Here is a 56,409-nt window from a genome sequence, read left to right on the forward strand (position 1 = left end):
CGCCGCCCCCGCGTCACGGCCGAGTCGCCGGAGCGCGAGCGCGCGGAGCCGCTGGGCCTCGGCGATCGGCCCGGCGGCGTCCGCCAAACGAAGGGCATCGCCCGGTCGGCCGTCCGCCAGCGCGAGTCGGGCACGGGCGAGGGATGCCGGTGCTGCCCACACCGCGTTCCACGCCGCGCGCGCGAAGCGGCGATCGGCGTCGGCGCGCTCGCCGAGGCGCTCGAGCGCGAGCCCGAGCAAGTAGTGCGCCTCGCCGTCGCGGGGGTTGAGGTTGCGGCGGGTCTCGCGGGCGACGGCGGCCTCAAGGTGTTCGCGCGCCGCGGCGTACTCGGCCCCCGCAAGGTGCCACGAACCGAGCATCGTGCGGGCGCGGGAGTCGTCCGGATCACGCCTGAGCGCTTCGTCGAGGTAGGGGAGTGGTGAACGGGTGGGATGCCGGTATTGCATCAGGTGCGTCGCCGCGAGGATGAGCTCGTCGGTGCCGGCGATGCGCTCGGCCGGCTCGGGCGCCGTCGCGACCCAGGGCTCGACCGCCTCCGCGTCGCGCTGCTCCCATCGGACGAGCGTCGCGTCGTCAGTGACTAGCGCAACCGCGACCGCTGTCCCGGCGACCTCGACGATCGCGGGGGAGCCAGGACCGACGGCGACAGCGAACATCTCCCGTCCGCCGCCGTCGACCTCGACCTCGAGGTGCGCCGCGTCGTGCGCGCGCGTCGTGATCACGCCGACCCGCGACCGGCCGCCCCCGGTCGTGACCGAGACCGCGGCATCCGTCGTCGCCTGTCGCACCGGACCGATCGCGTGGATCGGGAACCAGTGCTGCGAGAACGTCTTCGTCTCGCCGGGGACGAGCCAGGCGAAGTCGGGCTGGTTGTCGGTGTAGACGCCGGCCATGAGCTCGACATATGGGCCGTCAGTGTCGGTGAGCTGGTCGTCCCACGCGCGGCCGATGGGCCCGTCGCCCCACGTCCACTGCTTCTTGCCGGGCGAGATCGCCGGGTCTGCCCAATGCACGAACCCGGCGTCGGCGGCGTGGTCGTAGCCGCCGAAGAACCCGTCCTCGGTGTCGGTGATCATGTACGAGGTCGGCACCGGGATGTTGCTGTAGACGTCGACGCGGTCGGCGTCGGGGCGTTCGGCGGTGAGGGCGGGATAGTCGACGCCATAGTACGGCCGGTCGGCGCGCGGGAACGCGGTGATCGCGCGGCGGGCATGATCGGCGACGTAGCTCACGTCGTCGGGGAAGAACGACTGGTACTGCTCGTGCGACCGGGCGGCGACGTTCGCCCACCACAGGAAGGTCTGCGGCACGTCGGTGCGGTTGTGGAGGCGCACGTCGAGCTCGATGAGCGAGGATCCCGGGCGCAGTCGCACGCCGTGGACGCCCCGCATCCGCTGCAGCGGGTCGAGGTCGCTGTGCCAGACGACCGCCGCGCCGTCGTCCTCTCGCTCGATGCGGCTGTCGACGGGCAGGAACGTCGCCGGCCGGTGGTGCTGCGGCCAGTTGAACTCGACGCCGCCCGAGATCCACGGCCCGGCGAGGCCGACGAGTGCCGGTTTGATGACGTTGTTCCGGTAGAAGAAGTCATAGCCGGCGACCTTGTCGTAGCCGATGTGGATCCGCCCGCCGAGCTCAGGCAGCAGCATCAGCCGGACGTAGGCGTTCTCGAGGTGGATCGCACGCCACGTGCGCGGCCGCTTCTCGTGCGAAATCGACTCGATCATCGGCAGCGGATAGACCCGCCCACTCGAGCCCTGGTAGACCCGCCGGTCGAGGAACGCCGGGTAGGGGTCGGGGTCGCCGGGCTCGTACGTGTCGATGACGACGTCCTCGGACCAGCACGCGACCCCGCCGTCGTCGAGCAACGCCTGCTGGTCGGCGGGTGCGTCGGGGAGGTGGATGCGGCTGGGCTCGGCGTCGGGCATGGGGCGAATCTATGCGTGCGTGCGTGCGCGGGCCATGGGTTCGGGCGCGGTGCGCCTGGACGATCCGACGATGCGGTGCGGCAGGATGAAGGGATGCAGCGGGCGGACGGGTTCGAGCGGCAGCGGCTGAGCGTCGTGCCGCGCCCCGTCGTCGACGCGGCGCTCGCCAAGCCGGTCACCCGGCGGATGATGGTGACGGATGCCGGCTACTTCCCGCGCGCGGCGGATCACGGCCGGCACCGTCCCGCGGGTGCGCCCGAGACGATCGTCATCATCTGCGTGTCAGGGGCTGGGTGGGTCGAGGCGGGTGGCCAACGGACGCGCGTGGGGTCGGCGACGGCGATCATCATCCCCGGCGGGATGCCGCACGCGTACGGTGCCGACGGCGAGGATCCCTGGACGATCTGGTGGTGCCACGTGCGCGGTTCGGACGTGCCGGAGCTGGTCGAGGCCGCGGGTGTGTCCGCGGACCGCGTGGTGCTGCCGCTGCGCGCCGTCGATCGGGCGACCGCGCTGCTCGACGAGATCTCGACCGCCCTGGCGCGCGACACCACACCCGCCCGGATGGTGGTGACGGCGGGCATCGCGTGGCGCCTGTTCACCCAGCTCGCCGTCGACCGGCTGCTGCCCGAGCACGGCACTCCCGTCGAGCGCGCGCTGCGCTACCTCGAGGAGCGCATCGACGGCACCGTCCATGTGGGAGAGCTCGCCGCGATGGTCGGGGTGTCGCCCTCGCACCTCGCCGCCCTGTTCCGCGATGCGACCGGCGGCGGGGTCATCGCGCACCACCTCGCACTGAAGATGGCGCACGCCCGGCACCTGCTCGATACGACCGACCTGCCTGTCGCGGAGGTCGCGCGCCGCGTCGGCATGGACGATGCGTTCTACTTCTCGCGGAGGTTCCGCGTCGCCCACGGGGTGTCGCCGACGGCGTACCGGGGGCAGCGGAAGGGGTGAGGGTGGCTGCGGCCGGTGCCGCGGCATCCACCCACCGTTCGAGATTGCAATGGATGCCGCGCGACACCCGGCGTCGCGGCGCCCGTGCCCGGCGTGTCGCACCCGATCCATTGCGATCCGCAACGCGTCTGACGCCCTGGCGCGGCGAGCATCGACATCGCCGACGGCATACCTGGACGATCCGATGGGCTCCCGTCCCGCCCGACGAAGGCTCCCTAGGCTCGAGGCATCCCCACCCCCGTTGGAGTCCCGATGACGCGCGTCCACGCTCTGTCCGTCCCCACGCCCGCAGCAGCCGAGGGCACCGGCATCCGGCCCTCTGCAGGTGACGACTCCGGCGTGGACGTCACGGCGCAGTCGGTCCGGCGGGCCGGCCGGCCGATCTTCCCGATCTCGGGCGAGATCCACTACTCCCGCATCCCTCGCGAGAGATGGATGCCGGTGCTCACCGCCGCCCGCGCCGGCGGCCTCACCCACGTGTCGACCTACGTCCTCTGGAACCACCACGAGCCCGACCGCGGTCGCGCGGACTTCAGCGGCGGACTCGACGTGCGCGCCTTCCTCGAGACGGCGCGCGACGCCGGTCTCGGGCTCATCCTGCGCATCGGACCCTACGCCCATGCCGAGGCGCGACACGGCGGCCTGCCCGACTGGCTCGTGGACTCCGGCCTGCCGCTGCGCACCAACGACCCCGCCTACCTCGCCGAGGTCGAGCGGTGGTACGCCCTGCTCGCGGAGCAGGTGCGCGGTATCCCCTTCTTCTCGATCCAGGTCGACAACGAGCTGTACGACGGCGCCGACCATCTCACGACCCTGCGCGAGATGGCGGAGGGGTTCGGCATGCGGTCGCCGATCTGGACCGCGACGGGCTGGGGCGGCGCCCAGCTGCCCGAGGGATGCCTGCCGGTCTACGGCGGGTACCCCGAGTCGTTCTGGGTCGACGCCGACGTCGAGCCCGACCTCCGCAGTCACGCGAACTTCTACCCGTCGCCCCGTCGCGACGACGACTCGATCGGCGCCGACCACCGTGACGGCGCCGCCGTCGCCGAGGCGGTGCGGCCGCCGCATCCGTTCACGACCTGCGAGCTCGGGTCGGGCATGACCTCCGCCTACCATCGGCGTCTCGACGTCCCCGCGGCGGACGTCGCCGCGATCGCGATGGCCAAGCTCGCCTCGGGCAGCGTCTGGCAGGGCTACTACATGTACGCCGACGGCCGGAACCCGCGCCGAGGCCTGCAGGAGTCCCACGCGGCGGACGGTCCGAACGACTTCCCCGAGATCGCCTACGACTTCGGCGCTCCGGTGCAGACCGACGGCGCCCCGCGGGCGAGCTGGGCGGCGCTGCGTCGGCAGCATCTGCTGCTCGAGCGATGGGGATCGGCGCTCGCAGCGATGCCCGCGACGTTCCCGGACGACGCCGTCGACGCCCCCGACGTGACGGGGCTGCGATGGGCGGTCCGTTCCGACGGGGCGAGCGGGTTCGTGTTCGTCGTCAATCGGCATCCCGGGATCGACCTACCCGCCCACGACGGCGTGCGGTTCGAGATCGGCGAGACGGTCTTCCCCGGGGTCGACATCCCGTCCGGCGCGGTGTTCGCATGGCCCTTCGGGATGCCGCTCGGCGGCGTGAACCTGCACTGGCTCACCGCGCAGCCGGTGACCGAGGTGACGTGGCGCGATGCGCCGCTGCTGGTGGCGGCGGCGACCGCCGGCATCCCGCCGCAGCTCTCGGCCGACGCGGACGTCGTCGAGGTCGGGAGCTCCCGCGGACGGATGTGGGAGCTGGCGCGCGACGCCCGTGTCGTCGCACGGGTGCTCGCGCTCGATGAGGCGGACGCCGACGCCGTCGCGCTCGCCGGCGGGCGGCTGGTCTGGGCGCCGGGCGCTGTCGTGACGGACGATGGGGCGGTGACCTTCGCGGGGGATGCCGCGGCGGCACCCCGCGTGGAGGTGCTGCACGACGACGGATGGTCGGCGGTCGACGTCGCACTCGGACACGCGGCGGATGTCGCGGTGACGCTCGAACGCTCCGCCGGAGCGCCGCCGACCGGTGCTGAGCACGGTGGACGCGCGTCGATCCCGCGGGCGTGGGATGCCGCCGCGGTCGTGACGCTCGCAATCGAACCCGGTGACGACCGCACCCTGCGCCTGGAGTGGACCGGCGATGTCGCGCGCGCCTGGGCGGGCGACCGTCTCGCCGCCGACGCGCTGTGGACCGGGCGACCCTGGCGGATCCCCGCCGAGGCCCGGGGTGACGCCGCCGAGCTGCGCATCGAGATCCTGCCGGGTCCGCCGCACGGGGCCGTGCGGTTCCCGGCGCAGGAGCCGGTCGGCGCAGCCGTCACGCGCGCGGAGCTCGAGCCGAGCGCCAAGGCGACGATCCCGCGGCGCTGACACGCCCGCCCAGCCCCGGCATCCCGCCCCTCTGCATCCACATCATGTGCTCCGGACGAGATCACACGTCCCAGACGGTCGGCGACGTGTGTACTGGTTGCGAGCACACGATGTGGACGGGGGATGCCGCAACCTGCCGCCGCGTCCTGCCCCCGCGCTGACGCGCCCGCGCCTGAGCGACGCGCGCCAGCGCGCCGGTTCGGGCCCGCCCGCCAGCGAGCCGCGCACGCCCTGCACTCAGCGCGCGGAGACCACGGCGTTGTCGAGCGCGTCGAGGTCGACGCCGTCGCGCGGGGCGCGGGCGGTGAGGAGCACCCAGGCGATGCCCGCGGTCGGGTGCACCCAGAACTCGGTGCCGGCCCATCCGCCGTGCCCGTAGACGTCGCGGTCGATGAGGCCGGGTGCGCGCGACCGCAGGTTCCAGGCGAAGCCCCAGTCCTGGCCGCGCTCGGCCGGGTACGGCTCGAGGCGGGGGATGTCGCCCGTGAGCGGGCGCCGCATCATCGCGAGTGTCGCCGGACGCAGGATGCCGTCCGTGCCGCCGCGCTCGATGCGCAGGAGTTCGGTGCCGAGCCGCAGCAGGTCCTCCGCCCGTCCCGCCAGGCCCGCGCCGGGATGCCGCAGCGCGACGAAGCGCTCCATGTCGAGGCCGGCCTCGGCGGCGCCCTCGACCTCCACCGTGCCCTCGTGATCGAGGCTGAGGCCGTCGGCCCCGATCTCGTTCGCCCACTCGGCGACCGCGTCGTCCCACCCGCGCCCCGTCGCGTGCTCGAGCAGTGCCGCGATGCCCTCGAACGCGATCGACGAATAGCGCGACACGGTGCCGGCGGTGAAGTCGCGGCCGGCGGTGATCAGTTCGGTCCGCAGCGGACGCGGGGTGTCGAGCGCCGGCTCCGAGATCCCCGACGTGTGCGACACGAGGTGGCGCAGCCGGACGGTGTCGTCGCGGTCGCGCCCGAACTCGGGCAGCGCATCGCGCAGCGGCGTCTCGGGCGTCAGCAGCCCCCGCTCGACCGCGCGGGCCGCGGCGAGGCCGACGAGCGGCTTGGTGATCGAGAAGAGGGGGAAGCGAGCCGCGGCATCCGTCCCGACGGCGTCGAGCGCCACGGTCCCGTCCGCCGTCGCGATGCCGAGGACGCCGGAGGGCAGGCGCCCTTCGGCGACGTGCCCGCGCACGAGGTCGAACGCGGCGGTGAAGGAGGCGGTCATCAGTGTCCTTCCGAGTCGGTGAAGCGCAGGCCGAGCCCTTCGTGGGGGACCTCGACCAGTCTCCCCTCCGCGATCGCGACGGGGGAGGCGTCGTGCAGCGCGCCGAGCGCGCCGAACCCGGCATCCTCGACGTCTTCGACCATCGTCTCCTGCGGCAGGGTCAGGGCCAGCTGCCCCGACAGCTCCGGGAGGAGATGGGGATGCATCGCGACGCCGGCCGCGTGTGCGTCGGCGGCGATGGCGAGGAACGGGGTGATCCCGCCGACCCGGATGACGTTCGGCTGCACGACCTGCGCCGCCCCGCCCCGGATGACGTCGTCGAAGCGATAGCGCGTGTGCAGGTTCTCGCCGACGGCGATCGGCACCGCCGACGATCCGCGCAGGCGTCGCGCGAGCTCGATGTGCCCCGCCAGGTCGTCGGCGCGCAGCGGCTCCTCGATCCAGGCGATGTCGAAGGCTGCGAGCGCGTCGATCGCATCGGCCGCGCGGTCGAGCGTCCAGCGCTGGTTCGCGTCGACCATGAGGGCGCGGTCCGGCCCGATGACCTCGCGCACCGCGGCGACGCGCACCAGGTCGCGCGAGAGGTCGGGGCTGCCGACCTTCATCTTGATCGCGTCCATCCCCGCGGCCACCCACCGATGCGCCTGCTCGACCAGCTCGTCGAGGCCGTAGTGGAGGTTCACCCCGCTGCCGTACACGCGCACTTGCTCGCGTCGTCTGCCCAGAAGGGTGGAAACGGATGCCGCGTCCGCCCGCGCCGCCGCATCCCACAGCGCCAGGTCGACCCCCGCCATGGCGATCGTCGTCAGGCCACCGCCGCCCGCCTCGTGCAGATGCCGCCACAGGTCCGGCCAGAGTTCGGCGGCGTCGGCGGGGCGGCCGACCGCGAAGTCCGCGATGTCGTGCTGCAGGAGCGCCAGCACAGCGTCCGCGCCGATCTGCGGCGTCCACGAGAACCCCCAACCGCGCACGCCGTCGGATCGCGTCACCTCGGTCGCGATGACGCCGACGGAGGTGACATCGGCGCCCCACGGCCGCGTCAGCGGCACGCGCAGGAGTCGTGCCTCGAGGCGGGCGATCACGATCATGGCAGCTGCCTCGCACCGGTCGGGGCCGCGGCGAGCTCGGTGCGCCAGCGCCGGCTCGGCCGCCATCCGAGGACGCGCGCCGCCTTCGCGCTCGAGAAGGCCGGTGCGGTGCCGGTGAGGCCCGACGCCAGGTCGTCCGCGCCCGGGACGAATCGCGGCAGCAGGTCGGCGAGCGGGGCCTCGGCCAGCGCGTCGTCGGCTCCGACGAAGAACACCTCGGCGTTGGGGATCTCGGGCAGGGCCTCGAGCAGGCGATCGGCGAACGATGCGACGTCTCGCGCATCGACGTAGTTGAACAGCGACGGCGCCGCGAGCGCCGGATCCGCGAGCCGTTCGGCGACGGTGTGGCCCTGCTGGGTGGGTGCCCCGCCCCACTCCTCGGGCGCGATGACGAAGCAGGGGCGGAAGCTCGCGTACCGCACGTCGTCGCCGGTGCGGCGGTGCAGCATCGCGACGGTCTGCTCGATCAGCAGCTTCGAGAGCGCATACGCGTTCCACGGCCTCGTCGGCGAATCTTCGTCGAGGGGCAGCGCGTCCGGCAGCCAGCCGGACGGATTGCCGTAGCCGAGGACGGTCGGGCTGGATGCCGCGACGATCCGCGTCATGCCGGCGTCGACCGCTCCGCCCAGCACCGAGACGGCCAGCGCCGCGTTCGTGCGCATGATGACGTCCTCGGGCGCGCTGAAGGGGACGGCGATGGCGGCGAGGTGGATGAGCGCATCGGCCCGCGCGGACGCGAGCGCGGCGGCCGTGGCATCCGCGTCGGTCAGATCGATCGCCACCTGCTCGACCCCGTCGACGTCGAGGGCTGCGGTGCGCACGCGATCGAGTGAGACGACCTCGTGGCCCGCTGCGGCGAGACCCGCGACGAGGTTGCGACCCAGCCGGCCGGAGCCGCCGGTGACGACGACGCGGCTCACCCGTGGTCCGCCAGCAGCTGCACCCCGAGGTCGGCGACGCGGATCGGCGTCCCGGTCTCGAGCGAGCGGTTGCCCGCGATGCCGACGGCGATCGAGCGCACGCCGTCGGTCCAGTCCGCGGGACGGCCGAGCGGATCGTCGACGGGGCCGGCGAAGACGTCTTCGAGCAGCAGCACGTCGCCGCCGCCGTGCGCCTCGCCGCCGCCTTCGATCGGCACCTCGACCGCTTCGGACCAGTGGCGCTGCAGGATGAGCCGCTCTCCGACGGGGCGGAGCGACGACGCGTCGCCGGCGTCGGTCGCGCTCGGGTCGACGACGGGGTGGAGGCCGTCGCCGACGAGGACAGCGCCACGCTCGATGACCTCGAGCTCGGCGCGACCCTCGGTCCCGTTGACGGCGACGCGGTAGCCCTCCCAGGGAGCGTGCGCATTGAGCGAGTACGAGAGGGTGGCGCCGCCGTCGTAGTCGACGACGAGCGCGAGGTTGTCCTCGATCGAGATGCCGGCACCGAATACATCCCGGTCGCGCAGGTAGCCGTCGTGCGACTCGGCCTGCAGGTACAGCGCCTCGAGGCGCGCGTCGCCGCGCAGGTCGAGCTCGAAGGGATCGCGCTCGCCGTCGTGCGTCCCGCGGGCGGGGCGCTCGCCGAGGCTCCGCGCGGCGGCGTTCTCGGCTCCATAGAAACGCAGGCCGCCGGAGGCGAAGACGCGGCGCGGTCGCTGCCCGATCCACCAGTTGACGAGGTCGAAGTGGTGGCTGGACTTGTGGACGAGCAGACCGCCGGAGTGCTCCTTCTCGCGGTGCCAGCGACGGAAGTAGTCCGCGCCGTGCTGCGTGTCGAGCATCCAGGAGAAGTCGATCGAAGTGACCTGACCGATGCGTCCGTCGCGGATGACCTGGCGGAGGGTGCTGTTGCGCGGTGCGTAGCGGTAGTTGAACGTAAGGACGACCCGGCGCCCCGTCTCGGCGACGGCCTGCTCGATCGCGGCCGCGCGCTCCGCGTCGATGGTCAGGGGCTTCTCGACGACGACGTCGGCGCCGGCGCGGAGCGCGCGCACGATCATCTCGGCGTGGGTGTCGTCGCGCGAGCAGATGATGACGCGGTCGACGTCGTGGTCGCCGATCAGTCGCTCGAGGTCGTCAGGTCCGCCGACAGCGGGGCGATCGGCGCCTCGCGAGACGGCGAGATCGACGTAGACGGCTGCCCGCACGGGGTTCGGCTCGCAGACCGCGACCAGCTCGGCGCGGCCGGCGTAGGTCGTCGTGATGGCGTCGACGTACATCTGGGCACGATGTCCGGCGCCCACGAGGGCGTAGCGGGTGCGCGACATAGAGCTCCTTCAGGAAACGTTTTCTCGGTGCGGGCAGAGTATCACGGGGCGTCGTCGCGCCGGGGTCAGGCGGGAGCCGTCCCGGTGCTGCTGCGCACGACGACCGCCGGCTCGCGCACCACCGAGGCCGGGGCATCCGATCCGTCCAGCAGTGCCGTCATCGCCCCCCAGGCATCGCCGCCGAGCTCGAGGGCGGGCACGGCGACCGTCGTCAGCGAGGGTGTCGCGAAGCGCGCGTAGGGGATGTCGTCGAAGCCGGCGATCGAGAGGTCGCGGGGGATCGAAAGGCCCCGCTCGAGCGCCGCCGACAGCAGGCCGAGCGCGACGAGGTCGTTGAAGCCGAGTGCCGCGGTCACGGATGCCGCGAGCACGGCATCGAGCGCAGCCGCGCCGCTGTCGACGTCGACGCCGGCGGTGATCTCGACGACCTCGACATCGGGACGCCCGTCGAGCACGCGGTCGATCGCGCGGCGGCGGGCCGCGCCGGAGGCGCTCGCGACGGTCCCCGACAGGTAGGCGATCCGGCGGTGGCCGAGCTCGAGCAGATGGGAGAGCAGCTGGTGCATCCCGACCTCGTAGTCCGCGGCCACCGTGGGAGCCGCGACCTGGGCCGGCCGGTTCACGACGACGACCGGAGCGAGTGCGGGGAGCAGGCCGTCGAGCTCGGCCTGCGGCATCCGCGGCGCGCACAGGATGACCCCGTCCGTGCGCCGACGTGTCGCGCTGGCGATCGCGGCCTCGTCGGCGACGTGTTCTGCGGAATCGGCGACGAGGACGTGGAAGCCGTCGGCGGCGGCCGCCGCCGAGATGCCGCGGAGCACGGTCTGGAAGGTGGGGTTGCCGAGATCGGGGACCACGACGGCCACCGTCTGGGTGCGGCCGAGCACGAGCGAGCGAGCGACGGGATTCGCGGTGTACCCGAGCTCCGCGGCGATGATGCGCACGCGCTCCGCCAGCGCGGGATCCACCGTCGGGTTGCCGTTCATGACGCGCGAGACTGTCGACAGCGACACCTCTGCGCGGCGCGCGACCTCGGTGATCGTCGTGCGGGTGGACTTCGCCATGGCGTCTCCTTCCGAGGCATCCGACATACTACGAGAAAACGTTTCGCCGGCAGCTTCGCGGGTGGATGCCCACGACCGAGGAGGATCATGCGACCGTCCCCCGCCGACCGCGCAGAGAAGCAACGGCGGCTGCAGCGCCTCCGCGACGAGGCGGGTGGTGCGGCGCTGCTGCTCGATTCGCACGAGGCGCTGGCGTGGTACCTCGACGGGGCCCGGACGCACGTGTCGCTGGCCGGACCGCCGGTACTCGCCGTCCGCGTCGACGACGACGGCGACACCCTCTTCGTCGCGGCGAACGAGGTCGACCGGCTGGTCGCTGAGGAGCTGCTCGAGTCGGATGCCGCGCGCCTGGTCGCGGTTCCGTGGCGGACGCCCCCGGCGGTCGCCGCCGCCGCGGCGGGGCCCGTCGGGCGGGAGGGCGAGGTGGCGCCCCTGCTGCGAGCGGCGCGTGCGGCGCTGCTGCCGGCGGAGACGGACCGCTATCGGGCCCTCGGACGCGAAACTGCGGAGGTGCTGACGGCCGTCGCGCGGGAGCTGGGTGCGTCGTCGACCGAACGTTCGGCCGCGGCCGGGCTCGCGTCGGGTCTCGTGGCGCGCGGGATCGACCCGCTCGTGATCCTGGTCGCGGGGGAGGAGCGGCTGCCCCACCGGCATCCCCTCCCCGCCGACGGCGTGCTCGGGCGTCGGGCGATGCTCGTCGTGTGCGGGCGGCGGCACGGCCTCATCGCCAACGCGACCCGGTGGGTCGGCGACGCGGGCGACGGTGATGAGCGGATCCTCGAGGTGGAGGCGGCGTTCTTCGCCGCGACCCGCCCGGGCGCGCGGCTCGACGAGGTGTTCGCCGCGGGGACCGCGGGGTACGCGGCGGCGGGCTTCGACGCGGACGAGTGGACGAAGCATCACCAGGGCGGGCCGACCGGGTACGCCGGTCGCGACCCCCGCGCGACGCCGCTGACGACGGATGCCGTGGCGTCGGCCCACGCGTTCGCGTGGAACCCCAGCGCGCCCGGCGCCAAGGTCGAGGACACCGTCCTGGTCACCGAGGCGGGCATCGAGGTGCTGACGGTGGATCCGCAGTGGCCGACCGCGGAGTTCGCCGGGCTGCACCGGCCGGCGGCGCGCGCGTTCGGCTGAGAGGCGGGTGGGGGCCTGCCGGGGCGTCGGATTCGGAGATGTGCGTCGGATTCGGACCAGGGACGCGGGTGTGTTCCGAATCCGGCGACATGCTCCGAATCTGATGCGCAGGAGTGGATGCCGAGGTGGGCGATGCGCCTCGAATTCTCTGCCACACTCGCCAAGGTCGCCCGTTCGGCTCGTGAGCCGGTTCGGGCTGGTCGTCACCCGCCTCGGCAGAATACGATGGAGTCATGGGTAGGAAAACGCTTTCCCGCGTGAGCGGGATGATCGACGGTGCTCACCCCGCGCGGTCGATCCTCCGCCTCCTCGCGCGTCGTCCCGGCCGCATCTCGGTGGCCGTGCTCGCCTTCGCGCTCAAAGAGGTGCCGCTCTGGTTCCTGCCCGTCGTGACGGCCGCGATCATCGACATCGTCGCGGACGACGGCGAGGTCTCGCAGGTCGCGTGGTGGTTCGCGGTCGCCGCCGTCCTGCTGCTGCAGAACTACCCGAACCACATCGTCTACACGCGCAACTTCATGACGGTCGTCCGCGACACCGGCGCCGATCTGCGCAACGCCCTCGCCGCGCACCTGCAGAGCCTGTCGATCGGCTACCACTCGCGCACGAGCTCGTCCCTGGTGCAGACCAAGGTCGTCCGCGACGTCGAGAACGTCGAACTGATGCTGCAGCAGGTGACGCATCCGCTCCTGTCGGCGATCATGGTCATGGCCGGCGCGCTGTCGATGACCGCGGTGGCCGTGCCGCAGTTCCTCCCGGTCTACGCGCTCGCCGTCCCGATCGCGATCGGCATCCGCTACGGCATGCGCAACCGCTCACGCGCGCGCAACGAGACGTTCCGGCGCGAGGTCGAGGTGCTGTCCTCGCGCGTCGGCGAGATGGCATCCCTCATCCCCGTCACCCGGGCGCACGGCCTCGAGGAGACCGCGGTCACGCGCGTCGCGCACGGCGCCGACGGCGTGCGCCGGGCAGGGCTCCATCTCGACATGCTCAACGGCCACGTCGCCTCCATCTCGTGGGTCGCGATGCAGCTGCTGGGGGTGGGATGCCTCGTCCTCGCCGCCCTGTTCTCCCTCACCGGGGTCCTGCCCATCACCCCCGGCGAGGTCGTGCTGCTGTCGACCTACTTCACCCTGCTGACGCAGGGGCTCACCCAGCTGCTCATGCTCATCCCGGTCGGCGCGCGTGGTCTCGAGTCGGTGCGGTCGATCGCCGAGGTGCTGCAGGAGCCCGACCTCGAGCTGAACGAGGGCCGGGATGCCGTCGCCGACGTCTCGGGCGAGATCGACCTGCACGCGGCGTCGCACCGGTACGCCGGGGCGGGCGACGACGCGCTGCACCGGATCGACCTGCGCATCCCCGCCGGCGCCACGGTCGCCTTCGTCGGCTCGTCGGGGTCGGGCAAGTCGACGATGCTGAATCTCGTCCTCGGGTTCCTCCGACCGACCTCGGGGCGGATCCTCCTCGACGGTCGCGACATGCAGGAGCTCGACCTCCGGACCGTACGGCGATTCGTCTCGGTCGTGCCGCAGGAGTCGGTGCTGTTCGAAGGCACGATCCGCGAGAACGTCGCGTACGGCCTGCGCGACGTCGACGACGCCCGTATCGAGCGGGCCCTGCGCGATGCCAACGCGTGGCAGTTCGTCCAGGATCAGCCCCACGGGTGGGACACCGTCGTGGGCGAGCGCGGCGCGCGGCTCTCGGGCGGGCAGCGTCAGCGCCTGGCCATCGCCCGGGCCCTCGTGCGGGACCCCCGCATCCTGCTGCTCGACGAGGCGACCAGCGCGCTCGACCCCGAGTCGGAGGAGCTCGTGAAAGACGCGCTCGGGCGTCTCATGCAGGGTCGCACCACCCTCGTCGTCGCCCACCGCCTCTCGACGGTGCGGCAGGCCGACACGATCGTCGTCCTCGAGGGCGGCCGCATCGTCGAGCAGGGCTCGCACGCCGAGCTGCTCGAGCGCGGCGGCCGCTACGCGCACCTGCACCTCACCCAAGCCGGCCTGGCATGACCCACACCCGGGAGGCATCCGCATGACCACCACCCTCCGCTGCGCCCTCATCGGCACGGGCAGCGTCGCGCACCTGCACGCGCGGGCCGTCGCCGCACACCCCCGTGCCGAGCTCGTGGCCGTCACCGACCACCGGCGCGAGGCCGCCGACGCGTTCGCCCGGGAGTGGGGAGAAGCGGCGGTCTACGACGACCTCGACGCGCTGCTCGCCGCCGAGCGGCCCGACGTCGTCCTCATCTGCACGCCGCCGGCCGTGCACGCCGAGCAGGCGGTCGCGAGCCTCGAAGCCGGTGCGCACGTCGTCGTGGAGAAGCCGCCGGCACCCTCGCTCGAAGAGCTCGACCGGATGCGGGGTGCCGCCGAACGCACCGGCCGTCGTCTCGCGGTCGTCTTCCAGCAGCGCACCGGCACCGCCGCCGCCCACGTGCGCGGGCTCCTGCGCTCCGGCGCGCTCGGCAGGCCGCTGCTCGCCGCCTGCCACACGCTCTGGTTCCGGGGCGAGGACTACTTCGCCGTCGATTGGCGGGGCACGTGGAGGACCGAGGGCGGCGGGACCACCCTGGGCCACGGCATCCACCAGCTCGACCTGCTCGCCTACCTCCTCGGCGACTGGGCCACGGTGCAGGGCCGGCTGTGGCGTCTCGATCGCGAGACCGAGACCGAGGATGCCTCGACCGCCACCGTGACCTTCGCGAGCGGTGTCGTGGCGCAGGTGCTCACGAGCGCCGTGTCGCCGCGGCAGACGAGCTCGATCCGCATCGACACCCAGAAGGCGACCGTCACGGTCGACCACCTCTACGGTCACGGGCACGAGAACTGGGCGATCACCCCCGCCCCGGGCTTCGAGGGCGAGGCGGAGGCCTGGCGGTTGCCGGACGTCGAAGAGCGCAGCGACCACGCCCCGCTTCTGCGCGACGTGTTCGACGCGCTGCTGTCGGGTGATCCGCTGCCGCCGACCGCCGACGAGCCGGCGCGCTCGTTCGAGCTGGTGACGGCGATCTACGCCTCGGCGGCCGCCGACGGGGCCGTCGTCACGCCCGCGGCGCTGGCCGCGCACCCGACGCATCGCGCGGGCCTTGAGAGCCCCGTCACGGACATGCGGCCGGGACTCCAGGGAGAGCGGACGTGACCATCGCGGAGCTGTACCGCGACCCCGTCTACGACGGCGCCACCGATCCCGTCGTGGTCATCGAGGGCGGCACCTGGTGGATGTTCTACACGCAGCGCCGAGCGACGCATCCCGACCCCGGACCGGGCGTCGCGTGGGTCCACGGCAGCCGCATCGGGGTGGCGCAGTCCGGTGACGGCCTGCGCTGGGAGTACGCGGGAACGCTCGAGCCGGTGCGCGGCGGCCTCGACCTCGATCGGAGCGGACCTCCGCCGGCGACCGATCGCACCCACTGGGCGCCCGAGGTCGTCCACGACGGGCAGCGCTGGCGCATGTACCTGACGGAGATCGACGGCGTGCCCGACCGGTGGCCGGGGCACGCGAGGACGATCGTCGAATACCGTTCCGACGACCTGCGGTCGTGGCGCCGCGAGGGCCCGATCGACCTCGGCAGCGACCGGGTGATCGACGCCGCCGTGGCCCGGGTGCCCGGTGGGTCGTGGCGCCTCTGGTGGAAGGACGAGGCAGCCGACTCGGTGACGAAGGTCGCCGTCTCGGACGACCTCGACACCTGGCGTCAGGGCGGCATCGCCATCGGGGGCACGGCGCACGAGGGCCCGTCGGTGTTCGAGCTGGCGGGTCGCTGGTGGATGATCGTCGACGAATGGCGCGGCATGGCCGTGCACGTCTCGGATGACGCGGTGCACTGGCGCCGACAGGGCGGACCCGACGACGTCATCCTCGGAGCGGGCGAGGTGCCCGGTCCCGGGTTCGGCCACCACGGCGCCCCGGTCCGCGTGGGGGATGACGTGTGGTTCTACTTCTTCGGGCACCCGACGCGCGCCTACGTCCCCGACGAGGACGCGGACGACATCGACGACCGTCGCTGCGCGATCTACCGTGTGCGCCTCGAGGTGGGCGATCACGGTCTGGTGACGACCGCGGGCTGACCGCGCGCCGATCGGTAGCATTCGTGTTACCGGTCCCAATCGGCGGTGGAAGGTTGGAAATCGCTTTCCCGATTCTCTTGCAAAACGTTTCAGTGAGCGGTACCGTGGGCGGCAAGCGCTTTCCCGACACAGCCAGCTGCACCGAGAGCGCGACCGCCAACACGGACCACGACGTCCGCGGACACTCGTAACGCGGACGTTCGAGAGAGGACAAGGATGTTCATCAGCAAGCGGGCACTCGCAGCCGTCGCACTCGCGACCGGCTCGGCCATCGCCCTCGCCGGCTGCGCCGGATCGCCGGAGCCCGCGGGCACGTACAACCCGGAAGAAGAGGTCACCCTCGATCTCGCGTTCTGGGGCAACGACGTGCGCGCGGACCTGTACAACCAGGCCATCGAGGCGTTCAACGAGGAATACCCGAACATCACGGTCAACCCGACCTTCCTCGCCTTCCCCGAGTTCTGGGAGAAGCGTCAGACCGAGGCCGCGGGCAAGAACCTGCCCGACGTGATGCAGTTCGACTACTCCTACCTCCGTCAGTACTCCGAGAACGGTCTGCTCCTCGACCTCGACCCCTTCCTGGGCGGAATCATCCAGACCGACCCCCTGCCGCAGAACATCCTCGACGTCGGCAAGGTGGGCGACACCACCTACGGCATCGCGACGTCCACCAACGCCTGGGGCCTGTTCACCAACCCGGTCCTGCTGGAGGAGGCGGGCGTCGAGGACTTCGCTGGCGGCTCCTGGGCCGACTACACCGCCTGGATGGCGGAGGTCACCGAGGCCGCCGGCGGCGACGTCTGGGGCGGCAGCGACTACACCGGCCGCATCCAGAACTTCGAGCTGCAGCTGCGCGCCGAGGGCGGCAACCTCTTCAACGAGGAGGGCGAGCCCCAGTTCGACGAGGCGCGTCTGAAGGCGTTCTGGGAAGAGGGCCAGGAGATCCGCGACGGCATCGGCGTGCCGCAGCAGACGGTGGAGGAGGCCCTGCCCCTCGGCCCCTTCGACACCGCCACCACCGCCAGTGAGCTGACGTGGGACAACTTCGGTGCCGGCTACCTCGGCAACCTGGGTGAAGGCTTCACCGAGCTGAACCTGCTCGCCCCGCCCGTCACCGAGGAAGGCGCGAAGGACCTCTACCTGAAGCCGTCGATGCTGCACACCATCGCCGCCAACACCGACGCTCCCGAGGCGGCTGCGACCCTCGTCGACTTCCTCGTGAACTCGCCCGAGGCGGGTGCGATCTTCGGCACGAACCGTGGCCTCCCCGCATCCGAGACCGCACTCGAAGCCGCTGACCTCGACCCGCTGAGCCAGCAGGTCCAGGCGCACGAAGAGGCCATCGCGGACCGCCTCGGCGACGCTCCGCCGGTGCCGATCGTCGGCTACGGCACGCTGGAGGAGAAGTTCCGTCAGCTGGGTGTGGAGCTGAACTTCGGCACCATCACCGTCGACGAGGCCGTCTCGCAGTTCTTCACCGAGATGGACGTCGTCCTCAACCAGTGATGACCCGTGGGGCCCGGGTGCAGTGCGCCCGGGCCCCACGCCCATCCTCCGCCCCCCGAATCCAGGAGCCCGACGTGAGCACCACAGCCACGAGAGTGATCGTCACCGGCGACAAGCGCCGCCGCGACCTCGTCCGGAAGCGACGCCCCGAGAGCCTCAGCCGTCCCGGCCAGCGGTCCCGTTCCCGCAAGGAGACCCTCGCCGGCTACGGGTTCCTCGTTCCGTGGCTCATCGGCTTCTTCGGGCTGACCATCATCCCGATGGTCTACTCCCTGTACCTGTCGTTCACGCGGTACAACATCTTCCAGCCGCCGTCGTGGGTCGGTCTCGACAACTACATCCGGCTGTTCACGAACGACCCGCAGTTCATCCAGTCCGCGCAGATCACCCTGATCTACGTGCTGGTGGGAACGCCCATCACCCTCGCCGCGGCCCTGCTCGTGGCCATGCTGCTGAACTTCCGCGACAAGGGCTCGGGCTTCTTCCGGTCGGCGTTCTACGCGCCGTCGCTCATCGGCGGCTCGGTGTCGGTCGCCATCGTCTGGCGCGCCATGTTCGCCGGCGACGGCCCGGTCGACTCGTCGCTGTCGTTCTTCGGACTCGACCTCGGCGGATGGATCGGCAACCCCGACCTCGTCCTGCCCGCGATGATCGTCCTGTCGATCTGGCAGTTCGGCGCGACGATGGTCATCTTCCTCGCCGGACTCAAGCAGATCCCGAAGGAGCTGTACGAGGCGGCCGAGATGGACGGCGCCGGATCGTGGCACCGCTTCCGCGCCGTGACCCTGCCGATGCTGTCGCCGGTCATCTTCTTCAACCTGCTGCTGGGCCTCATCGGCGCGTTCCAGGTGTTCGCCTCGGCCTACATCATCTCGAACGGCTCCGGCGGGCCCGCGGGGATGACCAACTTCATCACCCTCTACCTCTACAAGCGCGGCTTCGCCGACGGGCAGATGGGCTACGCGGCCGCGATCGCGTGGGTGCTGCTGGTCGTCGTCGCCGTCATCGCCTTCATCCTCTTCCGCACCCAGCGCTCCTGGGTGCACTACGCAGGAGACAACCGATGAGCACCTCCAACGTCGCCACGACCTCGGGCGCGGCATCCACCCCCGTCTTCGCCGCCCAGCAGACCATCCCGGCCCCGCCCCGCAAGAAGGTCAATCGCAAGACCTGGCAGACCGTGGTCTGGCTGATCGGGCTGATCGCCCTCACGGCGCTCGTGCTCTACCCGCTCGTGTGGCTCGCGTTCTCGACCTTCAAGCCCAACGGTGAGTTCGGGCAGAACTCCGGGCTGCTGCCGAACTCACCCACGTTCGACAACTACACCAAAGTGCTCGAGGGCATCGCGGGCGTGCCGCTCTGGAAGTTCTTCTGGAACTCCCTCATCCTCGCCGTGGCGGCGGTGGTGGGCACCGTGCTCTCGAGCGCGCTCGCGGCCTACGCCTTCGCGCGCATCCAGTTCAAGGGGCTCGGCATCCTGTTCGCCGCGATGATCGGCACGCTGCTGCTGCCGTTCCACGTCGTGATCATCCCGCAGTACATCCTCTTCAACAACTTCGGTCTGGTCGACACGTTCTGGCCGCTGATCCTGCCGAAGTTCCTCGCGACCGAGGCGTTCTTCGTCTTCCTGCTGGTGCAGTTCATGCGCCAGATGCCGCGCGACATGGACGAGGCTGCGCGCATCGACGGCGCGGGGCACGTGCGCATCTTCTGGGCGATCATCCTTCCGCTCGTGAAGCCCGCGCTCATCACCTGCGCCATCTTCGCCTTCATCTGGTCGTGGAACGACTTCCTCGGGCCGCTGCTGTACCTGACGAGCCCCGAGAACTACCCGCTGCCGATCGCGCTGCGCCTCTACAACGACCAGTCGTCGACGAGCGACTACGGCGCCACCGTGACGGCCTCGTTCCTGGCGCTCCTCCCGGTGCTCATCTTCTTCCTCGTCTTCCAGCGCTTCCTCGTCGACGGCGTCGCCACGCAGGGACTCAAGGGCTGAGCATGAGCCTCACCCGCGGATCCGAACGGCGTGCCGTGCGCGCGGCCGTCCGCGCCGACCGCACCGGCAGCGGGCCGACGCTCGAGGAGCGCGCGCCCGCCCGGTTCCCCGGTGCGGCAGCACGCTTCGCCCTGCTGGGCGAGGTGCTGCTGACGGGTCTGCTGATCACACTGGTCGGGATGCCGCTGGTGACCCTGCCGATCGCGGTGGCCGCCGGCATCCGCCACCTCCGCCGCTTCATCGCGGCCGAGGACTCGCGGGTGTCGCTGTTCTGGGCCGACGTCCGTGCCGGGATCGGCTCGGGACTCGTCGTCGGCGTCGTCGTGGTCGTCGGCGTCGTCGCGCTCCTGATCGACATCGACGTCGCCCGCTCCGGGTTCCTGCCCGGCGGCGCGGTCATCGAGGTGGTCGGCTGGGCGGGGCTCGCCGCGCTCGCCGTCGCCCTGCTCGCCGCCGCGTCCGCGTGGACCCCCGAGCTCGGCTGGCGCGGCGCCGTCCGACGGGTGCCCGCAGCGGTCGCGGCCGACCCCGCGGGCGCGCTCTATCTCTTGGCCGCGGCGGGGTTCGTCGTCGTGCTCACCTGGGTGCTCGTCCCCCTCTTGCCCGCCGCCCTCGGGTGCGCGGCGCTCGCCGCGGTCGCGGTGCCCGAGCGCCCGCGTCGCGCCGCCCGGCGCTGACGGCTCCGCCCGCGACCTCCTCCGGAAGGACCTCGTGACCATTCACGGCCACCTCGACCCGCGCACCGCGCACACGGACATCGATCGCCGGATCTTCGGCGGCTTCGTCGAGCACCTCGGGCGTCACATCTACGACGGCATCCACGAGCCGAGTCACCCGAGTGCGGACGCCGACGGCTTCCGTCAGGACGTCGTGCAGCTCGTCCGCGAGCTGGGCGTGTCGACCATCCGCTACCCGGGCGGCAACTTCGTCTCGGGGTACCGCTGGGAGGACGGTGTCGGTCCGCGCGAGCAGCGGCCCCGCCGGCTCGACCTGGCCTGGCACTCGACCGAGACGAACGAGGTCGGTCTGCACGAGTTCGCGCAGTGGCTCGACCTCGTGGGCAGCGACCTCATGCTGGCGGTGAACCTCGGCACCCGGGGCACCCTCGAGGCGCTGGACCTGCTCGAGTACGCCAACGCGGACGCCGACACCGCCTGGACCCGGCAGCGCGCCGCGAACGGCGCCGCATCGCCGTTCGGCGTCCGGATGTGGTGTCTCGGCAATGAGATGGACGGGCCGTGGCAGCTCGGTCACCGGAACGCCGACGACTACGGCAAGCTCGCCGCGCAGACGGCGAAGGCGATGCGCCAGCTCGACCCGAGCATCGAGCTCGTGGTGTGCGGTTCGTCCGGCAGCGGGATGCCGACCTTCGGCTCGTGGGAGCGCACGGTGCTCGAGCACACGTTCGACGACGTCGACTTCATCTCGTGCCACTCCTATTACCAGGAGCGCGGCGGGGACGCACAGGAGTTCCTCGCCTCGGGCATCGACATGTCGCGATTCATCGAATCCGTCGTCGCCGTGGCGGATGCCGTCGCCGCGACGAAGAAGAGCGACAAGCGCATCATGATCTCGTTCGACGAGTGGAACGTCTGGTACCTGTTCGACGAGAACGGCGACCAGGACGACAAGCCCGCCGAGTCGGGATGGCCGGTCGCACCGCGTCTGCTCGAGGATCGCTACCACGCCCTCGACGCGGTCGTCTTCGGCGATCTGCTGATCACACTGCTGCAGCATGCGGACCGGGTGCGTTCGGCATCCCTCGCGCAGCTCGTCAACGTCATCGCCCCGATCATGACCGAGCCGGGTGGTCCGGCGTGGCGGCAGACGACGTTCTTCCCGTTCTCGATCACGTCGCGTCTCGCCGGCGACCGCGTCGTCCGGCTGCCCCTCGTGACGTCGACGTTCACGAGCGCGCGATTCGGCGAGGTGCCCACGGTCAACGCGGTCGCCACGCTCGACGACGACGGCGCGAGCGTCTTCGTCGTGAACCGGTCGGTGTCGGACGCCTCGACCGTCCGCATCGACGTATCGGGCCTGGTCCGCGACCTCGGGCGGGCGCCCGCGCTCGTCGAGACGCACCTGCTGCACGAGGACGACATGTACGCCGCGAACACGCTCGCCGACCCCGAGCGGGTGGGCACCCGCCCGCTGGAGGGTGCCGTGCTCGATGACGGCGTCCTCCAGATCCCGTTGCCGCCGGTGAGTTGGGCGGCCGTGCGGCTGGCGTGAAGGACCGGCGGGAACGCTTGCGGTAAGCGCATTCCCATGCCACACTGAATCAACCGGAAAGCGCTTACCCGCCTCACTGCGGGTCGGCGTCCCAGACCACGAAGGACTCCACCGTGTCAGAGACGACCATCACCGCCCCCGCGCCCGCCGCGCCCGTCGCCGGCCCTCAGGTCCGCGAGATCGGCATCATCATGAACGGCGTCTCGGGCCGCATGGGGTACCGCCAGCACCTGGTGCGCTCGATCCTCGCGATCCGCGAGCAGGGCGGTATCGAGCTTCCCGACGGCTCGAAGGTCACCGTCAAGCCGCTGCTCGTCGGCCGCAGCGAGGCGAAGCTCGCCGAGCTCGCCGCGAAGCACGGCATCGAGGACTACACGACCGACCTGGATGCCGCGCTCGCCGACCCCCGCTGGGAGATCTACGCCGACTTCCTCGTGACGAAGGCCCGCGCGACGGCGCTCCGCAAGGCGATCGCCGCCGGCAAGACCATCTACACCGAGAAGCCGACCGCCGAGTCGGTCGAGGAGGCGCTCGAGCTCGCGAAGCTCGCCGCCGAGGCCGGCGTCAAGACCGGCGTCGTGCACGACAAGCTGTACCTGCCCGGCCTGCAGAAGCTGAAGCGCCTCATCGACTCGGGCTTCTTCGGCCGCATCCTCTCCGTCCGCGGCGAGTTCGGCTACTGGGTCTTCGAAGGCGACTGGCAGCCCGCGCAGCGTCCGTCGTGGAACTACCGCGCCGAGGACGGCGGCGGCATCATCGTCGACATGTTCCCGCACTGGAACTACGTGCTCGAGAACCTCTTCGGCGAGGTCAAGTCCGTCTACGCCCAGGCAGCCGTCCACATCGCGGACCGCTGGGACGAGAAGGGCGAGCACTACACCGCCACCGCCGAGGACGCCGCCTACGGCGTGTTCGAGCTCGAGGGTGACATCGTCGCGCAGATCAACTCCTCGTGGACCGTCCGCGTCAACCGCGACGAGCTCGTCGAGTTCCACGTCGACGGCACCCACGGCTCCGCCGTCGTGGGCCTGTTCGGCGCGAAGATCCAGCCCCGCAACGCGACCCCGAAGCCGGTGTGGAACCCCGACCTCGAGGACACGCACGACTACGACGCCGACTGGCAGCAGATCCCGACGAACGACGTCTTCCTCAACGGCTTCCGTCAGCAGTGGGAGGAGTTCCTCGTCTCGTACGCCCTGGGCACCGACTACGAGTTCGACCTCCTCGCGGGTGCGCGCGGCGTGCAGCTCGCCGAGGCGGGTCTGCAGTCGAGCCGCGAGGGCCGCAAGGTCGAACTGCCCGCCCTCTCGCTGGACTGAGCGCCATGACCGACCTCACCCTGCTCGCCGGCGACGGGGCGCTCCGACGCGTCCCGCTCGTCGACACCTCCGGCTTCACGCGTCCCGAGGGGGCCCTTCGCAGCCGCGTCGCCTATGCGGCCGCGCACGTCGTGCCGCACACGCACGCGGACAACACGCCGGGACAGCCTGCCGACATCGACTGGGACGCCACGCTCGCCTTCCGGCGCAACGTCTACTCCTGGGGCCTGGGCGTCGCGGATGCGATGGACACGGCGCAGCGCAACATGGGGTTGGATGCCGCGGCCACCCGCGAGCTCATCTCGCGTTCCGCGGAGGTCGCCCGTGAGGAGGGCGGGTCGGTCGTGGTCGGCGTCAACACCGACCACGTCGAGGACGAGCGCATCACCCTCGACCAGGTGCGGGACGCCTACCTCTCGCAGCTCCACTTCACCGAGGAGCAGGGTGCGGGTCCGGTGCTGATGGCCTCCCGCCACCTGGCGCGCGTCGCCACCGGCGCGGAGGACTACCGACGGGTCTACGACGCGGTCCTGTCGCGTGCGAGCGCCCCGGTCGTGCTCCACTGGCTCGGCACGGCGTTCGACCCGCAGCTCGCGGGCTACTTCGGCGCGACCGACTGGCAGACCGCATCCGCCGTCCTGCTCGAGATCATCGAGGCGAACGTCGACAAGGTCGCCGGTGTCAAGATGAGCCTGCTCGACGCGGACTCCGAGGTCGCGGTGCGCGAGCGGCTGCCCGAATCGGTCCGGATGTTCACGGGCGACGACTTCAACTACGTCGGGCTCATCGGCGGCGCAGACGTGCCGGACGCCCCGCAGCCCCGGCGCGACCCGGCATCCGCCCGTCAGCACTCGGACGCCCTGCTCGGCGCGTTCGCGGCGCTCACACCGGTGGCCTCCGCAGCCATCCAGGCGCTCGACGCGAATGATCCCGCCCGCTACCTCGAGGTGCTCGCGCCGACCGAGGCGCTGTCCCGACAAGTCTTCGCGGCGCCGACCTTCTACTACAAGACAGGCGTCGCCTTCCTCGCCTGGCTCAATGGGCACCAGCCCGCCTTCCAGATGGTCGGCGGTCTGCACTCGGCGCGGAGTCTTCCGCACCTGTCACGGATCGTCGAGCTGGCGAACGAGGCGAAGGCGTTCGAACGACCCGAGCTGGCGGCTGAACGCTGGAACGGGATGCTGCGACTGAACGGAATCGACGCATGACCACGCTCGCCGGCCCCCTCGCCGATTCCGACTCGACCGCGGTCCACCCGCGCCTGTCGATCAACCAGGGCACGATCAAGCACGCCGACCTCGCGACCGCGCTGCGGGTGACCGCGGCTGCCGGCGTCCGCTCGATCGGCCTGTGGCGCGAGCCGGTGCAGGAGGTCGGCCTCGCCACCGCCGCATCCATGCTCACCGACTCGGGGCTGCGCTTCTCGACCCACTGCCGCTCCGGGTTCTTCACGATGCCCGAGGGCGCTGCGCGCCGCGCCTCGATCGACGACAACCTCGTCGCGATCGACGAGGCGGCGGTCCTCGCGGCGGCGGGCGCTCCCGGCTCGGAGGCCGTCCTCGTCCTCGTGGCCGGTGGTCTGCCCGAGGGCTCCCGCGACCTGCGCGGCGCGCGTGAGCGGGTCCGCGACGCGATCGGCGAGCTCGCCCCGCACGCCGCGGCGGCCGGGGTCACCCTCGCGATCGAGCCGCTGCACCCGATGTACGCGACCGATCGCTGCGTGGTCTCGACGCTCGGCCAGGCACTCGACATTGCGGCGGACTTCGATCCGTCGGTCGTCGGTGTCACCGTCGACACGTTCCACGTCTTCTGGGACCCGGACGTGTACGACGCCATCGAGCGTGCCGGCCGAGAGGGTCGTATCGCGACGTATCAGGTCTGCGACTGGAAGACGCCGCTGCCCGCCGACGTCCTGCTCGGGCGCCACTACCCGGGCGACGGCGTCATCGATCTGGCCGCCCTCACGCGGGCCGTGACGGACACCGGATACACCGGCGACGTCGAGGTCGAGATCTTCAACGCGGACGTCTGGGCGACCGACCCGCTCGAGGCGGTACAGCGCACGGCGGCGGGCTTCGCGGCATCCGTCTCGCCGCACCTCGGTCGCTGACGCGAGCACCCTAGACTTCGCTTCATGACCGACCGCACCCTGCGCCGACCGGCCACGCTGAGTGCCGTCACCCTCGACGACGTCGCCCGTGAGGCGGGCGTCTCGCTCGCGACCGCGTCCCGCGCGCTGAACGGATCGACGCGCAAGGTCGCCGACTCGTATCGCGAGCGGGTCGAGGCTGCCGCCGCGCGGCTCGGTTACACCGCCAACCTCTCCGCGCAGGCGACCGCCCGGGGCACATCGGCGATCATCGCGCTGCTCGTCGCCGACATCGCCGACCCGTACTTCGGCCTCATCGCGTCGGGCGTGGCCCGCGGCGCCGACGAGGCGGGTCTCGTCGTGACCGTCGCGATCACCGAGCGCGACCCCGCGCGAGAGGTCCGCCTCGTGCGCGCCCTCCGCGGACAGCGACCGCGCGGGCTCATCCTCGCCGCGTCGCGCAGCTCGGCGCAGCCCGACCCCGAACTCGCCCGCGAGCTCGGGCTCCTCGCCGGCATGGGCGGGCAGGTCGTCGCCCTCGGTCCCGGCGTCGACGACGTCCGGTCGCTCATCCTCGACAACCGCGCCGGCGCGGACGCGCTCGGTCGCGCGCTCGTCGAGCGCGGCTACCGCGACGCCGTCATCCTCGCCGCCGCCGAGGGCACCGCCACCAGCGACGAGCGTCTGGCCGGCTTCACGGCGGGGTTCACCGCCGCCGGCGGGTCCGAGCCGCGCGTCTACCGCGAGGGCTTCACCCGCGAATCCGGACAGGCGGCGATGACCCGAGCGCTCGCCGACGGCGTGGCATCCGGCACCGTCGTCTTCGGCATCAGCGACGTCGTCGCGATCGGCGCCCTGACCGCCCTCCGCGAGGCCGGACGCACCCCCGGCACCGACATCGCTCTGGCCGGCTTCGACGACATCCCCACGGGCCGCGACGTCACGCCCGACCTCACCACCGTCCGCGTGCCGCTCGAGGACGTCGGCTATCACGCCTTCCGCGCCGCGACCGACGCGGACTGGCAGCCGCACCCCGACGACCTGCGACTCGAGGTGCTGCTGCGCGCGAGCACGCCGCCGCGCGCATGACGGTCGTCGTCGCGCTCGACAGCTTCAAGGGCTCCCTGCCCGCTGCCGCAGCGGCGGACGCCGTCGCTGCAGGATGGCTCGACGTCGATGCGTCGGCCGAGATCGTGCTGCGTCCGATGGCCGACGGCGGGGAGGGGACGCTCGACGCCTTCGCCGCGGCGGTGCCCGGCGCCGAGCGGCGCCCCGTCCGCGTGCGCGGCCCTCGCGGGACTGCGGTGGATGCCGCGTGGCTGCATCTGCCCGACGGGACCGGCGTCGTCGAGCTGGCGTCCACGAGCGGCATCGAGCTGCTGGGCGAGGATCGGCTGCCGTGGGACGCTGACACCACCGGCTTCGGCGAGGCCATCGTCGCCGCCCTCGACGCGGGGGTCCGACGCCTCGTGGTGGGTATCGGGTCATCCGCGTCCACGGACGGCGGGAGTGGGATGCTGCGCGCCCTGGGGGCCCGCATGGTCGACGCGGACGGGCGGGACGTCCCGCGCGGGGCGCGCGGCCTCGCCGCCGTCTCGGCCATCGACCTCACGCGCCTGCGCCCCCTGCCGCCGGACGGCGTGACGGTGCTCAGCGACGTCACCAACCCGCTGACCGGCCCGTCCGGCGCCGCCGCCGTCTTCGGGCCGCAGAAGGGCCTCACCGGTGACGACGTCGACCTCGTCGACGGGGTGCTCGAGCGGTACGCCGCCTGCATCGCCGCCCACCGGGCGTCGGCGGATCCGCTGCTCCCCGGCGCAGGCGCGGCCGGGGGCACCGGCTTCGCCCTGGCGGCGTGGGGCGCCTCGCTCGTGCCCGGGGCGCCCGAGGTCGCCGAACTCATCGGCCTGCGCGCAGCGGTGCGCGGGGCATCCCTCGTCATCACGGGGGAGGGATCGTTCGACGGGCAGTCCGAGGCAGGCAAGGTCCCGGCGTTCGTGCGCGCCCTTGCGGACGGTTCGGGCGTGCCGACGGCGCTCGTGGCGGGACGGATCGGAGCGGACGCCGACACGTCCGGCTTCGCGCGTGCGCTGTCGCTCACCGAACTCGCCGGCGGCGCGTCGGCCTCGATGGCGGACCCGGTCCGATGGCTGCGCGCCGCCGCGGCGATCCTCGCCGATTCCTGAGCGCGGCGCCTCGCGCTCACAGCCAGCGTTCAGCCGGCCCATAGCATCCGGCGCACGGGCACACAAGGCCTGCGTGATCGTGTTGTGTCTTCCCTACAGTCGGCGACGACGACCGGCCTGCAATCCGATCCCGGCGTCGCACCGAAACATCTGCAGCACCACTCGTCTGCAGGCCCGCGGCATCCGTCGCACCAACGGAGGGACAATCCCATGACCAAGTCACCCAACCGCCTCGTCGCCGTCATCTTCGGCGCGGTCTACATCCTCGTCGGCCTGCTCGGGTTCACCGTCACCTCGGGCGTCGACTTCCTCGCCAACGAAGGTGGCCTGCTGCTCGGCATCTTCATGGTCAACCCGCTGCACAACATCGCGCACCTCCTGATCGGTGCCGCGCTGCTCATCGGCGGCCTGTCGAACGTCCGCGCCGCGAAGGGCGTGAACATCGTCGTGGGTGCCGCCTACCTGCTGCTCGGCATCGTCGGCTTCTTCATCGAAGGCAGCGCCGCGAACATCCTGGCGCTGAACGCCGCCGACCACTTCCTGCACCTCGCCAGCGCGCTCGTGCTGCTCGGTGTCGGCCTCGCCGCCGACAAGAACGTCCCGGCTCGCGCCGCCGTCTGATGTCGCCGTCCGCACTGGTCCGCTCCTGGCCGACGCTCGCCGCATGGGGCGCCGGACTCCTGCAGCTCGGACTCGGCGCGGGCGCCGTCACCAAGGGCGCTGACGTCGCGGCTCGCGGCGTCGGCGTCCTCCTGGTCACCGTGGGGGCCGCGGCACTCGTCTGGGGCGCCGTGGCCCTCGCCAAGGGCCGCCTCGTCGCCCCGCGCGGGGCCATGATCATCGGGCTGGCCGGTATCGCCGCGACCACGACCGTGCTCCTGGTGAATCCCGTGCAGATGAGCGCCTACCCGGTCGCGGTCGCGCTCGCGCTGTCGTTGGTCGTCGGTGTGACCGCGGCCGTCACGGCGCGACGGGCCGCACGCCCCGAGCCGTCGGCCGTCCGGACCGCCGCCCGCACGAGTGTCTGGGGCCTCGTCCTCGGCGCGTTCCTGCTCTCGGGCATCGTGACGCCCGCGCTGGCCGCGACCCCCGTCGGGAGCGACGCCCCCGGCGCGAATGTCAACGAGGTCTTCATGCCCGGCCACGGCGGGCACTGAGCCCTTCGCAACGAGAACGGCCCCGGCATCCTCATCGGATGCCGGGGCCGTCGTCGGTTCCGGTTACAGCCCCTGTGCGAGGCGGTAGTACGCCTGGTTCCAGCGGAGCTCCTTCTGGAACCCGCGCGCCGTCGTGTCCTCGTCGATGACGAGCAGCTCGGTGCCGGCGATGTCGGCGAAGTCGCGGAACACCTCGATGCCCACGGCCGTCGTCATGACGGTGTGGTGCGCGGCGCCCGCGGCGAGCCAGCAGGCGGCCGAGGTCGCGAAGTCGGGCGAGGGCTTCCAGACGGCGCGGCCGACGGGGAGCTTGGGCAGGTCGGGCGCATCGACGTTCTCGACGACGTTCGCGACGAGGCGGAACCGGTCGCGCATGTCGCTCATCGCGACGACGAGGGCGGGGCCGGCATCCGCCGTGAACACCAGGCGCACGGGGTCGGCTTTGCCGCCGATGCCCAGCTCGTGCACCTCGAGGCGCGGCTTCGAGGTCGTGAGCGTCGGCGAGACCTCGAGCATGTGCGCCCCCAGGATCCGCTCGGCACCGGGCACGAGGTCGTAGGTGTAGTCCTCCATGAGGCTCGCGCCGCCGGGCAGACCCGAGCCCATGACGTTCGCGACACGCACGAGGATGGCGGTCTTCCAGTCGCCTTCGGCGCCGAAGCCGTAGCCCTCGGCCATGAGGCGCTGCACGGCGAGGCCGGGCAGCTGCGTCAGCGCGCCGAGGTCTTCGAACGACGTCGTGAACGCACCGAAGCCGCCGGCCTCAAGGAACGAGCGCAGCCCGATCTCGATCGCGGCGCCGTCGCGTAGCGACTGGTGCCGCTCGGCGCCGGGGAGCAGCTCGTCGGCCACGTCGTACGAGGCGACGTACTCCTCGACGAGCGCGTCGATCTGCGCATCGGATGCCTGGGCCACGGCATCCGCCAGTTCGTTCACGCCCCACGTGTTGACCTGCACGCCGAACTGCAGCTCGGCCTCGGTCTTGTCGCCCTCGGTGACGGCGACGTAGCGCATGTTGTCGCCGAAGCGGGCGAGCTTGAGCGTCTTCACGGCCTGCCAGCCGGCGGCGGCGCGCTCCCAATCCTCGATCTGCTGCACGACGACGGGGTTCGAGACGTGACCGACGACGGTCTTGCGGGGGACCCCGAGCCGCGTCTGGATGTACCCGAACTCGCGGTCGCCGTGGGCGGCCTGGTTGAGGTTCATGAAGTCGAAGTCGATGTCGTTCCACGGCAGCTCGACGTTCGCCTGCGTGTGCAGGTGCAGGAGCGGCTTGCGGAGCGCGTCGAGGCCCGAGATCCACATCTTCGCGGGGCTGAACGTGTGCATCCACGCGATGACGCCGATGACCGAGTCGTCGGCGTTCGCGTCGAGGGCGAGGCGGCGGATCGAGTCCGAGTCCTTCAGGACGGGCTTCCACTCGACCTTCACGGGCAGGCCCGCGAGGCCCTCGGCGACGGCCTGCGATTGCTCGGCGACCTGCCGCAGCGTCTCCTCGCCGTAGAGGTTCTGGCTGCCGGTGACGAACCAGACGGTGTACTGCTCGAGGCTGGTGGAGAGGGTCATGCTGTTCCTTCGTTCTTCGATGAGCGGATGCCGCCGAGCGGCAGTGCGGTGACGGCGGCCGCCTCGACGGCCAGGCCGTCGCGGTAGCGCGCGAGGTAATCGGCGAACCCGGCGACGTCGGCCGGCTCGGGGGTGGCGGTGTCGGAGGCCGACCCCGCGAAGACGCGATCGGTGAGCCACGCGGCGAGGTCCGGGGACGCGTCCGGTCGCTCGGGCGCCGATCCGGCGGCATCCTGGGTCCCCCGAGTGCGCGCGACCGCGTACGCGGCGAGCACGGCCATGCCCCACGCGCCGCCCTCGGCGGCGGTGTCGCCCACCGTGACGGGCACGTCGAGAGCCCCGGCGAGGAAGCGCTGCGCCACCCCGGCGGTGCGGAAGACCCCGCCGTGCGCGAACATCGCGTCGAGCTCGACACCCTCCTCGGCGAGCGTCTGCATGCCGATCGCGAGCGTCGCGAACACGCCGTAGACCTGCGCGCGCATGAGGTTCGCGAGCGAGAAGTCCGCGTCGGGCGTGCGGACGAGCAGGGGGCGCCCCTCGGCGAGGCCGGCGATCGGCTCGCCCGACAGGTGGTTGTAGGCGAGGAGACCACCGGCATCCGACCCGCCCTCGAGCGCTTCGCGCAGGAGCGTCTCGTAGACGGCATCGGACGAGAGCGACTGACCGGATGCCGCGGCGAACCGCGCGAACAGCGCCGCCCACGCGGCGAGCTCGCTCGCGCCGTTGTTGCAGTGCACCATCGCGACGGGGTCGCCGGCGGGCGTCGTCACGAGGTCGATCTCGGTGTGGACCCGCTCGAGCGGGCGCTCGAGGACGACCATCGCGAAGATGCTCGTGCCCGCGCTGACGTTGCCGGTGCGCGGCGAGACCGCGTTCGTGGCGACCATGCCGGTGCCGGCGTCGCCCTCGGCGGGAGCGGCGACCGCGCCGGGACGGAGGATGCCGGTCGGGTCGAGCAGGGCGGCGCCTGCCGCGGTGAGCGCCCCGGCATCCGCTCCCGCGGGGAGCACCTCGGGCAGCAGGTCCGTGAGGCTGCGACCGGCGAGGAAGTCCGCCGCGTGCGCGTCGTAGGCGGCGATGCGGTCGCGGTCGTAGCCGCCGTCCGGGCCGATCGGGAACATTCCCGACGCGTCGCCGACGCCCAGGGCGAAGCGGCCCGTGAGCTTCTCGTGCACCCACCCGGCGAGGGTGGTGATCTTCGCGAGGGAGGCGAGATGCGCCTCGTCGTCGAGGACGGCCTGGTGCAGGTGCGCGATCGACCATCGGAGCGGGATGTTCACGCCCAGCAGGTCGGTCAGCTCCGCGGCTGCCGCACCGGTCGAGGTGTTGCGCCAGGTTCGGAACGGGACGAGCAGTGTCCCGTCGGCGTCGAAGGCGAGGTAGCCGTGCATCATCGCGGAGACGCCGATGCCGGCGAGGTCGGTCAGCTCGGCGCCCTGGCGGCGGACGTCGGCGACGAGGTCGGCGTAGGCGGCCTGCAGACCTGACCAGATGGCGTCCTCGGCGTAGGTCCAGACTCCGCCCTCGAGCGCGTTCTCCCACTCGTGGCTGCCGACGGCGAGCACGACCGTGGGGTCGGATGCGTCGACGAGGCACGCCTTGATCCGGGTCGAGCCGAGCTCGATGCCCAGCACGGCCCGGCCGGCGGCGATGGCGCTCATCGGCGGGCGTCCGTGCTCTGGCCGTACACGTTCTGGTAGCGGTTGTAGAGGGCGTCGATCTTGTCCTGCGGGATGGGGATCAGCTCGCCGCCCTGCCGGGCGAAGTGGACGGTGCGGGCGGCGTCCTCGCACATGACGGCGGCTTTGACGGCATCCTTCGCGCTGACGCCGATCGTGAACGGCCCGTGGTTCTGCATCAGGACGGCGCGGGAGCGGTGACCGCTCAGGGTCTCGACGATGCCGCGGCCGATCGAGTCGTCGCCGATGATCGCGAACGGTCCGACCGGGATCGGGCCGCCGAACTCGTCGGCCATGCCCGTGATGACGCACGGGATCTCCTCGCCGCGCGCGGCCCAGGCCACGGCGTAGGGGGAGTGCGTGTGCACGACGCCGCCGACCTCGGGCATGTTCCGGTAGACGTAGGCGTGCGCGGCGGTGTCGCTCGAGGGCGAGCGCTCGCTCCCGGCGCTGCCGGGGACGACGGTGCCGTCGAGGTCGCACAGGATCATGTTCTCGGGCGCGAGGTCGTCGTACGAGACGCCGGACGGCTTGATGACGAACAGGTCCGCGCCCGGGACGCGACCCGAGACGTTGCCCCCGGTCCAGATGACGAGGCCGTAGCGGACGAGTTCGGCGTGCAGGGCGGCCACGTCCGCGCGGACGGCGGCGATCGCCTCATCGAGATCGGTCATAGGCGAGATGTTATCGGTAACATCTCCGTTTCGCCAGGCCGGGCCTCTCCGCCGTCGACCGTTCTCCGGATGGATCGCCCGGTCGGCACGTCTCGGCCCCCGGTGCGCCGGTCGTTCCGGAGTTCGGGCCGCGGTCCGACGGCAGCCGCCCTGCGCGACGACCGCGCTCAGCCGCGCGGCGCCGCCGTCGACGCGCGCGCGATCAGCACCGGCTCCGCCACCGCCCCGGCGGCAGGCAGCCCCAGCGCCTCGGCGACCACGCGCCGCGCCTCGCCGGCAGTGTCGACGCGGACCGTCGTGAGCGCGGGCGTGTAGAAGGCGGCATCCGCGTTGTCGTCGAACCCCGTCACCGAGACGTCCTCCGGCACGCGGATCCCCTCGGCGGCGAGTCCAGCGATGAGCCCGAGCGCCATCTGATCGTTCGCCGCCGCGACCGCCGTCGGCCCTGACGCGCCGCGCACCGCGACAGCGACCTCGCGCGCGACCGCGGCGCCCGTGGCGGCGCTCCAGTCCCCGCGCCAGGTCGCCGCGGGCCGGATGCCGGCGGTCGCCAGCGCCCCGTCGGCGCCCTCGTCGCGGGTCGTCGCTTCGAGCCAGTCCGCGGGTCCCGACAGCAGCGCGATGCGGCGGTGCCCGAGCCCCACGAGGTGGTCGATCGCGAGCGCGGCGCCGAGCCGCTGGCGCTCGGCGCCCTCACCGGTGTGCAGGGCGGCGAGCGGCGTGTCGCCGGCGACCTGTCGCAGGGCGGGCAGCGTGGCGGTGTGGGCGGCGACGACGATCAGCGCGTCGACCCCCTGCGACAGCAGTCGCTGGGCGGCATCAGTGACGGATGCCGGGTCCGCGGCATCCGCATACGCCGTCGCCAACCAGCGGTCCGCCTCGCGCGCCGCGGCGTCGAGGGCGGCGATGCCGGCACCCGGACCCCACAGGGTGGCGTCGGAGGCGACCACGCCGACGGTGCGGGTGGTCGCGGTGCCGAGCGCGCGCGCGGCGTTGTTGACGCGGTAGCCGAGCTCGGCCATGGCGGCCTCGACGCGGGCGCGCGTCTCGGGGCGCAGGTTCGGGCTGTCGTTGATGACGCGCGAGACGGTCTGCGTCGACACCCCGGCGCGCGCGGCGACGTCGCGCACGCTCGCGCGCATCGTTCCGCCCCGGGCCATGGCGCTCACTGTAGCGGCCCCTTGCACGAGTGCCGTCCCGCTGTCGAGCGGCGGCGCCCGGCGTCCCGCCGCGGTTACCGTGGAACCTCCACGCGGACGGAGGAGGGACCGGATGCGGCTGCTGCAGCGCCTCGCGCTCGGGCGCCTCTACGCGCGCCTGCCCGAATGGGTGCGCCTGCTCGTCGCTGCGGGCGCCGTCGTCCTCGGCGTCGTGATCGTGATCCGTCCGACGACGGCGCTCGGTGTGCTGGCGTGGCTGATCGGCGGCGGCATGGTGCTCACGGGTGTCATCGAGCTGACCGGTCGCGACGGCGAGGGGCCGCGCCCGCGGTGGCGCACGCTCACCGGTGCGGCGTGGGTGCTCGGCGGGCTCGTCGTCCTGCTGACGCCCGGCCTGACCGTCCGCGTCATGGCGACCCTGGTCGGCGTGCTCCTGCTCGCGGCGGGCGTCGCCGGGGTGTTCGCCGTGTTCGCGAAGGGACGGACGCTGGACGCGCGCATCGCGGATGCCGCCTTCGCCGTCTCCGGCGTGATCTTCGGTGTGCTGGCGCTGTTCTGGCCCGACATCACGCTGCTCGTCGTCGCCGTCGTGTTCGGGGCGCGGCTCATCATGAGCGGCGTCGTCGATCTGTGGACCCGGCTTCGCCGCCGCAGGGACACCGCGGCCGAGCAGCGTCACGAGGCCCGTCCGCGCCGGCGGTGGGGCCGCACGGTGATCGCCCTCGCATCCGTCGCGCTCGCCGTGACCACGGCCGTCGTCACGACGCCGCTGCGCGAAGGATCGACCGTCGTCGACGAGTTCTACGCAGCCCCGCGCGACATGCCGGGCGAGCCGGGGCGGCTCGTGCGGGCGGAGCCGTTCACCTCCGGCATCCCGAACACGGCACAGGCCTGGCGGATCCTCTACACGACCACCGGCGTCAGCGGCGAGGTGCGCGTCGCGAGCGGCGTCGTCGTCGTCCCCCGCGAGGGCGACGGCCGGTGGCCCGTCATCGACTGGAACCACGGCACGACGGGGTTCTCGGAGCACTGCGCACCCTCCCTGCAGCCGAGAGGGCTGTGGTCGGGTGCGCTCTACGTCCTGCCCGCGATCATCCGCGAGGGGTGGGCCGTCGTCGCGACCGACTACATCGGCCTCGGCACGGAGGGGCCGCATCCGTACCTCGTCGGGCCGCCGAGCGCGACCGCGTCGCTGGACGCGGTTCGCGCAGCACGTGAGCTGCAGGAGGCCGACCTCGGGTCCCGCGCCGTGATCTGGGGCCATTCGCAGGGCGGCGGCGCAGCGCTCTGGGCGGGTGCGATGGCCCGGGAGTACGCGCCCGAGGTCTTCGTGCAGGGCGTCGCCGCCCTCGCGCCGGCGAGCGACCCGCCGGCGCTCGTCCAGAACATCTCCTCGGTCACCGGCGGCAGCATCTTCGCCTCGTACGCCTTCGCCGCCTTCTCCGACATCTACGACGACGTCGAGTACGCCGACTACGTCAGGCCCGGTGCCGACACGGTGCTGCGGCAGATGTCCGAGCGGTGCCTCTCCGATCCCGCGATCGTGGTGTCGGTGGCCGCGGCGATCGGGATGAGCGGCGACCCGCGCCTGTTCTCGACGCCACCGGCATCCGGACCCCTCGGCGTGCACCTGCGCGACAACGTCGCACCGCTCCGGCAGACCGCACCGCTGCTCATCGGCCACGGCGGGGCGGACAGCGTCATCTCGGTCGGCACGCAGTCCGACTTCGTCGAGCGGATGTGCGCCGCGGGGCAGGACGTCGACTTCCGCATCTACGACGGCTACGAGCACGCGGGTGTGGTCGAACGGCCCTCGCCCCTGCTCGACGAACTGTTCGAGTGGACCCGGGCGCGGTTCGCCGGCGAGCCGGTCGCGGAGGGATGCACGACCACCCGCGAGTGACCCGGCCGGCCCGTCGGCGGCGGCCATAGGGTGGGACGCATGACCGAGAACACGCTTCCCTCCGGCATCCAGCTCGACGAGCTGAGCGCCGACGTCCGGCCCCAGGACGACCTGTTCCGCCACGTCAACGGTGCCTGGCTCGAGCGGACGGAGATCCCCGAGGACAAGGCGCGCTGGGGGTCGTTCCACCTCATCGCCGAGCAGGCCGAGCACGACGTGCGCGAGATCATCCAGGAGTCCACCAGCGCCGAGCCGGGCACGGAGGCCCGCAAGATCGGCGACCTGTTCACGAGCTTCATGGACACCGAGGCGATCGAGGCGCGCGGGGCCGAGGCGCTCGCGCCGCAGCTCGCGCAGGTCGAGGCGGTCACCGGCATCCCGAGCCTGCTGCACACCGCCGGCACGCTCGAGCGCGAGGGTGTCGCGGGGGTCTTCGGCACCTACATCGAGCCCGACCCGGGCAATCCGCAGCGCTACGTGATGTTCCTCGTGCAGGGTGGACTGTCGCTCCCCGACGAGAGCTACTACCGCCTCGACAACTTCGAGAAGACGCGCACGGCGTTCCGCGCCTACGTCGCCACCGTCTTCGGACTCGCGGGCGTCGCCGACGCCGAGGCGCAGGCCGATCGCGTCGTCGCGCTCGAGACCGAGATCGCGTCGCACCACTGGGACAACGTCCGCAGCCGTGACGCCGTCGCGACCTACAACCTGATGACGTGGGATGCCGCGGTGCAGCTCACCGGCGTCGACCTCGCCCCCTGGCGCGACGCCGTCGCCCCCGGCAAGGCCGGCGTCATCGAGGACGTCGACGTCAACCAGCCGAGCTTCTTCGAAGGGCTCGGCACCCTGCTCGTGGAGGACCGGCTCGAGGACTGGAAGGCGTGGCTGCGCCTGCAGGTCATCCGCTCCGCCGCACCCTTCCTGTCGCAGCCGTTCGTCGACGCGAACTTCGCGTTCTACGGCACCGAGATGACCGGTGTCCCCGTCAACCGGGAGCGCTGGAAGCGCGGGGTCTCGCTCGTCGAGGCCGCCCTCGGCGAAGCGGTCGGCAAGGTCTACGTCGAGCGGCACTTCCCGCCGCAGGCGAAGGAGGAGATGGACGTCCTCGTCGACAACCTCATCGAGGCCTACCGGCAGTCGATCTCGTCGCTCGAGTGGATGACGCCCGCGACCCGCGAGCGCGCGCTCGAGAAGCTCGAGGCGTTCACGCCGAAGGTCGGCTACCCGGTGAAGTGGAAGGACTACTCGGACCTCGGGATCGAGGCATCCGACCTCATCGGCAACGTCCGCCGCTCGAACGCGTGGCAGCACGACCAGCAGCTCGCGAAGCTCGGGGCGCCCATCGACCGCGACGAGTGGTTCATGACGCCGCAGACGGTCAACGCGTACTACAACCCGCTGATGAACGAGATCGTCTTCCCCGCCGCGATCCTGCAGCACCCGTTCTTCGACCTCGAGCGCGACCCCGCCGCGAACTACGGCGGCATCGGTGCCGTGATCGGCCACGAGATCGGCCACGGCTTCGACGACCAGGGGAGTGCGTTCGACGGCACCGGTGCGCTCAACGACTGGTGGACCGACGAGGACCGTGCGGCGTTCACCGAGCGCACGAAGACCCTCATCGAGCAGTACAACGCGCTCGTGCCGCAGGGGCTGTCGTCCGATCACACGGTCAACGGCGCGCTGACGATCGGCGAGAACATCGGCGACCTCGGCGGCCTCGGCATCGCGATCAAGGCCTACCGCCTGCACCTGCAGACGACCGGCTCGACGGATGCCGACGGCCCCGTCATCGACGGACTCACCGGCATCCAGCGCCTGCTGCTCAGCTGGGGGCAGATCTGGCAGCAGAAGGGGCGCGATGCCGAGACGATCCGTCTGCTGACGATCGACCCGCACTCGCCGAACGAGTTCCGCTGCAACCAGATCGTGCGCAACATCGACGAGTTCTACGCCGCGTTCGAGGTGACCCCGTCGGACGAGCTCTGGCTCGACGAGGACAAGCGCGTCACCATCTGGTGACCGCGGTGCGCGGCGCGCCGGTCGTCAGCATCGAGCTCGAGTTCGATGCGGCGACCGAGCGCGCCGTGCGCGCGGAATGGCAGGCACTCGCCGACGCCGGGCTGTCGAGCCTCGCGGCGCACACGTCGCCGTCGAATGCGCCGCACGTGACGCTGCTGGTGCGTTCCGCGGTGACGCTCGCGCACATGCCGCTGCCCCCGGCGTTCCCTGTGACGCTCGGCGCCGTGGTGCTCTTCGGGGCGGGGGAGCGGCGGGTGCTCGCGCGCTCGGTCGTCCCGTCGGCGGAGCTCCTCGCCCTGCACGCGGCGGTGCACGCCGCAGCGGGACCGGGCGACGACGCTCCGCACACCGCGCCGGGGGAGTGGACGCCGCACGTCACCCTCGCCCGCCGGATCAAAGTCTCGGACCTCGAGCGTGCGCTGCCGCTGCTGGGAGACCCGATCGTCGGGACGGTGCGGGGGCTGCGGCGGTGGGACGCGGCATCCGCCACCGTGACCGGGCTGGGTGCGTTCGCGGACAGGGCTTGACCCTCACACGGTGTCAGACTGTGGCCTGGGATCACCATGTTGAGTATCGGAGAGTTCGCCCGCCTCGCCTGCGTCTCGGTGCGGATGCTGCGTCACTACGACCAGCTCGGTCTGCTGCGCCCGCAGCGGGTCGATCCCTTCTCGGGATACCGCTCCTACGCCGCGTCGCAGTTGGACCGCGCCAATCGACTGGTCGCGCTGAAGGACCTCGGCTTCACGCTGGAGCAGGTCGGCGTCATGCTCGACGACGGGATGTCGTCGGATGCCGTCGCCCGCCTCCTGCGTGAGCGTCGGGGCGAGCTCGCGGCCCAGATCGACGCGGACCGGCAGCGACTGCGTGAGGTCGAGACGAGGCTCCGGTTGATCGCGAAGGAGAGTCCCATGTCCGAATACACCGAAGGTGCGCTGCCCGAGCTGACGATCGTCCAGCTGTCGGCGAAGGTCGACGAGATGTCGCAGATCGAGGAGGAGATCGGCGGCATGTTCGAGCGTGTCGGCGCGCTGATCGAGGCCGCCGGCGCGAGCCGCGTCGGTCCCGGCGTCGCCGTCTACACGACGGTCGACGACGGCATGATCGCCGCCGCAGCGGAGCAGATCGGCGACGCGCCCGTGCCGGACGGCCTCGAGCGCGCGGTGGTGCCGCCGCATCCGCGTGCCCTCTCGACCCGCCTCGAGGCCGAAGACCTCAGCGGCATCCAGGCCGCGTGGCAGGCGCTCGTCGCCGAGATCGAGCGCCGCGGGCTGCGGTTCGACGGCCCGTCGCGCGAGATCTACGAGCAGACGCCCTACGACGGTCCCGGCTCGCGCTGGATCGTCGACCTGCAGCAGCCCGTCGCCTGACGAGCCGTTCCCGGGACGCGATCTGCCGCCTGGTACCGCGCGCAGCGACCGTTCGCGTCCCCGGAGCCCGGCGCGGTGTCAGGCCTTCACGGGATTCCACCCCGGTTCGTCGCCGATGGCGGTGAGGATGCGGCCGGTGATCACGCCCAGCTGACGCTGCTGCGCGACGGTCAGGCGTTCGAGCACGAGGCGGTTCACGAGCTCGACATGACCTGGTCCGGCGGCTCGTCGCGCCGCCGCGCCCTCGTCGGTGAGGATCGCCACGGTGTAGCGGCCGTCGTCCGGGTCCGTTTCGCGGCGAAGGTAGCCGCGCGCCTCGAGCCGGGTCGCCGCGCGCGACAGTCTCGACAGCGAACTGTGCGCATACCCGGCAAGCGTGCTCATGCGCAGGCGTCCATCGTCGGCGTGGGACAGCGCGTAGAGGATGCCGTACTCGAAGTGCGTGAGACCGGCATCCCGCTGCAGCTGGGCGTCGAGTGCGGCGGGCAACCACTCGAGCAGCGTCGCCAGCGACGACCACGTCGCGAGTGCATCGGGAGGGAGGTCGTCTGCAGCAGCCATGCATGCACCCTACCTCGATGACTTGCTCAATCAAGTAAACGGGCGTACCGTCACTTGCTCAGTCAAGTGAAAGGACGATCATGGACCTGCAGCTGCGAGGCAAGCGCGCGCTCATCACCGGTTCGACCCAGGGCATCGGCTTCGCAATCGCCGAGGCGCTCGCCGCCGAGGGCGCGGCCGTCATCCTCAACGGAAGGGATGCCGACCGCGCCCGCGCCGCCGGTGAGCGACTCTGCGAGCAGGTGCCTGGAGCCGACGTCACGACGCTCCCCGGCGACGTCGCCGATCCGGCGGCGTTCGACGACCTGCCGGAGGTCGACATCCTCGCGAACAACGCCGGGGCGTTCGGGCTCAGTGACTTCGCCGACACCGGCGACGACGAGTGGCAGCGATACCTCGATGTGAACCTGGGCGCCGGCGTGCGGCTGTCCCGCCGTCTGCTGCCGGGGATGCTCGAGCGCGGGTGGGGACGCATCCTGTTCATCGCGAGCGAGTCGGGAGTCAGCGTCCCGGCCGACATGATCCCGTACGGCGTGTCGAAAGCGGCGACGATCGCGCTCGCCAACGGCCTCGCGAAGCTCACGCGCGGCACGGAGGTGACGGTCAACAGCGTGCTGGGCGGACCCACCTACTCTGACGGTGTCGCGTCGGTCGTCGAGTCGATCGCGGCATCGCAGAACGCTCCGGCCGAGGCGGTCGCGGCATCCATCATCGGGTCCAACCGGACGACGCTGCTCGAGCGGTTCATCCGCCCCGACGAGATCGCGACGCTCGTCGCCTACCTTTCGAGCCCTCGTGCGTCAGCGATCAACGGCGCCGCGCTGCGCGCCGATGGCGGCGTGCTGACCGGCATCCTCTGACCCGGCGCCGGCGAGAGCTTCGGGGGGCGCAACTGGTCGCTCGGGTGCTCGTCGAGCGACGCTTCGCGTCCCCGGAACGCGCACTCGTCGCGCTCAGGGGACGCGATGTGTCGTCCGAACCCGACCCGGGCGACGATTCGCGTCCCTCGAACGCCCCGCAGCGCGCGCGTCAGAAGACGATCGTGTGGTTCCCGTGGCGGATGACGCGGTCCTCGGCGTGCCAGCGCACGGCGCGCGAGAGCACCTGGCGCTCGACGTCGGCGCCGCGGCGCACGAGCTCCTCAGTGGTGTCGGCGTGGGTGACGCGGATCGTGTCCTGCTCGATGATCGGCCCCTCGTCGAGGTCGCCGGTGACGTAATGGCTCGTCGCGCCGATGAGCTTGACGCCGCGCTCCTTGGCCTTGCGGTACGGCTCGGCGCCGATGAACGCGGGCAGGAACGAGTGGTGGATGTTGATGACCGGCACGCCCAGCTCGTCGAGGAACTCGGGCGACAGGATCTGCATGTACCGGGCCAGCACGACGAAGTCGACGTTGCCCTTCAGCAGCTCGAGGATCTTCGCCTCGGAGGCCGACTTGTCGGGGCCGGAGACCGACGGCACGTGGAAGAACGGCACGCCGAACGAGCGGACGTCCTCCGCCGACGACGTGTGGTTCGAGATGACCATGGGGATGCTGGTGGGCAGCTCGCCGCGACGGTTGCGCCACAGCAGATCGAGCAGGCAGTGGTCCTGCTTCGAGGACAGGATCGCCATGCGCTTCGGCGTCGACTGGTCGGTCAGCGACCACTCGAGCTCGAACGGCCGCAAGGTCTCGGCGATCTCGGCCTCGATCGCGGGGCGCTGCCCGGCGAAGTCCGGCCGGTGGAAGACGACCCGCTGGAAGTAGGCGCCGCCGCGGGGGTCATCGGAGTACTGGTCGAACTGGACGATGTTGCCGCCGATCCGCGTGATCATGGCCGACACCGCGGCGATGATCCCGGGGGTGTCCTTGCCGTGCACGATGAGGCAGGCGTGGGCGGGATGCAGCGGGGCGGGCGACGTCATCCCTCGATTCTGCCCTGTGGGGACGGATGCCGCGGAACGCGGACGGCAATGCCGAGACCATCGGCATCCATCCGACACTCTCTGGTCATGGGCAGCGCAATGGTGCGGGGGAGTGCCTGGCTGTGCGCGGCGGGGGCGGCGCTCGTCCTCACGGGGTGCGCGAGCGGGGCCGCCGAGACGGGCACATGGGAGCTGCGATCGACGCCGTCCCCGCAGAGTACGGAGGTCGCACTCGTCGTGTCCCGCCTCGAGTGCGCGGGCGGTGTCACGGGCGAGGTCCTGTCGCCGGTGGTGCGCATCGAGGACGAACGCGTCGTCATCGAGACGCCCGTGGCGGACAACGGCAGCGACGACGGCGAGTGCCCGGGCAACGACGCGGTGCCGGTCACGGTCCGTCTCGCAGAGCCGCTCGGCGACCGGGCGCTCGTCGACGGTGCCTGCCTCGACGGCGAGGCCGCAGGCCTCACGATGTGCGATCAGCCGGAGCGCTGGCGCCCCGAGTGAGGCTTCACGCCACGCGCGGCGGACGCCACCGGTCGACGAGGAAACCGGCCGCGAGTCCGGAGAAGCCGATGGCGAACGCGATGGGGAGGAGCGGCGGGAACCCAGCCCCCGCGTCGTCGATGCCGAGCGCGAACCGTCGGACGACCGCGACGCCGATCCACAGCAGCATCCATGCGATGGCGAGGATCGTCGCCGTCGCGCTGATGGTGCTTCCCAGGCTCTTCCGGGGCCGCTTCTCGAATCCGTCCGCGTACTCGGCGGGCGAGCCGAACTCGTCGCGCAGTCCCGTCGATGCGACGCCGTGTGCCCGCAGCTCCCGGATGGTCTCGCCGATCTCATCCTCCGTGCGACCACGCAGTCGCAGGTGGAAGGTCAGTTCCTGTTCGTAGCTCATTCGTCCCCCTGTGTCCCGAGCGCGTGACCCACGCGCTCCCACTCCGCGCGTGCGCGGTCGAGTTCCTCCCGACCGGCCGGGGTGATCGCGAATTCCTTCCGCCCCGGGCCGACGGTGTCGTGGATCCAGTGATGTCCCACGAGGCCGCGCTCTTCGAGCCGTCGCAGCAGCGGATAGAGGGTGCCGCCCTGCACGCGGTCGAAGCCGCGCTCCCTCAGTCGGGACAGCAGCGCATACCCATGACCCGGCCCGCCGGCGAGCAGAGCGAGCGCCACGAGCGGTAGGCCTGCCCGCGTGATCTCAGGCCGCAGCCCCTCGTCCGACATGCATAGATAGTGGCACTACATAGGTCGTGAGGCAAGCCGCACGTGACGCTCACGCCGTCGCGGTCACCTGCCACGGCTCGGCACCGGTCGCGACGGGCTGACCGCTCGTCCGCGACCACTGGCTCCACGAGCCGGCGTACACCTGCGCGTCGATCCCGGCGGTGGCGAAGGCGAGCGCCGAGTGGGCCGACGCGATGGCGGAGCCGCAGTAGACCGCGACCTCCACGCCGGGGCGGATGCCGTGGGTGCTCAGCACGGCGGAGATCTCGGCGGCCGGTCGCAGTCGCCCATCCGGCCGCATGTGGGTGACGGTGGGCACGTTCACCGCTCCCGGGATGTGGCCGGCGACGGGGTCGGCCGACGCGGCCCGGCCGCGATAGTGCTCGGGCGAGCGCACGTCGACGAGGACGCCGCGTCGGGGCAGGCGGGCGGCATCCGTCAGCGACACCGTTCCCGGGTCGCGGTCCTCCAGCTCGGCGTCGCCCGGCTCGACGGCGATGTCGCCGGTCTGTAGGGGAAGGCCTGCCGAGATCCAGGCGCCGATGCCCCCGTCGAGGACGCGGATGTCGACGCCGCGACGCCGGAGCAGCCACCATGCCCGCGCGGCGGCGACGCCGTCGTTGTCGTCGTAGGCGACGACGAGGTCGCCGTCGTCGATGCCCCAACGCTGCACCGCGAGCTGCAGTTCGTCGACCTCTGGCAGCGGATGGCGCCCTTCTTCGGGATGCCCCGGCCGCGACAGCTCGCGCTCGAGGTCCACGTACACGGCGCCCGGCAGGTGCCCTCCGACGTAGGCCGGTCGCCCTTCGGGCAGGTCGAGCCGCCACCGCACGTCGAGCAGGCGCACGGTCCGTCCGGACGCGCGCGCCACCTCGATGTCGTCGACGGAGATGAGCGGGCCCACCCCGCGAGACTGCCGTGCCGCGGCATCCGACCGCCTCAGCGGGTGCAACAGACCGAAACGCCCCGCGTCACACGGCGCAACAGACTGCGCGTGCGGCCCGGTCAGTCCGCGGCGGCCGCGCGGGTGGCGTGCCGGTCGGCGACGAGCGTGTCGCGGACACGGCGCCGCAGGACCTTGCCGATGAGGGACTTCGGCAGCTCCTCCCACACCACATAGGTCGTCGGCCGCTTGTACTCGGCCAGCCGCTCGCGCGCGAGCTCGCGCGCCGCCTGCTCGTCGAAGGTCGCGCCCTCCTCGAGTACGACGACCGCCGTCACGACCTCGGCGCCGCCGCCGCGGCGGATGCCGACGACCGCCGTCTCGGCGACGCCCGGCGTCTGGGCCACGACCTGCTCCACCTCGGTGGGGGCGACGTTGAAGCCGCCCGTGATGATCAGCTCCTTCTTGCGGTCGACGACCGTGACGAAGCCGTCCTCGTCCTGCTGCACGAGATCGCCGGTGCGCACCCAGCCGCCGTCGAGGAGCGTCGCGGCGGTCTCGTCAGGGCGGTTCCAGTACCCCGCGAAGACCTGCGGCCCGTGGATCAGCAGCTCTCCGATCTCGCCCTGCGCAACCTCGCGGGTCGGCTCCTCCGGGTCGACGACCTTGATGTCGGTCGAGGGGAAGGGGATGCCGATGGCACCGATGCGGCGGGAGTCGTCGAACGGGTTGGCCAGGGCGATGGGGCTCGTCTCGGTGAGGCCGTACCCCTCGTTGAGCATGCTGCCGGCGAGCGTCTCCCAGCGCGAGACCACAGCCGGCGTCAGGGTCATCGCACCCGAGATCGAGTACACGACCTGACTGAGGTCCAGGTCGCCGTCGCGCGCGACCCGGGCCAGCCGGTCGAACATCGGGGGGACGGCGGGGATGAACGTCGGGGGGAACCGCTTCGCGGCATCCACCACCAACTCGGGGTCGAAGGTCGGGAACAGCACCGCGCGCGACCCGGTCTCGACGGAATAGATGACCGACAGCAGCAGGCCGAACGCGTGGAACATCGGCAGCAAGCCGTAGATGCTGCCCTCGCCTTGCCGGAACTGCGGCATCCACGCCGCGCCCATGCGGGCGTTGGACCACAGGTTGGCGTGCGTGATCATGGCGCCCTTCGGGACGCCGGTCGTGCCGGAGGTGTACTGCAGGCAGGCGAGGTCGGAGGCGCCGGGCCTCGGGTGATCCGCAGCGATCGGCGCGGAGCGCTCGAGCCGTGCGAACGGGATCGTCCCCGGCGCGGGAGCGGTGAGCTTCGCCCGGGACTCGCGCGCCTTCGCGACCGGCAGGCGCAGCAGCACCTGCGTCTTCGCGGGCATCGCGGTCGTCACGTCGACGGAGATCACGTGACGGATGCCGACCTCGGCCGGCATCGCCTGCACGAGCGGAGCCACCTTGTCCCAGGCGATGACCGTCGCCGCTCCGTGGTCGCGGAACTGCGCCTCGAGCTCGTCGCGGGTGTACAGCGGGTTGTGCTCGACGACGACCGCGCCGAGTCGGAGCACCGCGTAGAACGCGATGACGTGCTGCGGCGCATTCGGCATGATGAGGGCGACGCGGTCACCGGCGCCGACGCCCAGCTGCCGCAGGCCGTTCGCGACGCGGGCCACCCGCGCACCGAGCTCGCGGTAGGTGACCGGCCGGCCGAAGAAGGCGATCGCGTCGCGCTCGCCGTACTGCCCGACACGCTCCTCCAGCAGGTCGATGAGCGATCCGGTCACGGGCTCGATGTCGACAGGGGTGCCGGCGGCGTAGAAGCGGTTCCAGGCACGGGTCTCGTTCAGCTGCACGGCGACGATCCTAGGCGGCGGGGGTGTCGCGGCGGTGTCTCCTTCTCCGGTCCGCGCTCGTGCGCAAGCGGTGGCGGGGGCGTGCTCCGACCGGCACGCTCGATGCATGACGACCGGATCCCCGCCCGACCCGCACGACCGACACGACCCCGGCGCTTGGGGCGCGCCGCCACGCGGCGGGTACGGCGTCGTCGTCGGCAACTGTCAGGCCGAGTCGGTGCGGATCGTCCTTGATTCCGAGGCGCTGCCGCTCGTGCGCGTCCCGCCCGTCTTCGAGCTGGATGCCGGGGCGACCCGCCGCCTCCACGAGCTCGTCGCCGGCGCGTCGGCGCTCATCGCGCAGCCGGTGAAGGACGACTACCACGGCCTCCCGTTGGGGACGCGTCAGCTCGCGGCATCCCTCCCCGCGTCTGGGCGCGCGGTCACGTTCCCGGTGGTGCGCTATACGGGGCTCCACCCTTTCCAGGCCGCGCTGCACGTGCCGGGTGTCGAGGAGACGCCGCCGATCGTCGCCTATCACGACATCCGCACCCTCGCCGAGGCCGCGGGCATCCCCGTGCAGGAGCGGCTGACGCGGGACGCCGTCCACGCCGAGGCCGCCGATTCGATCGCCGAGCTGCGGCGACGCGAGGCATCCCTCGACGTCGCCGTCTCGGACGTGTTCGCCGTACCCCGCTTCGACCTCGTCCGCACCGTGAACCATCCCGGCAACGAGGTGATCCTCGCGATCGGCGAGCGCGTCCTGCGCGCCCTCGGGCGGGGCGGGGCCGCGGTCGACCCCGGACGTCGGTTGCTGAACGACGTCCATGCGCCGCGCGAACCCTGGGTGATCGAGGCCTGGGGGCTGGAGGACGAGGCGGCACCCGCCTGGGACGTGGCTGGGCGCACCGTCGGCGCAGCGGAGGTGCACGAGGCGCACCTCGAGTGGTACCGCGAGAACCCGGCCTTCGTCCGCGGCGCGATCGAGCGGCTCCGTCCGACGCTCGCGCGCTGGCGTCGCTGATCGGCGTAGCGTGGCGCCATGACCGACGCCCTGGACATCCGCGAACTCCACACCGTCGACGAGATGGTCGCCGCGAGCGGCGTCTTCGAGTCGGTCTGGGGGTCGCCCGACGGCGGGATGCCGCCGAACCTGCTGCGCGCGCTGCAGCACTCCGGCAACTACGTCGTCGGGGTCTATGACGGTGAGCGGATGGTCGCCGCGTCCGCCGCATTCTTCGGGCCACCGGCATCGCGCAGCATGCACTCCCACGTGACCGGCGTCCTGCCCGACGCGCAGGCGCGCGGGATCGGTCGTGCGCTCAAGGCGCACCAGCGCGACTGGGCGTTCACCCGCGACGTCGGGACGATCACCTGGACCTTCGATCCGCTCATCGCCCGCAACGCCCACTTCAACCTCGAGGTCCTGGGTGCGCGGGTCACCGACTACCTCGTCGACCACTACGGCGACATGGGCGATGCGATCAACAGCGGCGACCAGAGCGACCGACTGCATGTCGCGTGGCATCTCGCGTCGCCGGTGCCGACACCCGATCCGTCGGACGTCGTCGCCGTCGTCGCCATCCCGAGCGACATCGAGCGGCTCCGGGTCGAGGATCCGGATGCCGCGGTGCGGCTGCGCCGCGAGGTCCGTGACGCGTTCCGTGCGCAGCACGACGACGGGCTCATCGTCGGCGGCTTCCGCACCGGTGAGGGGTACCTCTTCACGCGGCGCTGAGGCGGGTGCGCGCGTAGCCTGGCCACATGCCGCCCGCTCAGCCCGCCGCATCCGTCCGACTCGATGAGATCGAGCTGCGCGTGCTCCACATCCCGCTCGTCTCGCCGTTCACCACGTCGTTCGGGACCGAGACCATGCGCGAGGTCATCGTGGTCCGTGCGCGCACCGACGCGGGCGAGGGGTGGGGCGAGATCGTCACGCAGCACGCCCCGCTGTACTCCAGCGAATACACCCACGGCGCGTGGGACGTCGCCACCCGGTGGCTCGCGCCCGCCCTGCTCGAGCGCGGCACCGTCGCACCCGAGGGTGTCGCCGATGTCCTCGAGCCGTTCGTCGGCCATCGCATGGCGAAGGCCGGCCTCGAGCTCGCCGTCCTCGACGCCGCGCTGCGCGGCGAGGGGCGGTCGTTCGCGTCGTACCTCGGGGCGACGGCGCAGGCGATCCCCTCGGGGGTGAGCGTCGGCATCCAATCCTCTCCGGAGGCGCTCGTCGAGACCGTCCGGAGCTACCTCGACGAGGGGTACGTCCGGATCAAGATCAAGATCAAGCCGGGGCGCGACCTCGCCGAGACGGACGCCGTGCGGTCGGCCTTCCCCGGCATCCCCCTGCAGGTCGACGCGAACTCCGCGTACACGCTCGCGGATGCCGACACCCTCGCGCAGCTCGACCGGTTCGATCTGCTGCTCATCGAGCAGCCGCTGCAGGAGGACGACCTCGTCGACCACGCCGCCCTCGCGCAGCAGCTGAAGACCCCGATCTGCCTCGACGAGTCGATCACCTCGGTGAAGGCCGCACGGGACGCGCTCGCACTGGGATCCACGACGGTGATCAACGTCAAGGCGGGTCGCGTCGGCGGGTACCTCGAAGCGCTGCGCATCGCCGACCTCTGCCAGTCGGCCGGGATCCCGGTGTGGTGCGGCGGCATGCTCGAGACCGGCATCGGGCGCGCGGCGAACGCGGCGCTCGCGGCGCACCCCGCGTTCACGCTGCCGGGCGACGTCTCCGCGTCGGGCCGCTTCTACGCGCGGGACATCGTGACCGAGCCCGCCGTGCTCGACGACGGGCACGTGCGGGTGCCGACCGGTGCCGGCCTCGGCGTCGAGATCGACGACGATGCGCTCGAGGCCTTCACCGTCGCGCGCGAGACGCTGCGCCGGTAGTCGTCACCAGAGGGTGCCGCCGCCGATCGAGATGCCGCCCCACGTGAGCAGCACGAAGATCGCGGCGAAGACGACGGGCCCGATGCCCTTCCCGCGGCGGGCCAAGCCCTTGAGCAGGGCGATGACCACGAGCACCGCAGCGACGAGCGAGAGTCCGCCGCCGAGGATGAGACCGATGAACAGCGGGATCGGCATGAGCAGCAGGCCTGCCAGTCCCGTCCAGAAGGCGGCCCATGCGGTCGGATTCGATCGGCGTTCGGTGGCGTAAGACATGCGTCCATCCTCACGGCGCGGCGGTGGTGACGCGATGGGGCTGTCCCGAAACCGTCCGCGTGCTAGGGCGTCCGTCAACGGGTGCTCACGGCGTGAGCAGATCGGCGTGGGCCGAGCGTCGCAGGTACAGCGCGACGGCGTCGCGGCTCTTCGTCAGGCATGCGAGGCGGTCTTCGAGCGCGTGCAGCTCGGTCGCGAGCTCCTCCGCGAGTGCGCGCGTGCACGAGGGTGGCTGCGTGGCGCGGCAGTCCGCTTCGAGGTCGAGCACCACCTTCACCATCCGCGTCGACAGCCCCGCCTGGATGAGCCCCCGCACCCGCTGCGCGCGCTCGACGGCATCCTCGTCGTATTCGCGGTACCCGTTGGCGGCGCGGCGCGATGCCACGAGGCCCTGCTCCTCGTAGTAGCGCAGCATCCGCTGAGGGATGCCGGTCCTCGCCGTGACGTCTCCGATCCGCACCGTCGGCACCGCCTTCCGTCCCGGGTCGAGCATCCGCGCTTGACCTTCACATCAGTGTGAGACTCTACGCTCGACCCATGAGCACGTCCACCGCCTCCGTTCCGACGACCGCCGCCGCGGCGCCGCGCTTCCCCCTCGGGTCGCTCCTGCTCCTGAGCCTCGCGGTGTTCGTGACGGTCACGGCCGAGTCGCTGCCCGCGGGCCTGCTGCCCGAGATGGTCGAGGGGCTCCGGACCGACCCGCTCGGTGTCGGCCTGCTCATCTCGGTGTGGGCCGTGACGGTGATCGTGACGAGCATCCCGCTGGCGCGACTGACCGCACGCTTCGACCGTCGCCTGGTCGCGGCGGGGTCGCTCGCGGCCTTCGCCGTCGCCAACGCGGCGACGGCGCTCGCGCCCACCTACGAGGTCGCCGTCGCCACGCGCGTAGCCGCCGGCGTCGCGCACGGACTCTTCTGGGCCATCGTCATCGTCTACGCGACCTCGCTCCTCGCGCCCAGCCACCTCGGGCGCGGACTCGCCCTCGTGACGGCGGGCGGCACCGTCGCGACGCTCGCGGGGCTCCCGGCCGGCGCGCTCATCGCGCAGCTGCTGTCGTGGCGCTGGTCGTTCGGCGTCCTGGCCGTCGCGGCGCTCGCGCTGGCGATCGTCATCGCCCTGCGGCTTCCTCGCCGGGCGCCCGCAGCGGCGATGCCCCGCGCCGAACGTCCGACAGGCGCGGATGCCTCGCTCGCACCGATCCTGCTCTTCGCCGCGGCAGCCCTCGTCTTCGCGCTCGGGCAGTTCGCGACCTTCACCTACGTGCGCCCGCTCCTCGAGGTCTCGGCCGGGGCGCCCGAGGCGCAGGTGCCGATCCTCCTCTTCGGCTACGGCGCCGCCGGGCTCGTCGGCGTCGCCGTCGCAGGCCCGCTCGCCGACCGCTGGCCGCGAGGGTCGCTCGTGGCCGTCCTCGCGGGACTGGCGGCGGCCTTCGGCATCCTGACCCTCGCCGCCGACACCCCGCTCATGTACGTCGCGCTCGCCGCCTGGGGCTTCGCGATCGGGGTGTACTTCCCGCTGCAGCAGTCGCTCCTCATGCGCATCGCCACCGACCGCACCCGCACGCTCGCCAGCGCGGGCGTCGTCGTCACCTTCAACGTCGGCATCGCGGTCGGGCCGTGGCTCGGCGACCTCGTCGGAGGCGCCGCGGCACCCGCCGGAGCCACCGCGCTCTCGGGCGGCGCCGTCGTCGTCGCGCTGCTGCTGGTCGTCGCCGCCGTCGGTGCGGCACGGCGCCCCGTCCGCGATCGCGACGGATCCGCGGCGACGCGCCGCTGAGGGGACGGATGCCGCGGCGCGACGCGCGGCATCCGCTGCACCGCTGTCGCCGCGGCGGCCGCCGAGGGTGTCAGCGGGGCAGGGACGGGTGCGCCTCGTGCGGGTCGCGGCGCTGCGGGATGCAGAGCGCCACCGCGAGTGCGATGACCGCTGCCGCGAGCCCGAGGGCGAACGACAGCTGGAACGCAGCCGGGGTCGGCACCGCGACCCCGCCCTGATCGATCGACAGTGCGGCGAGCACGGCGCCGACGACGGCGGCGGCGATCGAGGTGCCGAGCGATCGGAACAGCGCGTTCAGTCCGTTCGAGGCGCCCGTCTCGCTCTGCGGCACCGACCGCATGATGAGCATCGGCATGCCGGCGTAGCCGAAGCCGATGCCGACGCCGATCAGCAGGTTGGCGACGAGGATGTGCCAGACCTCCGAGGCCCACAGCAGCGAGTACGCGTAGGCGACGATCAGCGCGCTCGCGCCCATGATGAGCAGCAGCCGCGGCCCGATGGTCCGCGCCAGCCGTCCCGAGAACGGCGACAGCACCATCATCACGAGTCCCGCGGGCATGACGATGAGGCTGGCCTGGAAGAGGGTGAGTCCGAAGCCGCCGACGGATGCCGGGAGCTCGAGCATCTGCGGGTAGGACACGTTCGAGCCGAACAGCGAGAACCCCATGGCGACCGACGCGAGGTTGGTGAGGAGGACGGCCGGCCGGGCGGCAACGCGCAGGTCGAGGAGCGGCTCGGGGATGCGGAGCTCGAACCAGCCCCACAGCAGCAGCACGACGAGGCCGCCGAGCCCGAGCGCGAGGGTCGCGGGCGATGTCCAGCCCCACTCGTTGCCGCGCGAGACCGCGAGCAGCACCCCGGTGAGTCCGACGGCGAGGCCCGCCGCGCCGGCGTAGTCGAAGCGCCCCGCGGTCCGCAGCACGCTCGGCGGCACCACGAGGGCCACGAGGACGAAGACGACGGCACCGAGGCCCGCCGCCATCCAGAACAGGACGTGCCAGTCACTCGTCTCGGTGATGATGGCGCTGACGGGCATGCCGATCGCCCCGCCGACGCCGAGCGTCGCCGACATCAGGGCGATCGCGGCATCCACCCGGTCCTCGTGCAGCACATCGCGCATGATCGAGATCCCGAGCGGGACGACGCCGGTCACCGCGCCCTGCAGGGCCCGGCCGACGATGACACCGCCGATGCCGGTCGAGAGCGCGGCGACGACGGAGCCCAGCACGAGCAGAGCGAGCAGCACGAGCACGATGCGGCGCTTGCCGTACATGTCGCCGAGTCGCCCCGCGATCGGCGTGAAGACGGCGGCGGCGAGCAGCGTCGCCGTGACCACCCAGGCGGTGTCCTCGCGGGTGGCGTTCAGCAGCTCGGGGAGCTTGGACTGGATCGGCACGACCAGCGTGAACATGAACGACGACGCGAGCCCCGAGACGGCGAGCACCGCGACGACGGCCCCCTGTCGCGGCATCCGGGTCAATCTGCGTCTGTCGTCCCGAGCCATCCCTCCAGGGTATCCCCGGGGTGCGACGCGGGCGGCGCTCAGCCGGCGTCGCGCCAGGCGTCCGACTCGAGGTGCGAGCCCGCCTGCGGGCCCATCTGCAGCATCCCGCCGTCGACGACCCACGTCGCGCCCGTCACGTACGACGATGCCGGCGAGGCGAGGAAGGCGATGACGTCCGCGATCTCCTCCGGCTTGCCGGGGCGGGGGATCGGGATGCCGGGGCGATGCGTCTGCTCGGCGTCCTCGGCGTCCATGTCGTTGATCGGCGTCGCGATCTCGCCGGGCGCGACCGAGTTGACGGTGATGCCCTTCGTGCCGAGCTCCTGCGCCATCGTCTTGACGAGCCCTTCGAGGCCGTGCTTGGAGGCGACGTAGGCGGCCGAGCCCACCCGCGGCTGCGAGCCGTGGACGCTCGTCACCGCGATGATGCGGCCCTCCTGACCGGCGTCGGCCATCAGGGTCGCGGCCGTGTGCATGCCGACGAAGGCGCCGTCGAGGTTCAGGCCGACCACCTGCCGCCACCCGTCGATGTCCATCTCGAGGAACGGGCCGCCCGTGCCGCCGCCGGCATTGTTGACGAAGACGTCCAGGCCGCCGAGCTGCGACGCGAGATCGCGGACGACACCGGGGACCGATGCGAGGTCGGTCGCGTCGAACCGCGCGACCACGGCCTTCCGGCCGCGGCGCCGCACCTCGTCCGCCGTCGTGTTCGCGCCCTCCTCGTCGGAGTGCCACGTGACACCGACGTCCATCCCGGCGTCGGCGAGGGCGAGAGCGGTCGCCCGCCCGATCCCGGAGTCGGAGGCGGTCACGATGGCGCGGCGCGGTGCGAAGGTCATGCCCCGACGCTACGGACCGCCCGGACGGCGGTGAGCGGGGTTGACAGTGCCGCCCCGCCGCCGTACCCCCTCCCGAGGGCACCCCGCCCCTCGCGGCGTGTCGCTTCGCGAGGAGATGCGGCTTCGCGAGGAGAGGTTCAGCCGATCCGGCCCTCGGGAGCCGTCATCTCCTCGCGAACGCGCGCGGCGCCAAACGCTGATCGGCCCCCCATCGAGGATGCGCGGCCGATCAGCGCTGCCGGTGTGCTGCGGCAGTCGTCACACGGCGTCCGGCGACGGCGCGGATGCCCCGTCGGGAGCGGGCGCGGCCGGCTCGGCCGGTGCCGCCGAGCGGCGTCGCAGCGGCGCAGCATCATGCTCGCTCTGGGACCCCTGCTCCTGCTGCAACCCCTGCGCGATCCCGCGGCCGGTCGCCTGCCCCTGGATGATGCCGCGCAGGTCGATCCCGGTCGCCGCCTGCACGGCGTCGAACGTGGCGCGCATGCTCGACGCGCTCTCGCCCGCGATGTGGCTGGACGCCCCTTCGCCGCCGAGGACGGTGATGGATCCGACCTTGTCGAAGCCGCGCGCGAACTCGGTCATGAGCGGCACGAGCGCCTCGACGGCGCGCTGCGCGAGCAGCGCTTCCTGGTTCTGCGCGATAGCCGCGGCCTCGGCCTTGATCGCCTCGGCGCGGGCCTCACCCTCGAGTCGGACGGCGTCGGCGTCGGCCTGGGCGCGGAGGCGCGTGGCCTCCGCCTCCTGGGCGGCGATCTGCGCGCGGGCCTCGGCGGCCTTGACCTGCGTGTACGCGTCGGCGTCGGCGGAGCGCTGACGCTCGTAGAGCGAGGCGTCGGCGACCTTCTTGACGTCCGCGTCCAGCTGCGCCTGCCGGTTCTCGGCCTGCTGCAGGAGGACGGCCTGCTCGCGCTCGGCGCGGGCGAGCGCCTCGGCCTGCTCGGCTTCGGCGCGGGCGCGACCGACCTCGGCCGAGGCCTGGGCCGTGTTGCGGTCGTAGGCCGTCTGCTCGATGAGGTTCGCCTCGTCGGTCGCGATCTGGCGGGCCTTGACCTCGCGGGCCGCGTTGATCCGGGCGACCTCGGCCTCGCGGCGCACCCGCTCGACCTCCGTCGCGCCGAGGGCGTCGATGTAGCCGTTCTTGTCGGTGACGCCCTGGATCTGGAACGAGTCGAGGATGAGGCCCTGCGCCAGCAGGTCGCTCTTGATGCCCTCGGCGATCTGGTCCGACAGCTTCTGCCGGTCCTTCATGAGCTGCTCGACGGTCAGCGTGGCCACGACACCGCGGAGCGCACCCTCGAGCTGCTCGGTCGTGAACTGCTCGATCGCGCCGTCCTGCGACAGGAAGCGCTCGGCGGCGCGGCGGACGAACTCGGGGTCGGAGCCGATCTTCACGAGCGCGACGCCGCTGACGTTGACGGTGACGCCGTTGGATGCCTGGGCCGTCGGCTCCATCTTGATCTGGCGTGCGCGCAGCGAGATCATCTCGGCGCGCTGCGTGAGCGGGTTGACGAGGGCGCCGCCGCCGGTGATGACGGAGATCCGTGAGGAGTCGCCCGCGGCGTTCTTCTGGCTGCGTCCGACCACGACCAGGGCCTGGTCGGCCTTGGCCACCTTGTACCAGGCGCGCAGCACGACCATGAGGATGATGATGAAGACGATGACGGCGACGACGATGATGCCGCCGATCACGAACGCGCCTCCGGCGATGATTGCGTCCATACGGTGTTGATTCCCCCCGAGGTGTCGATGTCCCGCGGTGTCGATGACCCGCGACGATGTCGCCTTCGAACGTATCGGTTACGCCAGCCGCGTGACGAAGTTCGTGGCATCCGATCCGTGGCCCTACGCTGACGACATGACCATGCCGCCGCCTCCGCAGCAGCCGCCCCAACCCCCGTACAGCGCGTACGCGCTTGTCCCGCCGATGCGTCCCGAGGACGAGAAGATGTGGGCGACCCTCACCCACCTGAGCGGGATCTTCACCAACTGGATCGGGCCGCTCGTCGCCTATCTCGTGCTGCGCGACCGCGGCCCGTTCGTCCGGGCGCACACGGCGGCTGCGCTGAACTTCCAGCTGACGATGCTGATCGCAGCCTTCGTCAGCGGCATCCTCAGCTTCTTCGGGATCGGCATCCTCCTGCTGATCGCCGTCGGCGTGCTCGTCATCGTCATCGGCATCATCGGCGCCGTGAAGGCCAATCAGGGGCAGTGGTACACGCCGCCCCTGACGATCCGCTTCGTGTCCTGAGCCCGGCGCCGACGGGCGCGGCGCGGGCGGGGGCGCCCGGATAGACTCGAGGATGCCGCGTTCTGCGGCATCCCGCGCTGTCGCGCACCCTCTTCGAAACGACCATTGGAGCCACCGTGGCCGAGCAGTCCCGCCTCGACAAAGTCATCGCCCTCGCCCGTCACCGCGGGTTCGTCTTCCAGGCGGGCGAGATCTACGGCGGTTCGCGGTCGGCGTGGGACTACGGCCCCCTCGGCACGGAGCTCAAGGAGAACATCCGGCGGCAGTGGTGGCAGACGTTCGTCCGCGGTCGCGGCGACATGGTCGGGCTCGACTCGTCGGTCATCCTCCCGAAGCGCGTCTGGGAGGCGTCGGGGCACGTCGCGACCTTCACCGACCCGCTCGTCGAGTGCCTGCAGTGCCACAAGCGATTCCGCGAGGACACGCTGATCGAGGACTTCGAGGCCCGCAAGGGCCGCGCCGCCGAGAACGGCCTGGGCGACGTGCCCTGCCCGAACTGCGGCACGAAGGGCCAGTACACCGAGCCCAAGTCGTTCTCCGGCCTCGTGAAGACCTACCTCGGCGTCGTCGACGACGAGAGCGGCCTGCACTTCCTGCGCCCCGAGACCGCGCAGGGCATCTTCGTGAACTTCTCGAACGTCCTGACCGCGAGCCGCAAGAAGCCGCCGTTCGGCATCGGCCAGGTCGGCAAGGCGTTCCGCAACGAGATCACGCCCGGCAATTTCATCTTCCGCACCCGCGAGTTCGAGCAGATGGAGATCGAGTTCTTCACGCCGCCGGCCGAGGCCGGCGAGTGGTTCGACCACTGGGTCGCGGCGTGCTGGGACTGGTTCATCGACCTCGGTATCGACCCCGAGAACATGCGCCAGTTCGACGTCCCCGAGGACGAGCGCGCGCACTATTCGGCCGGCACCATCGACGTCGAGTACCGCTTCGGCTTCCCCGGCAAGGAGTGGGGCGAGCTCATGGGCGTCGCCAACCGCACCGACTACGACCTGTCGAGTCACATCGAGGCCTCGGGGCAGAAGCTGTCCTACTTCGACCAGGCGTCCGGCGAGACCTACGTCCCGTACGTGATCGAGCCCTCGTTCGGTCTCACCCGTTCGATGATGGCGTTCCTCGTGGACGCGTACCGCGAGGAGGAGGTGCCGAACGCCAAGGGCGGCACCGACACCCGCACGGTCCTCGGCCTCGACCCGCGCCTCGCCCCCGTCAAGGTCGCGGTGCTGCCGCTCAGCCGCAACGAGCGCCTGTCGCCGCTGGCCCGCAAGGTGGCCGACGACCTGCGTGCGAACGGCTGGAACGTCGACTTCGACGACGCCGGCGCGATCGGTCGTCGCTACCGTCGGCAGGACGAGATCGGCACGCCGTTCTGCGTCACGGTCGACTTCGACTCGCTCGACGACGACGCGGTGACGATCCGCGACCGCGACTCGATGGCCCAAGAGCGCGTCGCGCTGTCAGAGCTGCACGCGTACCTCGCCCCGCGCTTGCGCGGCGCCTGAGCCGGTGGCGCGAGTCGTCGCGCACCTGAT

At 71.9% G+C, this 56,409-nt stretch carries 52 protein-coding genes (2 of these 52 running past the window's edge); 31 read left to right on the plus strand and 21 right to left on the minus strand.

All coding sequences use genetic code 11. The features are described 5' to 3' along the window. Nucleotides 1-1,926, minus strand: partial view of a DUF5107 domain-containing protein gene (locus tag KZX17_RS05650; RefSeq protein WP_248170190.1) — the 5' portion only. It extends 1,299 nt beyond the left edge of the window; only the first 1,926 of its 3,225 coding nucleotides appear in the window; it begins with the start codon at nucleotides 1,924-1,926; its stop codon lies off the left edge, out of view. A 93-nt stretch (nucleotides 1,927-2,019) separates the two neighbouring features. Here KZX17_RS05650 and KZX17_RS05655 point away from each other — a divergent pair, with 93 nt between their 5' ends. Both KZX17_RS05655 and KZX17_RS05660 read left to right on the plus strand, forming a co-directional pair. Continuing rightward, complete coding sequence (locus tag KZX17_RS05655) at nucleotides 2,020-2,883, plus strand: AraC family transcriptional regulator (RefSeq protein WP_248170189.1); 864 nt, start codon at nucleotides 2,020-2,022, stop codon at nucleotides 2,881-2,883. 252 nt (nucleotides 2,884-3,135) lie between these two features. Continuing rightward, a complete protein-coding gene (locus tag KZX17_RS05660; protein WP_248170188.1) occupies nucleotides 3,136-5,277 on the plus strand; it encodes a beta-galactosidase in 2,142 nt (713 codons plus the stop codon). 237 nt (nucleotides 5,278-5,514) lie between these two features. Here KZX17_RS05660 and KZX17_RS05665 read toward each other — a convergent pair whose 3' ends face one another. The 5 genes from KZX17_RS05665 to KZX17_RS05685 form a co-directional block, all read right to left on the minus strand. Continuing rightward, nucleotides 5,515-6,486, minus strand: coding sequence for a serine hydrolase (locus KZX17_RS05665; RefSeq protein ID WP_248170187.1), 972 nt, complete (start codon nucleotides 6,484-6,486; stop codon nucleotides 5,515-5,517). Next, nucleotides 6,486-7,574: a mandelate racemase/muconate lactonizing enzyme family protein gene (locus KZX17_RS05670; protein WP_248170186.1), complete on the minus strand. Its 1,089-nt coding sequence runs from the start codon at nucleotides 7,572-7,574 to the stop codon at nucleotides 6,486-6,488. Before KZX17_RS05670 ends, KZX17_RS05665 begins: the two co-directional genes overlap by 1 nt. Next, nucleotides 7,571-8,494, minus strand: coding sequence for an NAD(P)-dependent oxidoreductase (locus KZX17_RS05675; protein WP_248170185.1), 924 nt, complete (start codon nucleotides 8,492-8,494; stop codon nucleotides 7,571-7,573). The genes KZX17_RS05670 and KZX17_RS05675 overlap by 4 nt, the downstream gene beginning before the upstream one ends. Then, nucleotides 8,491-9,825 (minus strand): Gfo/Idh/MocA family protein, encoded by a 1,335-nt coding sequence (locus KZX17_RS05680; RefSeq protein ID WP_248170184.1) that lies wholly within the window; start codon nucleotides 9,823-9,825, stop codon nucleotides 8,491-8,493. The genes KZX17_RS05675 and KZX17_RS05680 overlap by 4 nt, the downstream gene beginning before the upstream one ends. A 65-nt stretch (nucleotides 9,826-9,890) precedes the next feature. Then, on the minus strand, nucleotides 9,891-10,889 hold the full coding sequence (locus KZX17_RS05685) for a LacI family DNA-binding transcriptional regulator (protein ID WP_248170183.1): 999 nt from the start codon (nucleotides 10,887-10,889) through the stop codon (nucleotides 9,891-9,893). A 168-nt stretch (nucleotides 10,890-11,057) separates the two neighbouring features. On the opposite strand from KZX17_RS05685, the gene KZX17_RS05690 reads away from it, so the two are divergent. From KZX17_RS05690 to KZX17_RS05765, 16 genes are all read left to right on the plus strand, one after another. After that, nucleotides 11,058-12,023, plus strand: a complete 966-nt coding sequence (locus KZX17_RS05690) for a Xaa-Pro peptidase family protein (RefSeq protein ID WP_248171648.1) — start codon at nucleotides 11,058-11,060, stop codon at nucleotides 12,021-12,023. A 233-nt stretch (nucleotides 12,024-12,256) separates the two neighbouring features. Then, entirely contained in the window at nucleotides 12,257-14,032 is a 1,776-nt protein-coding gene (locus KZX17_RS05695; RefSeq protein ID WP_248170182.1) for an ABC transporter ATP-binding protein, read from the plus strand. Nucleotides 14,033-14,054: 22 nt separating this feature from the next. Then, nucleotides 14,055-15,161, plus strand: coding sequence for a Gfo/Idh/MocA family protein (locus KZX17_RS05700; protein WP_248170181.1), 1,107 nt, complete (start codon nucleotides 14,055-14,057; stop codon nucleotides 15,159-15,161). After that, nucleotides 15,158-16,090 (plus strand): hypothetical protein, encoded by a 933-nt coding sequence (locus tag KZX17_RS05705; protein WP_248170180.1) that lies wholly within the window; start codon nucleotides 15,158-15,160, stop codon nucleotides 16,088-16,090. The genes KZX17_RS05700 and KZX17_RS05705 overlap by 4 nt, the downstream gene beginning before the upstream one ends. A 216-nt stretch (nucleotides 16,091-16,306) precedes the next feature. Next, a complete protein-coding gene (locus KZX17_RS05710) occupies nucleotides 16,307-17,596 on the plus strand; it encodes an ABC transporter substrate-binding protein (RefSeq protein WP_248170179.1) in 1,290 nt (429 codons plus the stop codon). A 74-nt stretch (nucleotides 17,597-17,670) separates the two neighbouring features. Further along, complete coding sequence (locus KZX17_RS05715) at nucleotides 17,671-18,663, plus strand: carbohydrate ABC transporter permease (RefSeq protein ID WP_248170178.1); 993 nt, start codon at nucleotides 17,671-17,673, stop codon at nucleotides 18,661-18,663. Next, complete coding sequence (locus KZX17_RS05720) at nucleotides 18,660-19,592, plus strand: carbohydrate ABC transporter permease (protein ID WP_248170177.1); 933 nt, start codon at nucleotides 18,660-18,662, stop codon at nucleotides 19,590-19,592. Before KZX17_RS05715 ends, KZX17_RS05720 begins: the two co-directional genes overlap by 4 nt. A 2-nt stretch (nucleotides 19,593-19,594) precedes the next feature. After that, on the plus strand, nucleotides 19,595-20,269 hold the full coding sequence (locus KZX17_RS05725) for a hypothetical protein (protein WP_248170176.1): 675 nt from the start codon (nucleotides 19,595-19,597) through the stop codon (nucleotides 20,267-20,269). A gap of 34 nt (nucleotides 20,270-20,303) precedes the next feature. Next, nucleotides 20,304-21,824: an alpha-N-arabinofuranosidase gene (locus tag KZX17_RS05730; RefSeq protein ID WP_248170175.1), complete on the plus strand. Its 1,521-nt coding sequence runs from the start codon at nucleotides 20,304-20,306 to the stop codon at nucleotides 21,822-21,824. Between the two features lie 191 nt (nucleotides 21,825-22,015). Next, nucleotides 22,016-23,143, plus strand: coding sequence for a Gfo/Idh/MocA family protein (locus KZX17_RS05735; protein ID WP_248171647.1), 1,128 nt, complete (start codon nucleotides 22,016-22,018; stop codon nucleotides 23,141-23,143). A 5-nt stretch (nucleotides 23,144-23,148) separates the two neighbouring features. After that, complete coding sequence (locus KZX17_RS05740) at nucleotides 23,149-24,351, plus strand: dihydrodipicolinate synthase family protein (RefSeq protein WP_248170174.1); 1,203 nt, start codon at nucleotides 23,149-23,151, stop codon at nucleotides 24,349-24,351. Next, entirely contained in the window at nucleotides 24,348-25,253 is a 906-nt protein-coding gene (locus KZX17_RS05745; protein ID WP_248170173.1) for a sugar phosphate isomerase/epimerase, read from the plus strand. Before KZX17_RS05740 ends, KZX17_RS05745 begins: the two co-directional genes overlap by 4 nt. 24 nt (nucleotides 25,254-25,277) lie before the next feature. Beyond that, entirely contained in the window at nucleotides 25,278-26,321 is a 1,044-nt protein-coding gene (locus tag KZX17_RS05750; protein WP_248170172.1) for a LacI family DNA-binding transcriptional regulator, read from the plus strand. Then, a complete protein-coding gene (locus KZX17_RS05755; RefSeq protein WP_248170171.1) occupies nucleotides 26,318-27,418 on the plus strand; it encodes a glycerate kinase in 1,101 nt (366 codons plus the stop codon). The genes KZX17_RS05750 and KZX17_RS05755 overlap by 4 nt, the downstream gene beginning before the upstream one ends. Nucleotides 27,419-27,628: 210 nt before the next feature. Continuing rightward, complete coding sequence (locus KZX17_RS05760) at nucleotides 27,629-28,039, plus strand: DUF4383 domain-containing protein (protein ID WP_248170170.1); 411 nt, start codon at nucleotides 27,629-27,631, stop codon at nucleotides 28,037-28,039. Next, the gene (locus tag KZX17_RS05765) at nucleotides 28,039-28,575 is read left to right on the plus strand and encodes a hypothetical protein (RefSeq protein WP_248170169.1); all 537 of its coding nucleotides are present in this window, start codon (nucleotides 28,039-28,041) and stop codon (nucleotides 28,573-28,575) included. Before KZX17_RS05760 ends, KZX17_RS05765 begins: the two co-directional genes overlap by 1 nt. Nucleotides 28,576-28,638: 63 nt before the next feature. Here the strand turns inward: KZX17_RS05765 and araA are convergent, their stop codons facing one another. The 4 genes from araA to KZX17_RS05785 all read right to left on the minus strand — a co-directional run bounded on the left by araA (nucleotide 28,639) and on the right by KZX17_RS05785 (nucleotide 33,654). Next, a complete protein-coding gene (araA, locus tag KZX17_RS05770; RefSeq protein WP_248170168.1) occupies nucleotides 28,639-30,141 on the minus strand; it encodes an L-arabinose isomerase in 1,503 nt (500 codons plus the stop codon). Beyond that, complete coding sequence (locus KZX17_RS05775) at nucleotides 30,138-31,802, minus strand: FGGY-family carbohydrate kinase (protein ID WP_248170167.1); 1,665 nt, start codon at nucleotides 31,800-31,802, stop codon at nucleotides 30,138-30,140. Before KZX17_RS05775 ends, araA begins: the two co-directional genes overlap by 4 nt. Continuing rightward, the gene (locus KZX17_RS05780) at nucleotides 31,799-32,494 is read right to left on the minus strand and encodes an L-ribulose-5-phosphate 4-epimerase (RefSeq protein ID WP_248170166.1); all 696 of its coding nucleotides are present in this window, start codon (nucleotides 32,492-32,494) and stop codon (nucleotides 31,799-31,801) included. Before KZX17_RS05780 ends, KZX17_RS05775 begins: the two co-directional genes overlap by 4 nt. 167 nt (nucleotides 32,495-32,661) lie before the next feature. Next, complete coding sequence (locus tag KZX17_RS05785; protein ID WP_248170165.1) at nucleotides 32,662-33,654, minus strand: substrate-binding domain-containing protein; 993 nt, start codon at nucleotides 33,652-33,654, stop codon at nucleotides 32,662-32,664. 112 nt (nucleotides 33,655-33,766) lie between these two features. Between KZX17_RS05785 and KZX17_RS05790 the strand changes: the two genes are divergently transcribed. The 4 genes from KZX17_RS05790 to KZX17_RS05805 are packed head-to-tail and all read left to right on the plus strand — an operon-like array spanning nucleotide 33,767 to nucleotide 38,946. Then, the gene (locus tag KZX17_RS05790; protein WP_248170164.1) at nucleotides 33,767-35,557 is read left to right on the plus strand and encodes a lipase family protein; all 1,791 of its coding nucleotides are present in this window, start codon (nucleotides 33,767-33,769) and stop codon (nucleotides 35,555-35,557) included. Nucleotides 35,558-35,596: 39 nt separating this feature from the next. Beyond that, nucleotides 35,597-37,579: a M13 family metallopeptidase gene (locus KZX17_RS05795; RefSeq protein WP_248170163.1), complete on the plus strand. Its 1,983-nt coding sequence runs from the start codon at nucleotides 35,597-35,599 to the stop codon at nucleotides 37,577-37,579. Continuing rightward, nucleotides 37,576-38,106: a 2'-5' RNA ligase family protein gene (locus KZX17_RS15180; RefSeq protein WP_248170162.1), complete on the plus strand. Its 531-nt coding sequence runs from the start codon at nucleotides 37,576-37,578 to the stop codon at nucleotides 38,104-38,106. Before KZX17_RS05795 ends, KZX17_RS15180 begins: the two co-directional genes overlap by 4 nt. 36 nt (nucleotides 38,107-38,142) lie before the next feature. Further along, nucleotides 38,143-38,946, plus strand: coding sequence for a MerR family transcriptional regulator (locus KZX17_RS05805; RefSeq protein ID WP_248170161.1), 804 nt, complete (start codon nucleotides 38,143-38,145; stop codon nucleotides 38,944-38,946). 78 nt (nucleotides 38,947-39,024) lie between these two features. Here KZX17_RS05805 and KZX17_RS05810 read toward each other — a convergent pair whose 3' ends face one another. After that, nucleotides 39,025-39,507, minus strand: a complete 483-nt coding sequence (locus tag KZX17_RS05810; protein WP_248170160.1) for a MarR family winged helix-turn-helix transcriptional regulator — start codon at nucleotides 39,505-39,507, stop codon at nucleotides 39,025-39,027. A gap of 80 nt (nucleotides 39,508-39,587) precedes the next feature. On the opposite strand from KZX17_RS05810, the gene KZX17_RS05815 reads away from it, so the two are divergent. Beyond that, nucleotides 39,588-40,367, plus strand: coding sequence for an SDR family NAD(P)-dependent oxidoreductase (locus KZX17_RS05815; protein ID WP_248170159.1), 780 nt, complete (start codon nucleotides 39,588-39,590; stop codon nucleotides 40,365-40,367). 169 nt (nucleotides 40,368-40,536) lie between these two features. Here the strand turns inward: KZX17_RS05815 and purU are convergent, their stop codons facing one another. Next, on the minus strand, nucleotides 40,537-41,412 hold the full coding sequence (gene purU, locus KZX17_RS05820; protein WP_248170158.1) for a formyltetrahydrofolate deformylase: 876 nt from the start codon (nucleotides 41,410-41,412) through the stop codon (nucleotides 40,537-40,539). A gap of 87 nt (nucleotides 41,413-41,499) precedes the next feature. Here purU and KZX17_RS05825 point away from each other — a divergent pair, with 87 nt between their 5' ends. Next, nucleotides 41,500-41,916: a hypothetical protein gene (locus tag KZX17_RS05825; RefSeq protein WP_248170157.1), complete on the plus strand. Its 417-nt coding sequence runs from the start codon at nucleotides 41,500-41,502 to the stop codon at nucleotides 41,914-41,916. Between the two features lie 4 nt (nucleotides 41,917-41,920). Here the strand turns inward: KZX17_RS05825 and KZX17_RS05830 are convergent, their stop codons facing one another. From KZX17_RS05830 to KZX17_RS05845, 4 genes are all read right to left on the minus strand, one after another. Then, on the minus strand, nucleotides 41,921-42,310 hold the full coding sequence (locus tag KZX17_RS05830) for a hypothetical protein (protein ID WP_248170156.1): 390 nt from the start codon (nucleotides 42,308-42,310) through the stop codon (nucleotides 41,921-41,923). Beyond that, nucleotides 42,307-42,636: a PadR family transcriptional regulator gene (locus KZX17_RS05835; RefSeq protein ID WP_248170155.1), complete on the minus strand. Its 330-nt coding sequence runs from the start codon at nucleotides 42,634-42,636 to the stop codon at nucleotides 42,307-42,309. Before KZX17_RS05835 ends, KZX17_RS05830 begins: the two co-directional genes overlap by 4 nt. Nucleotides 42,637-42,685: 49 nt before the next feature. Further along, nucleotides 42,686-43,540 carry a sulfurtransferase gene (locus KZX17_RS05840; RefSeq protein WP_248170154.1) on the minus strand — a complete coding sequence of 285 codons (855 nt, stop codon included), beginning with the start codon at nucleotides 43,538-43,540 and terminating at the stop codon, nucleotides 42,686-42,688. Nucleotides 43,541-43,641: 101 nt separating this feature from the next. After that, nucleotides 43,642-45,357, minus strand: coding sequence for a long-chain-fatty-acid--CoA ligase (locus KZX17_RS05845; protein ID WP_248170153.1), 1,716 nt, complete (start codon nucleotides 45,355-45,357; stop codon nucleotides 43,642-43,644). A 106-nt stretch (nucleotides 45,358-45,463) separates the two neighbouring features. Between KZX17_RS05845 and KZX17_RS05850 the strand changes: the two genes are divergently transcribed. The 3 genes from KZX17_RS05850 to menC are packed head-to-tail and all read left to right on the plus strand — an operon-like array spanning nucleotide 45,464 to nucleotide 48,234. Further along, on the plus strand, nucleotides 45,464-46,360 hold the full coding sequence (locus KZX17_RS05850) for a WcbI family polysaccharide biosynthesis putative acetyltransferase (RefSeq protein WP_248170152.1): 897 nt from the start codon (nucleotides 45,464-45,466) through the stop codon (nucleotides 46,358-46,360). 18 nt (nucleotides 46,361-46,378) lie between these two features. Then, entirely contained in the window at nucleotides 46,379-47,074 is a 696-nt protein-coding gene (locus tag KZX17_RS05855; RefSeq protein ID WP_248170151.1) for a GNAT family N-acetyltransferase, read from the plus strand. A gap of 26 nt (nucleotides 47,075-47,100) precedes the next feature. Next, on the plus strand, nucleotides 47,101-48,234 hold the full coding sequence (gene menC / locus KZX17_RS05860; RefSeq protein WP_248170150.1) for an o-succinylbenzoate synthase: 1,134 nt from the start codon (nucleotides 47,101-47,103) through the stop codon (nucleotides 48,232-48,234). Nucleotides 48,235-48,237: 3 nt separating this feature from the next. Here menC and KZX17_RS05865 read toward each other — a convergent pair whose 3' ends face one another. Together KZX17_RS05865 and KZX17_RS05870 are read right to left on the minus strand one after the other, a co-directional pair. Then, on the minus strand, nucleotides 48,238-48,507 hold the full coding sequence (locus KZX17_RS05865; protein ID WP_248170149.1) for a hypothetical protein: 270 nt from the start codon (nucleotides 48,505-48,507) through the stop codon (nucleotides 48,238-48,240). An 85-nt stretch (nucleotides 48,508-48,592) separates the two neighbouring features. Beyond that, nucleotides 48,593-49,000: a MerR family transcriptional regulator gene (locus tag KZX17_RS05870; protein ID WP_248170148.1), complete on the minus strand. Its 408-nt coding sequence runs from the start codon at nucleotides 48,998-49,000 to the stop codon at nucleotides 48,593-48,595. Between the two features lie 44 nt (nucleotides 49,001-49,044). On the opposite strand from KZX17_RS05870, the gene KZX17_RS05875 reads away from it, so the two are divergent. Then, entirely contained in the window at nucleotides 49,045-50,283 is a 1,239-nt protein-coding gene (locus KZX17_RS05875; RefSeq protein WP_248170147.1) for an MFS transporter, read from the plus strand. 70 nt (nucleotides 50,284-50,353) lie between these two features. Here the strand turns inward: KZX17_RS05875 and KZX17_RS05880 are convergent, their stop codons facing one another. The 3 genes from KZX17_RS05880 to KZX17_RS05890 all read right to left on the minus strand — a co-directional run bounded on the left by KZX17_RS05880 (nucleotide 50,354) and on the right by KZX17_RS05890 (nucleotide 54,345). Further along, nucleotides 50,354-51,754 carry an MFS transporter gene (locus tag KZX17_RS05880; protein WP_248170146.1) on the minus strand — a complete coding sequence of 467 codons (1,401 nt, stop codon included), beginning with the start codon at nucleotides 51,752-51,754 and terminating at the stop codon, nucleotides 50,354-50,356. Nucleotides 51,755-51,825: 71 nt separating this feature from the next. After that, nucleotides 51,826-52,626 (minus strand): SDR family oxidoreductase, encoded by an 801-nt coding sequence (locus KZX17_RS05885; RefSeq protein WP_248170145.1) that lies wholly within the window; start codon nucleotides 52,624-52,626, stop codon nucleotides 51,826-51,828. 258 nt (nucleotides 52,627-52,884) lie between these two features. Beyond that, entirely contained in the window at nucleotides 52,885-54,345 is a 1,461-nt protein-coding gene (locus KZX17_RS05890; protein WP_248170144.1) for a flotillin family protein, read from the minus strand. Between the two features lie 136 nt (nucleotides 54,346-54,481). Between KZX17_RS05890 and KZX17_RS05895 the strand changes: the two genes are divergently transcribed. The 3 genes from KZX17_RS05895 to KZX17_RS05905 form a co-directional block, all read left to right on the plus strand. Then, nucleotides 54,482-54,874: a DUF4870 domain-containing protein gene (locus tag KZX17_RS05895; RefSeq protein WP_248170143.1), complete on the plus strand. Its 393-nt coding sequence runs from the start codon at nucleotides 54,482-54,484 to the stop codon at nucleotides 54,872-54,874. A gap of 116 nt (nucleotides 54,875-54,990) precedes the next feature. Continuing rightward, nucleotides 54,991-56,379, plus strand: a complete 1,389-nt coding sequence (locus tag KZX17_RS05900; RefSeq protein ID WP_248170142.1) for a glycine--tRNA ligase — start codon at nucleotides 54,991-54,993, stop codon at nucleotides 56,377-56,379. Between the two features lie 4 nt (nucleotides 56,380-56,383). Then, a protein-coding gene (locus tag KZX17_RS05905) for a hypothetical protein (RefSeq protein WP_248170141.1) crosses the window boundary here: on the plus strand, nucleotides 56,384-56,409 show its 5' portion. 271 nt of this gene lie beyond the right edge of the window; the window shows 26 of its 297 coding nt (coding positions 1-26); it begins with the start codon at nucleotides 56,384-56,386; the stop codon falls past the right edge of the window.

The sequence above is a fragment of the Microbacterium sp. EYE_78 genome (assembly GCF_023149035.1).
Taxonomy (GTDB): domain Bacteria; phylum Actinomycetota; class Actinomycetes; order Actinomycetales; family Microbacteriaceae; genus Microbacterium.

Bases quoted from the DNA above. Each gene is read 5' to 3' on its own strand.
- KZX17_RS05660 (WP_248170188.1), top strand. From the start codon at position 3,136: ATGACGCGCGTCCACGCTCTGTCCGTCCCCACGCCCGCAGCAGCCGAG.
- KZX17_RS05790 (WP_248170164.1), top strand. From the start codon at position 33,767: ATGCGGCTGCTGCAGCGCCTCGCGCTCGGGCGCCTCTACGCGCGCCTG.
- KZX17_RS05875 (WP_248170147.1), top strand. From the start codon at position 49,045: ATGAGCACGTCCACCGCCTCCGTTCCGACGACCGCCGCCGCGGCGCCG.
- KZX17_RS05765 (WP_248170169.1), top strand. From the start codon at position 28,039: ATGTCGCCGTCCGCACTGGTCCGCTCCTGGCCGACGCTCGCCGCATGG.
- KZX17_RS05810 (WP_248170160.1), bottom strand. From the start codon at position 39,507: ATGGCTGCTGCAGACGACCTCCCTCCCGATGCACTCGCGACGTGGTCG.
- KZX17_RS05725 (WP_248170176.1), top strand. From the start codon at position 19,595: ATGAGCCTCACCCGCGGATCCGAACGGCGTGCCGTGCGCGCGGCCGTC.
- purU (WP_248170158.1), bottom strand. From the start codon at position 41,412: ATGACGTCGCCCGCCCCGCTGCATCCCGCCCACGCCTGCCTCATCGTG.
- KZX17_RS05855 (WP_248170151.1), top strand. From the start codon at position 46,379: ATGACCGACGCCCTGGACATCCGCGAACTCCACACCGTCGACGAGATG.
- KZX17_RS05835 (WP_248170155.1), bottom strand. From the start codon at position 42,636: ATGTCGGACGAGGGGCTGCGGCCTGAGATCACGCGGGCAGGCCTACCG.
- KZX17_RS05890 (WP_248170144.1), bottom strand. From the start codon at position 54,345: ATGGACGCAATCATCGCCGGAGGCGCGTTCGTGATCGGCGGCATCATC.
- KZX17_RS05670 (WP_248170186.1), bottom strand. From the start codon at position 7,574: ATGATCGTGATCGCCCGCCTCGAGGCACGACTCCTGCGCGTGCCGCTG.
- KZX17_RS05750 (WP_248170172.1), top strand. From the start codon at position 25,278: ATGACCGACCGCACCCTGCGCCGACCGGCCACGCTGAGTGCCGTCACC.
- KZX17_RS05795 (WP_248170163.1), top strand. From the start codon at position 35,597: ATGACCGAGAACACGCTTCCCTCCGGCATCCAGCTCGACGAGCTGAGC.
- KZX17_RS05695 (WP_248170182.1), top strand. From the start codon at position 12,257: ATGGGTAGGAAAACGCTTTCCCGCGTGAGCGGGATGATCGACGGTGCT.
- KZX17_RS05865 (WP_248170149.1), bottom strand. From the start codon at position 48,507: ATGTCTTACGCCACCGAACGCCGATCGAATCCGACCGCATGGGCCGCC.
- KZX17_RS05755 (WP_248170171.1), top strand. From the start codon at position 26,318: ATGACGGTCGTCGTCGCGCTCGACAGCTTCAAGGGCTCCCTGCCCGCT.
- araA (WP_248170168.1), bottom strand. From the start codon at position 30,141: ATGACCCTCTCCACCAGCCTCGAGCAGTACACCGTCTGGTTCGTCACC.
- KZX17_RS05780 (WP_248170166.1), bottom strand. From the start codon at position 32,494: ATGACCGATCTCGATGAGGCGATCGCCGCCGTCCGCGCGGACGTGGCC.
- KZX17_RS05745 (WP_248170173.1), top strand. From the start codon at position 24,348: ATGACCACGCTCGCCGGCCCCCTCGCCGATTCCGACTCGACCGCGGTC.
- KZX17_RS05815 (WP_248170159.1), top strand. From the start codon at position 39,588: ATGGACCTGCAGCTGCGAGGCAAGCGCGCGCTCATCACCGGTTCGACC.
- KZX17_RS05655 (WP_248170189.1), top strand. From the start codon at position 2,020: ATGCAGCGGGCGGACGGGTTCGAGCGGCAGCGGCTGAGCGTCGTGCCG.
- KZX17_RS05895 (WP_248170143.1), top strand. From the start codon at position 54,482: ATGACCATGCCGCCGCCTCCGCAGCAGCCGCCCCAACCCCCGTACAGC.
- KZX17_RS05710 (WP_248170179.1), top strand. From the start codon at position 16,307: ATGTTCATCAGCAAGCGGGCACTCGCAGCCGTCGCACTCGCGACCGGC.
- KZX17_RS05870 (WP_248170148.1), bottom strand. From the start codon at position 49,000: ATGCTCGACCCGGGACGGAAGGCGGTGCCGACGGTGCGGATCGGAGAC.
- KZX17_RS05880 (WP_248170146.1), bottom strand. From the start codon at position 51,754: ATGCCGCGACAGGGGGCCGTCGTCGCGGTGCTCGCCGTCTCGGGGCTC.
- KZX17_RS05665 (WP_248170187.1), bottom strand. From the start codon at position 6,486: ATGACCGCCTCCTTCACCGCCGCGTTCGACCTCGTGCGCGGGCACGTC.
- KZX17_RS05700 (WP_248170181.1), top strand. From the start codon at position 14,055: ATGACCACCACCCTCCGCTGCGCCCTCATCGGCACGGGCAGCGTCGCG.
- KZX17_RS05720 (WP_248170177.1), top strand. From the start codon at position 18,660: ATGAGCACCTCCAACGTCGCCACGACCTCGGGCGCGGCATCCACCCCC.
- KZX17_RS05775 (WP_248170167.1), bottom strand. From the start codon at position 31,802: ATGAGCGCCATCGCCGCCGGCCGGGCCGTGCTGGGCATCGAGCTCGGC.
- KZX17_RS05830 (WP_248170156.1), bottom strand. From the start codon at position 42,310: ATGAGCTACGAACAGGAACTGACCTTCCACCTGCGACTGCGTGGTCGC.
- menC (WP_248170150.1), top strand. From the start codon at position 47,101: ATGCCGCCCGCTCAGCCCGCCGCATCCGTCCGACTCGATGAGATCGAG.
- KZX17_RS05825 (WP_248170157.1), top strand. From the start codon at position 41,500: ATGGGCAGCGCAATGGTGCGGGGGAGTGCCTGGCTGTGCGCGGCGGGG.
- KZX17_RS05740 (WP_248170174.1), top strand. From the start codon at position 23,149: ATGACCGACCTCACCCTGCTCGCCGGCGACGGGGCGCTCCGACGCGTC.
- KZX17_RS05760 (WP_248170170.1), top strand. From the start codon at position 27,629: ATGACCAAGTCACCCAACCGCCTCGTCGCCGTCATCTTCGGCGCGGTC.
- KZX17_RS05885 (WP_248170145.1), bottom strand. From the start codon at position 52,626: ATGACCTTCGCACCGCGCCGCGCCATCGTGACCGCCTCCGACTCCGGG.
- KZX17_RS05850 (WP_248170152.1), top strand. From the start codon at position 45,464: ATGACGACCGGATCCCCGCCCGACCCGCACGACCGACACGACCCCGGC.
- KZX17_RS05680 (WP_248170184.1), bottom strand. From the start codon at position 9,825: ATGTCGCGCACCCGCTACGCCCTCGTGGGCGCCGGACATCGTGCCCAG.
- KZX17_RS05735 (WP_248171647.1), top strand. From the start codon at position 22,016: ATGAACGGCGTCTCGGGCCGCATGGGGTACCGCCAGCACCTGGTGCGC.
- KZX17_RS05785 (WP_248170165.1), bottom strand. From the start codon at position 33,654: ATGGCCCGGGGCGGAACGATGCGCGCGAGCGTGCGCGACGTCGCCGCG.
- KZX17_RS05685 (WP_248170183.1), bottom strand. From the start codon at position 10,889: ATGGCGAAGTCCACCCGCACGACGATCACCGAGGTCGCGCGCCGCGCA.
- KZX17_RS05805 (WP_248170161.1), top strand. From the start codon at position 38,143: ATGTTGAGTATCGGAGAGTTCGCCCGCCTCGCCTGCGTCTCGGTGCGG.